Origin of the sequence: Vibrio sp. T3Y01, assembly GCF_013114525.1 — a bacterium.
GTDB lineage: Bacteria > Pseudomonadota > Gammaproteobacteria > Enterobacterales > Vibrionaceae > Vibrio > Vibrio chagasii_B.
Genome location: NZ_VTXJ01000001.1, coordinates 519,043 through 576,713, shown reverse-complemented (window position 1 = coordinate 576,713; position 57,671 = coordinate 519,043). Strand labels below are relative to the sequence as shown.

The 57,671-nt window shown below is 43.8% G+C and carries 53 protein-coding genes and 1 pseudogene (2 of these 54 only partly in view); 28 read left to right on the top strand and 26 right to left on the bottom strand.

The genetic code is table 11. The features are described from left to right. Positions 1-263 carry the 5' portion of a PTS 2-O-a-mannosyl-D-glycerate transporter subunit IIABC gene (gene mngA, locus F0232_RS02460; protein WP_105058250.1) on the bottom strand. The gene continues 1,672 nt to the left of window position 1, outside the view, so 263 of the gene's 1,935 nt are visible here — the first part of the coding sequence; it begins with the start codon at positions 261-263; its stop codon lies off the left edge, out of view. A gap of 317 nt (positions 264-580) precedes the next feature. Here mngA and F0232_RS02455 point away from each other — a divergent pair, with 317 nt between their 5' ends. The 3 genes from F0232_RS02455 (at position 581) to F0232_RS02445 (ending at position 3,344) form a co-directional block, all read left to right on the top strand. Then, positions 581-1,297: a GntR family transcriptional regulator gene (locus F0232_RS02455; RefSeq protein ID WP_009845448.1), complete on the top strand. Its 717-nt coding sequence runs from the start codon at positions 581-583 to the stop codon at positions 1,295-1,297. 233 nt (positions 1,298-1,530) lie between these two features. Then, entirely contained in the window at positions 1,531-2,427 is an 897-nt protein-coding gene (locus F0232_RS02450; protein WP_105058251.1) for a hypothetical protein, read from the top strand. Positions 2,428-2,603: 176 nt separating this feature from the next. Further along, positions 2,604-3,344 carry a YdiY family protein gene (locus tag F0232_RS02445; protein ID WP_105058844.1) on the top strand — a complete coding sequence of 247 codons (741 nt, stop codon included), beginning with the start codon at positions 2,604-2,606 and terminating at the stop codon, positions 3,342-3,344. Positions 3,345-3,455: 111 nt separating this feature from the next. Here F0232_RS02445 and F0232_RS02440 read toward each other — a convergent pair whose 3' ends face one another. From F0232_RS02440 to F0232_RS02425, 4 genes are all read right to left on the bottom strand, one after another. Further along, positions 3,456-6,533, bottom strand: a complete 3,078-nt coding sequence (locus F0232_RS02440; protein WP_105058252.1) for an efflux RND transporter permease subunit — start codon at positions 6,531-6,533, stop codon at positions 3,456-3,458. Next, on the bottom strand, positions 6,520-7,791 hold the full coding sequence (locus F0232_RS02435) for an efflux RND transporter periplasmic adaptor subunit (RefSeq protein ID WP_105058253.1): 1,272 nt from the start codon (positions 7,789-7,791) through the stop codon (positions 6,520-6,522). The genes F0232_RS02440 and F0232_RS02435 overlap by 14 nt, the downstream gene beginning before the upstream one ends. A gap of 191 nt (positions 7,792-7,982) precedes the next feature. Continuing rightward, the gene (locus F0232_RS02430; RefSeq protein ID WP_061030861.1) at positions 7,983-9,176 is read right to left on the bottom strand and encodes an outer membrane protein transport protein; all 1,194 of its coding nucleotides are present in this window, start codon (positions 9,174-9,176) and stop codon (positions 7,983-7,985) included. Then, positions 9,166-11,376, bottom strand: coding sequence for a lipase (locus F0232_RS02425; protein ID WP_253821928.1), 2,211 nt, complete (start codon positions 11,374-11,376; stop codon positions 9,166-9,168). The genes F0232_RS02430 and F0232_RS02425 overlap by 11 nt, the downstream gene beginning before the upstream one ends. Before the next feature lie 395 nt (positions 11,377-11,771). On the opposite strand from F0232_RS02425, the gene F0232_RS02420 reads away from it, so the two are divergent. From F0232_RS02420 to dcuC, 3 genes are all read left to right on the top strand, one after another. Then, positions 11,772-12,476, top strand: a complete 705-nt coding sequence (locus tag F0232_RS02420; RefSeq protein ID WP_105058254.1) for a winged helix-turn-helix domain-containing protein — start codon at positions 11,772-11,774, stop codon at positions 12,474-12,476. Continuing rightward, on the top strand, positions 12,469-12,975 hold the full coding sequence (locus tag F0232_RS02415) for a hypothetical protein (RefSeq protein WP_105058255.1): 507 nt from the start codon (positions 12,469-12,471) through the stop codon (positions 12,973-12,975). Before F0232_RS02420 ends, F0232_RS02415 begins: the two co-directional genes overlap by 8 nt. 446 nt (positions 12,976-13,421) lie before the next feature. Then, positions 13,422-14,789, top strand: a complete 1,368-nt coding sequence (dcuC, locus tag F0232_RS02410) for an anaerobic C4-dicarboxylate transporter DcuC (RefSeq protein ID WP_032498406.1) — start codon at positions 13,422-13,424, stop codon at positions 14,787-14,789. A 160-nt stretch (positions 14,790-14,949) separates the two neighbouring features. Here dcuC and F0232_RS02405 read toward each other — a convergent pair whose 3' ends face one another. Together F0232_RS02405 and narQ are read right to left on the bottom strand one after the other, a co-directional pair. Further along, positions 14,950-15,582, bottom strand: coding sequence for a response regulator (locus tag F0232_RS02405; RefSeq protein ID WP_061030858.1), 633 nt, complete (start codon positions 15,580-15,582; stop codon positions 14,950-14,952). Next, positions 15,569-17,299, bottom strand: a complete 1,731-nt coding sequence (gene narQ, locus F0232_RS02400) for a nitrate/nitrite two-component system sensor histidine kinase NarQ (RefSeq protein ID WP_061030857.1) — start codon at positions 17,297-17,299, stop codon at positions 15,569-15,571. Before narQ ends, F0232_RS02405 begins: the two co-directional genes overlap by 14 nt. A gap of 253 nt (positions 17,300-17,552) precedes the next feature. Between narQ and napF the strand changes: the two genes are divergently transcribed. From napF to F0232_RS02370, 6 genes are all read left to right on the top strand, one after another. Continuing rightward, on the top strand, positions 17,553-18,032 hold the full coding sequence (napF, locus tag F0232_RS02395) for a ferredoxin-type protein NapF (RefSeq protein ID WP_105058256.1): 480 nt from the start codon (positions 17,553-17,555) through the stop codon (positions 18,030-18,032). Positions 18,033-18,054: 22 nt separating this feature from the next. Beyond that, positions 18,055-18,360, top strand: a complete 306-nt coding sequence (locus F0232_RS02390; protein ID WP_017058194.1) for a chaperone NapD — start codon at positions 18,055-18,057, stop codon at positions 18,358-18,360. Next, complete coding sequence (napA, locus tag F0232_RS02385; RefSeq protein ID WP_105058257.1) at positions 18,357-20,846, top strand: periplasmic nitrate reductase subunit alpha; 2,490 nt, start codon at positions 18,357-18,359, stop codon at positions 20,844-20,846. Before F0232_RS02390 ends, napA begins: the two co-directional genes overlap by 4 nt. 124 nt (positions 20,847-20,970) lie before the next feature. Then, positions 20,971-21,426, top strand: a complete 456-nt coding sequence (locus tag F0232_RS02380; RefSeq protein WP_105058258.1) for a nitrate reductase cytochrome c-type subunit — start codon at positions 20,971-20,973, stop codon at positions 21,424-21,426. A gap of 29 nt (positions 21,427-21,455) precedes the next feature. Further along, on the top strand, positions 21,456-22,034 hold the full coding sequence (locus F0232_RS02375) for a NapC/NirT family cytochrome c (protein WP_105058259.1): 579 nt from the start codon (positions 21,456-21,458) through the stop codon (positions 22,032-22,034). Positions 22,035-22,045: 11 nt separating this feature from the next. Next, positions 22,046-22,183 carry a TIGR02808 family protein gene (locus F0232_RS02370; RefSeq protein WP_105058260.1) on the top strand — a complete coding sequence of 46 codons (138 nt, stop codon included), beginning with the start codon at positions 22,046-22,048 and terminating at the stop codon, positions 22,181-22,183. 129 nt (positions 22,184-22,312) lie between these two features. On the opposite strand, the gene phaC is transcribed toward F0232_RS02370, so the two are convergent. The 5 genes from phaC to F0232_RS02345 form a co-directional block, all read right to left on the bottom strand. Continuing rightward, positions 22,313-24,139, bottom strand: coding sequence for a class I poly(R)-hydroxyalkanoic acid synthase (gene phaC, locus F0232_RS02365; RefSeq protein ID WP_105058261.1), 1,827 nt, complete (start codon positions 24,137-24,139; stop codon positions 22,313-22,315). 75 nt (positions 24,140-24,214) lie between these two features. Further along, positions 24,215-24,562 carry a phasin family protein gene (locus tag F0232_RS02360; RefSeq protein WP_008219299.1) on the bottom strand — a complete coding sequence of 116 codons (348 nt, stop codon included), beginning with the start codon at positions 24,560-24,562 and terminating at the stop codon, positions 24,215-24,217. Positions 24,563-24,694: 132 nt separating this feature from the next. Continuing rightward, positions 24,695-25,906 (bottom strand): acetyl-CoA C-acetyltransferase, encoded by a 1,212-nt coding sequence (locus F0232_RS02355; protein WP_061030853.1) that lies wholly within the window; start codon positions 25,904-25,906, stop codon positions 24,695-24,697. 25 nt (positions 25,907-25,931) lie between these two features. Further along, positions 25,932-26,672 carry an SDR family oxidoreductase gene (locus tag F0232_RS02350; protein ID WP_105058262.1) on the bottom strand — a complete coding sequence of 247 codons (741 nt, stop codon included), beginning with the start codon at positions 26,670-26,672 and terminating at the stop codon, positions 25,932-25,934. A gap of 564 nt (positions 26,673-27,236) precedes the next feature. Next, complete coding sequence (locus tag F0232_RS02345) at positions 27,237-27,908, bottom strand: SH3 domain-containing protein (RefSeq protein ID WP_105058263.1); 672 nt, start codon at positions 27,906-27,908, stop codon at positions 27,237-27,239. 105 nt (positions 27,909-28,013) lie between these two features. On the opposite strand from F0232_RS02345, the gene F0232_RS02340 reads away from it, so the two are divergent. Both F0232_RS02340 and F0232_RS02335 read left to right on the top strand, forming a co-directional pair. Beyond that, positions 28,014-28,601: a hypothetical protein gene (locus tag F0232_RS02340; protein WP_105058264.1), complete on the top strand. Its 588-nt coding sequence runs from the start codon at positions 28,014-28,016 to the stop codon at positions 28,599-28,601. Between the two features lie 235 nt (positions 28,602-28,836). Continuing rightward, the gene (locus F0232_RS02335) at positions 28,837-29,079 is read left to right on the top strand and encodes a hypothetical protein (RefSeq protein WP_004740110.1); all 243 of its coding nucleotides are present in this window, start codon (positions 28,837-28,839) and stop codon (positions 29,077-29,079) included. A 170-nt stretch (positions 29,080-29,249) separates the two neighbouring features. Here F0232_RS02335 and F0232_RS02330 read toward each other — a convergent pair whose 3' ends face one another. Continuing rightward, on the bottom strand, positions 29,250-29,708 hold the full coding sequence (locus tag F0232_RS02330) for an Lrp/AsnC family transcriptional regulator (RefSeq protein ID WP_105058265.1): 459 nt from the start codon (positions 29,706-29,708) through the stop codon (positions 29,250-29,252). A 149-nt stretch (positions 29,709-29,857) separates the two neighbouring features. On the opposite strand from F0232_RS02330, the gene F0232_RS02325 reads away from it, so the two are divergent. Together F0232_RS02325 and F0232_RS02320 are read left to right on the top strand one after the other, a co-directional pair. Further along, positions 29,858-30,787, top strand: coding sequence for a DMT family transporter (locus F0232_RS02325; RefSeq protein ID WP_105058266.1), 930 nt, complete (start codon positions 29,858-29,860; stop codon positions 30,785-30,787). Between the two features lie 146 nt (positions 30,788-30,933). Then, positions 30,934-31,398, top strand: coding sequence for a hypothetical protein (locus F0232_RS02320; RefSeq protein ID WP_061030846.1), 465 nt, complete (start codon positions 30,934-30,936; stop codon positions 31,396-31,398). Between the two features lie 156 nt (positions 31,399-31,554). Here F0232_RS02320 and F0232_RS02315 read toward each other — a convergent pair. The 4 genes and pseudogenes from F0232_RS02315 to F0232_RS02300 form a co-directional block, all read right to left on the bottom strand. Then, positions 31,555-31,914: pseudogene (locus F0232_RS02315) on the bottom strand (response regulator transcription factor); the annotation flags it as partial. Positions 31,915-31,995: 81 nt separating this feature from the next. After that, a complete protein-coding gene (locus F0232_RS02310; RefSeq protein ID WP_105058268.1) occupies positions 31,996-32,676 on the bottom strand; it encodes a spondin domain-containing protein in 681 nt (226 codons plus the stop codon). A gap of 9 nt (positions 32,677-32,685) precedes the next feature. Beyond that, entirely contained in the window at positions 32,686-33,369 is a 684-nt protein-coding gene (locus F0232_RS02305; protein ID WP_105058269.1) for a spondin domain-containing protein, read from the bottom strand. Between the two features lie 401 nt (positions 33,370-33,770). Further along, entirely contained in the window at positions 33,771-34,112 is a 342-nt protein-coding gene (locus tag F0232_RS02300) for a YggL family protein (protein WP_008219317.1), read from the bottom strand. 254 nt (positions 34,113-34,366) lie between these two features. Between F0232_RS02300 and F0232_RS02295 the strand changes: the two genes are divergently transcribed. Then, positions 34,367-36,394, top strand: coding sequence for a PhoX family phosphatase (locus tag F0232_RS02295; RefSeq protein WP_105058270.1), 2,028 nt, complete (start codon positions 34,367-34,369; stop codon positions 36,392-36,394). A 172-nt stretch (positions 36,395-36,566) separates the two neighbouring features. Here the strand turns inward: F0232_RS02295 and F0232_RS02290 are convergent, their stop codons facing one another. The 3 genes from F0232_RS02290 to F0232_RS02280 form a co-directional block, all read right to left on the bottom strand. Next, a complete protein-coding gene (locus tag F0232_RS02290; RefSeq protein WP_105058271.1) occupies positions 36,567-37,187 on the bottom strand; it encodes a LysE family translocator in 621 nt (206 codons plus the stop codon). A 136-nt stretch (positions 37,188-37,323) separates the two neighbouring features. Further along, entirely contained in the window at positions 37,324-38,610 is a 1,287-nt protein-coding gene (locus F0232_RS02285) for a DEAD/DEAH box helicase (protein WP_004740103.1), read from the bottom strand. Between the two features lie 181 nt (positions 38,611-38,791). Continuing rightward, positions 38,792-39,775: a GTP-binding protein gene (locus tag F0232_RS02280; RefSeq protein ID WP_061030839.1), complete on the bottom strand. Its 984-nt coding sequence runs from the start codon at positions 39,773-39,775 to the stop codon at positions 38,792-38,794. A gap of 625 nt (positions 39,776-40,400) precedes the next feature. On the opposite strand from F0232_RS02280, the gene clcA reads away from it, so the two are divergent. Together clcA and F0232_RS02270 are read left to right on the top strand one after the other, a co-directional pair. Then, on the top strand, positions 40,401-41,807 hold the full coding sequence (clcA, locus tag F0232_RS02275; protein WP_105058272.1) for a H(+)/Cl(-) exchange transporter ClcA: 1,407 nt from the start codon (positions 40,401-40,403) through the stop codon (positions 41,805-41,807). 206 nt (positions 41,808-42,013) lie between these two features. After that, positions 42,014-42,994: a TDT family transporter gene (locus F0232_RS02270; RefSeq protein ID WP_171730738.1), complete on the top strand. Its 981-nt coding sequence runs from the start codon at positions 42,014-42,016 to the stop codon at positions 42,992-42,994. 155 nt (positions 42,995-43,149) lie between these two features. Here F0232_RS02270 and hmpA read toward each other — a convergent pair whose 3' ends face one another. Then, positions 43,150-44,346: an NO-inducible flavohemoprotein gene (gene hmpA, locus F0232_RS02265; RefSeq protein WP_105058273.1), complete on the bottom strand. Its 1,197-nt coding sequence runs from the start codon at positions 44,344-44,346 to the stop codon at positions 43,150-43,152. Between the two features lie 368 nt (positions 44,347-44,714). On the opposite strand from hmpA, the gene norR reads away from it, so the two are divergent. Then, positions 44,715-46,307 (top strand): nitric oxide reductase transcriptional regulator NorR, encoded by a 1,593-nt coding sequence (gene norR, locus F0232_RS02260; protein WP_105058274.1) that lies wholly within the window; start codon positions 44,715-44,717, stop codon positions 46,305-46,307. Between the two features lie 89 nt (positions 46,308-46,396). Further along, positions 46,397-46,756, top strand: coding sequence for a glutaredoxin (locus tag F0232_RS02255; protein WP_008219334.1), 360 nt, complete (start codon positions 46,397-46,399; stop codon positions 46,754-46,756). A gap of 106 nt (positions 46,757-46,862) precedes the next feature. On the opposite strand, the gene F0232_RS02250 is transcribed toward F0232_RS02255, so the two are convergent. Beyond that, complete coding sequence (locus F0232_RS02250; RefSeq protein WP_105058275.1) at positions 46,863-47,495, bottom strand: OmpA family protein; 633 nt, start codon at positions 47,493-47,495, stop codon at positions 46,863-46,865. 258 nt (positions 47,496-47,753) lie between these two features. On the opposite strand from F0232_RS02250, the gene F0232_RS02245 reads away from it, so the two are divergent. From F0232_RS02245 to F0232_RS02220, 6 genes are all read left to right on the top strand, one after another. Next, positions 47,754-48,380, top strand: a complete 627-nt coding sequence (locus tag F0232_RS02245) for a thioredoxin domain-containing protein (RefSeq protein WP_061030833.1) — start codon at positions 47,754-47,756, stop codon at positions 48,378-48,380. Positions 48,381-48,436: 56 nt separating this feature from the next. After that, on the top strand, positions 48,437-48,910 hold the full coding sequence (locus F0232_RS02240) for an FKBP-type peptidyl-prolyl cis-trans isomerase (protein WP_061030832.1): 474 nt from the start codon (positions 48,437-48,439) through the stop codon (positions 48,908-48,910). Positions 48,911-49,090: 180 nt separating this feature from the next. Continuing rightward, positions 49,091-49,684: a TetR/AcrR family transcriptional regulator gene (locus F0232_RS02235; protein WP_008219345.1), complete on the top strand. Its 594-nt coding sequence runs from the start codon at positions 49,091-49,093 to the stop codon at positions 49,682-49,684. A 150-nt stretch (positions 49,685-49,834) separates the two neighbouring features. Further along, entirely contained in the window at positions 49,835-50,866 is a 1,032-nt protein-coding gene (locus F0232_RS02230; RefSeq protein WP_061030831.1) for an NADP-dependent oxidoreductase, read from the top strand. A gap of 24 nt (positions 50,867-50,890) precedes the next feature. After that, positions 50,891-51,511 (top strand): glutathione S-transferase family protein, encoded by a 621-nt coding sequence (locus F0232_RS02225; RefSeq protein ID WP_061030830.1) that lies wholly within the window; start codon positions 50,891-50,893, stop codon positions 51,509-51,511. Between the two features lie 152 nt (positions 51,512-51,663). Further along, positions 51,664-53,346 carry a pseudouridine synthase gene (locus F0232_RS02220; protein WP_061030829.1) on the top strand — a complete coding sequence of 561 codons (1,683 nt, stop codon included), beginning with the start codon at positions 51,664-51,666 and terminating at the stop codon, positions 53,344-53,346. A gap of 135 nt (positions 53,347-53,481) precedes the next feature. Here the strand turns inward: F0232_RS02220 and F0232_RS02215 are convergent, their stop codons facing one another. The 3 genes from F0232_RS02215 to F0232_RS02205 form a co-directional block, all read right to left on the bottom strand. Then, positions 53,482-53,775, bottom strand: a complete 294-nt coding sequence (locus F0232_RS02215; protein ID WP_080566553.1) for a YkgJ family cysteine cluster protein — start codon at positions 53,773-53,775, stop codon at positions 53,482-53,484. Between the two features lie 164 nt (positions 53,776-53,939). Beyond that, positions 53,940-55,124: a D-alanyl-D-alanine carboxypeptidase family protein gene (locus F0232_RS02210; RefSeq protein ID WP_171750662.1), complete on the bottom strand. Its 1,185-nt coding sequence runs from the start codon at positions 55,122-55,124 to the stop codon at positions 53,940-53,942. Between the two features lie 181 nt (positions 55,125-55,305). Next, positions 55,306-55,899 carry a DUF4136 domain-containing protein gene (locus F0232_RS02205; protein WP_171750661.1) on the bottom strand — a complete coding sequence of 198 codons (594 nt, stop codon included), beginning with the start codon at positions 55,897-55,899 and terminating at the stop codon, positions 55,306-55,308. 268 nt (positions 55,900-56,167) lie between these two features. On the opposite strand from F0232_RS02205, the gene F0232_RS02200 reads away from it, so the two are divergent. Then, positions 56,168-56,422 carry a YgjV family protein gene (locus F0232_RS02200; protein ID WP_029627241.1) on the top strand — a complete coding sequence of 85 codons (255 nt, stop codon included), beginning with the start codon at positions 56,168-56,170 and terminating at the stop codon, positions 56,420-56,422. A gap of 117 nt (positions 56,423-56,539) precedes the next feature. Here F0232_RS02200 and F0232_RS02195 read toward each other — a convergent pair whose 3' ends face one another. Next, a protein-coding gene (locus F0232_RS02195; protein WP_171750660.1) for a sensor domain-containing diguanylate cyclase crosses the window boundary here: on the bottom strand, positions 56,540-57,671 show its 3' portion. The gene runs 332 nt beyond the window's last position; only the last 1,132 of its 1,464 coding nucleotides appear in the window; its start codon lies off the right edge, out of view — the gene reads right to left on this strand; it ends in the stop codon at positions 56,540-56,542.

Below are 57,671 nucleotides of genomic sequence, written 5' to 3'. Positions count from 1 at the left end.
TTCATGTCTTCTTTCAATGTTGCAACAGCGAAGCCAGCTTCTTTAACCGCGTCAGTCTTGCCGTGCGGTACTGCTAGGCCTTCGCCAAGCGCTGTCGGGCCTTGCTCTTCACGAGCAAATACTGCATCAAGGTACTCTTGCTTGTTATGCAGTTTGCCTTGCTGATCCAGTTGGACAGCAAGTGCGTAAATCGCTTCTTCTCGACTGCTAAACGTAGTTTGCAGATTTACGAGCGACTTATTCGTTAGAGTAGTAAGTTTCATAACCTTTGTCCCATAGTCACGGATTAGTACGACAGTCGTCCCTGTCGACGAGATGAATAATACAACTTCAAGACATTTAATCCGTGATCACGATCTCATCAATACACATTTGTATTTAATTTGTATTTAAACTGTATTGGTAAATCCTTTAAGAAAGCTTGTTATGTATCGTTTAATTTGTATTATATGTACTACAAAACGCCGATACGACGCTCACACTAACCTTTAAAGCAAGGCTTATATAGAGCAAATTTACGTATTTAAGGTACAGGTTGTTAATCAAAGTCTAGTTGTCCTAGCGCACAAATGAGGCAAAAATGGCAAGACTCCCTATGTATCGCCAAATCGCCGATGCAATAAGAGAAAAGATCAGTTCTGGAGAATATAAAGTTGGAGAAGCACTCCCAACGGAAGCGCAATTGCGTGAAGTATTCTCGGTAAGCCGCGTAACGGTTAGGCAAGCACTGAAACTACTCATCGAAAACGATGAGCTTGAAAGCGTTCAAGGCAGCGGAACTTACGTCAAAGAGAACAAGATCAATTACGACATCTACAAACAGTCGAGCTTTCAAGAAAAGTGGGCGCATTTGGATGTCGTTACCCACAGTGAGGTTCTGGCTTTTGAAATGAAGCCCTGTTCTCTAGCGATGTCTGAACACTTAGATATAAAAGAAGGTGAATTGGTTTTCTACGTAAAGCGTGTTCGTTTCATCGACAACAATCCAATCACAGTTGAAGAAACCTGGTTGCCTGTTGCTTTGTTCCCAGATCTTACTTATCAAGTGATGCAGACATCAAAATACGACTTTATTGAAAACACCAAAGGCATGGTGATTGATCGAAGTGAGCAGGAATTGGTGCCGATTCTTCCGCCTGAAGACGTTGCTAAACAGTTAGGTATTGATCCAGCTCAGCCTATCATTGAAAAACGTACTCGCGGTTACCTCGCCAATAACACGGTATTTGAATACAGCCGAAACTACTTCACATCTAACGATTACCGATTCACTTTGGTCGCAAGACGCCAGAGGTAATGCTAATCAGCGAGTTTCGATAATAGCAAAATGACCAACACAGAGAGCGTCTTGTTCTCTGTGTTTCTATGCTGTTATCTCAATCATAAACCCAACTTTCCTCCCCAAAATATTCCTAAACCAATATCAAGTAACCTCACGAAAGATCATTCACATTCATTTAAATACTGTTCGCGCGCTTTGACCATAAAATGAGCGCCAAATGACAAGAATAACCGTCGACAGGAATGTAGATGAATACCAAACAACTTGAGGACGCGGTCAGTGAAGTGACCTTGTTCAATCAACACCTGCACTTAATCCAATCTGTTCATACTATTCCGACGCCAAAAGTGAATTGGGAGTCGATGGCTATGGAGCCTGCACCTGTGATGCCAACCGTTCGCTTCGACCATAAAGTCAAAGCCATGGAAGCGCTCGATGATTACAAACCTAATTGGTTGGATATGTTATTGGGGAATAAATCGAAGCTGCATACTCTTACTAAGAACGTTGAACGCGCAGCAGAACAGGATATTGAAGATTACAAAAGCGAGTTCGTGCATTGGGTACAGAACTACAGTTACTGGGCCAAGCAGAACCAACTTTCAAAGGGTGTTCTGAATAACGATAGCGGAGCCAAACTGACCGCTCTTTCAGAAGCACAACAGAATCCTATCAACGCCTCTGTAGTCGACACAAAACTGATCAACCATAACTTTAATACTTACAAGAATGGCCATCTGTTAGAAATCAATATTCAGGTGAATAAGGACAACGTGATCCCTAAAGAAAGAAAGGTGCTGTGCCAAGGTGAGGTAAAACTAAAGAACCTATCCGTCCCTGAGAGAAATATACTGTATCGAGAATATGTGTGTAGCTGTGTTCTTAAATGTGCTCAAGACTCTTTCAATGTATTGCCTGAGACAAGCGTGGTTATCAATGTTGAGCAGGCTTCAGCTGAACATTCCAATGAGACCATTCTTTCGTGCCATATCGAGAAAGGCTTGTTGGAGTTCTTATTGATTGAAGATGACAAACCCTCAGAGATACTCGAGTTCTTCGTACACCTTGAAGATTTTAACCCTCACAGAGGTAATGGCTTCTCAGCGATCCAAACTATCTTCTCCCCTTTACCTATTGCGTCGTAACTCGCTCGAGCTTTCGATTCATTCTCTCACAACTCACACGGCTAGCACTGGGTTCGCCGTGTAGACCACGAATCAAATTAATAACTATGTCGACCGACTCTATTTTTAAAACAAAACACCTGTCAACCAATACAGATCTAGGCAGACGTTGTTTCAACTCCTTAGTTTTTTTCGCTTTGGTTTTATCGGTACCAGTAATCGCAGAAGAGACAGTACTTGTCGATGAGCCTCTACTTAAGGAAGAACAAGAAGACGAATCACCGTTTACGACGTTAACTAAGTTAGGGTTTATATACTCTCAAAACACCAGTTCATCCTTGTCTATCAATTCTGGAATATCCGTAGGCTATAAAAAGGAAAACTGGGGGCAACGGGTTCAGTTCGATACCTATTACACGGATGCTGAAAATGATGAAGATGGAACGAATCGCTATACCACCAACTATGGGATTACCTATGACTTGAATGACGTCACCTATATAGTTGCGACTGCACGCTTTGAGCACGACCATTATGGCACCTACCGCAAGCAGTTCATTACCGCTACTGGACTTGGTCGCCATTTTTACGATACCGAAAGAATCAAGCTTCAAGGCTCTGCTGGCCCAGGTTATCGAATCAGTAAACGCCAATCCTCTGATGAAGAGTTTCCAAACAAAGAGAACTACGAACTTATTGCCAATGCCAGTATCGATGGCTCTTTAACGCTCACTGAAACGTTTTCCATGGGTGCTACGGCTAATATGGCCTATGGTGAAGAAAACACGAACTACAACCTTAAAGGCTACCTAAAGAACATTCTGATGGGTAATTTAGCACTGACGTTTGATACTGAGTACATCTATAACACCACTGTTGCCTCAGACCAAAGCAATAGCGAGATCTATAGCTCAATGAATCTAAACTACGATTTCTAACCATACAGTTTGCTCTGCCCCCTAATATCGCAACTCCGGATAACAAAAGGCCCTCACAATGAGGGCCTTAAAAGTATCTAAAAGCGATTAACTTCTATCTCTGATATACTATTACGCTGTTTTTGACCTCAAGCGTACTAGCACATCCATTTGCTTCAAGTTCGCCATACCAACATACGCGACAGGCACCAAGAACAATGAGAAGAAAGTTCCGACCGTTAAGCCGCCCACCAATACTAAACCGATGTTGATACGACCTAGAGAACCAGGACCATCAGCCAAAGCTAGCGGTAATGAACCTAGGATCATCGTCAGTGAGGTCATTAAAATAGGACGTAACCTTGAACGTGCGCTACTGACCGCGGCTTCTTTTGCACTGGCGCCTGATTTACGTTTCTCATTAGCAAACTCCACCAATAGAATACCGTGTTTCGTCACAAGGCCCACCAGCGTCAGTAAGCCGATCTTTGAATAGATGTTTAGGCTTTGACCAAACACCGATAACGTCAAGATCGCACCAACAATACACAGGGGAACGGTCAGCAAAATGATCATCGGGTCGACAAAGCTTTCAAACTGGGCCGCCAAAATCAAGAAGATGAAAACCAACGCCAGTACGAATAGCACCTGCGCACCTGCCGTAGAATCCACAAGGTCTTTGACAATACCGTTGAATTCGTAGCTCTGTGCTGGTTTCAATAGACTTGGCACCGTGTCGTCGATATACGCTTTTACATCACTTGCGGTATATCCCGGCATAAGATCAGCGGTAATTTCTGCACTGTCTTGTCCCATGAAAGTCTTAAAGTTCGATTCCGATGTTACCTGTTTGATGGAAACAAACTGAGACAGAGGAAGCCTTTGTCCCGATTGTGAATCCACATACAATTTATCCAAAACTTTGAAATCACCAAGATCCTTCAGATTCACTTGTACTTGGATTGGGTATGTATAGCCATCATCCGCTTGTAAATCGGCAGCTTTCACTGAGCCCAAGAAAGTCGACAGCGCATTGGTAACATTGCCGTAATCCACCCCAGACAACACAATCGCATTGCGGTCAATCGATAAGTCATAGCGCAGCTGGTCGCGTAACATTGAGTTTTTAACGTTAGTGACACCCTCATAATCCTCAAGAGCCTCCACCACTTTGCTCGCTGTTTCAGACAAAGCGCCGGTATCACGATTCACAGTTGTAAGTTCGAGAATCATGTTAGTCGCAATATTCAAGTTATCCGCTGAGCGAACCTTGAAAGACATACCATAAGCAGAGACTGAACTTTTCGCTTTGGCAATAAACTCATTCACTAATTCATCCGCAGACTGGTCACGCTCTCCCCATGGTTTTAGTAGGACGTGATTGGTCGGTGTGCCTTCAATGTAAGACAGGTTGGCTTCAACTGATTCATCGCCTTTAAACACACTATTTAACTGTTCGTTGTTATCAAGATGATATTGGCGACCAACACCCGTTGGTGGTGTTGAGGTCACCTCTACAAAGCCAGTATCTTCTGTTGGCAACAGAACTTGAGGCATCTTCCAAACGGCCAATGCAGACAACGCAATTAGCATTAATGCGATACCGCTCATGAGTGCTTTACGATCAAACCACTTACCAAGCTCCTTAGTGTATCGGTCAGACAAAACATTGAGCTTCGCATCGACCTTTTGATACCACTTTGCAGGCGTCGAGACAGGCTTCATCAAGTAAGCGCTCATCATCGGTGAGAGCGTTAACGCGACAAACCCTGAAATGATCACAGCAGCTGCAAGTGTGAAAGCAAATTGCCTGAACAGATCGGCGGTTAAGCCAGCCATTAAGCCGATTGGCAAATAGACAACGGCCAAAGTCAATGTCATCGCAATAACGGGGAAAACGATCTCTCGACACCCTTTGATAGCAGCGTTGAATGGAGTTTCACCCTCTTCGATATGACGGTAACAGTTTTCCGCGACAACGATCGCATCATCAACCACCAGGCCAATCGCCAAAATGATCGCCAAGATTGTTAGGACATTGATGCTAAATCCAAGTAAATGCATCACTGCAAATACACCAATCACACACACAGGAATGGTAATAATCGGAATAGAAGCAACGCGAACAGAACCAAGGAAAAGAACAACGACAGCGGAAACAAGGACAATTGCCTCAACCAAAGTCATGAAGCCTTCATCAATAGCCGCTTTGATAAAATCAGCTTGGTTATAAACCATTTTCATCTCGATGCCTTCAGGCAATTGAGGTTGAATCAGGTCGATTTGCTTTTTAACTTTATTAGCAACCGTTACTGGATTTTCACTTTTAAGAGGCAAGACCTGAATCGACATCGCTAAATTGTCGTCAACACGAAGAATACTTGGCGTTAGGCTTTCTTCTCCCATTTTGACTTCAGCAATATCGCCAATACGGATGATCTTTCCATTATCAACACGTACCACTAGGTCTCGGACATCATCAACGCTGGTCACCTGATTGACCGGGTTAATAGAGAAATCTCGAACCTGGCCTTTGATCGTACCCGCGGTAAATGTCGCATTGTAAGAACTCAGCGTACCCACCACATCAGAAGCACTCATGTTGAGCGCCATCATGCGATCAGGTTGAAGCCAAACCCTCACTGCTTTTTGGCTACCACCGTATGGCCCCCAAATACCACCAACACCTTGAATATGTTTAAACTGAGGGACAACTTGCTGGCTAATGTAGTCGTACATATCTTGTTTAGACATTTTGCCAGTGTTCACAAACGTGATGATATTACTTGGCATACTGGTGTCTGATGAGTCATCTGTGACCGTTGGTTTATCAGTCATGCTCGGCGGGAAATCGCCAATAGCTTCAACACTACTGCGAAGATTGTTCATCAGGCTAGTGTATTCAACGTCATCGACATCATCTTCGAAGATGATTTTTAGACTACAGGTGCCTTCCTGACAATCCGTAGTCATGGTCTTTACGCTATCAAGACCTGTAGCAGCAGTAATTAATTTGTCCGCGACATTGCGCGACATAAACTCTGCACTTGCACCATTAATTGCAGCCGTTACTGTTGCAGAGGGAGTTTTATGTTCAGGGAAATACTGAATCGATAGCTTCTGAAATGACAGCACGCCAAGCAGTACGATGGCGATGCTCAACACTGAAGCAAAAACAGGATGCTTAATACAAATCTCAGGAAGCTTCATTCGGGCTCTCCTTCGTTATCGCTTCCTTGCTGTTTGATTGACTACTTTGCTCAGCAGTGACCTTAGTTTTGCTGGCTGCACTTGGCTCTTCTTCTGAATCTTTTGAGCCGTCAGTCCAATCAACCGTCGGCTCTACTGGGTATTGTTCATCAAGTAGTGTTTCAGTGGTTTGTTCAATAGGTTTCGTTATCTTTTGAGGCATCAACTCTACTGTTTTTTGCTCAACATTCGGGTTCATGACCTTAACTAAAGAGGCTTTCTTTAGGTTTTGCTGGCCCGTAACCACCACGTTATCACCGAGCTGTAACCCTTTTTCAACAACGACGTATCCATCATTAGTATTGACACCGAGCTCAACGATTCGTTGTTCAATATTTTTTCCATTAACTACCCAAACGAAACGTTCTGCATCTTTGGCTTGGACCGCGTTTTGAGAAACGACCATTTTCGTTGAGTCTTCACTGGTCATCTGACTCACCTTGGCAAACATGCCCGGAACCAAGCGGTGTTCTGGGTTGGTCACATGCGCGTGAACCTCGACTCGACCTGAGCTTTCATCAACCGCTGGGGCTATGTAGTCTACGACGCCAGAGAACGCTTCATCGGTAAATGCATCAACTTGGATCGATACATTCTGTCCTAATTTCGCATTACCTAGGTCCGATTGTCCAATCGAATACTGAACTTCAACTGGATCAAGCTTGATCAAACTGACCAAGGCCGTCGAGCTATCAATTTTGCTCCCCACAGAGTGGTTGAAGTTCGTTAGCTGACCATCAAAAGGCGCCACCAATAAGTAATCATTCATTAGTGCCTCTTTCTGACGAAAGTCAGCGGCCGCAAGATTCGCTTGTTCTTTTAGCTCTTCAACATCTTGTTGAGACATTGAATCAGGTTGCTTTTTCAGTAGCTCTTGTACTCGCTTTAATTTTGATTTTGCTAGCGCTAACGAGCTTCTCGCTTTATCTAAATCAGCTTTTGCTTTGGTGTTATCTAGTTGAGCAATCAGCTCACCTTTCTTAACCGAATCTCCATCTTTGAAATGGATTTCGAGAATTTTATCGGAAGCGCTAAAGGTCAATGCAGCAGAATCTGTAGCTCTAATTTTGCCGACTTCGTTGATTGAAGAAGTGAATGCTTGTTTGTGAGCCTTTTCAATGGTCACTGGAATCAGGGGCGAGTCTTCGGCAAATGTGGGAGTGATATGTAAGGCAAACAGAGCCAAACAGATTGTTTTACTAAGCTTTGTAAATTTCATTTTTAATAACCATAACCGTCAAATTCATCTGAATTAAACGTTTTCTAAGCAGCTATTTTTTACTTAATGAGCTTCCAGCTATTTAAATAATGCTAAAACAGCTAATAATGAGAATTGAGCTCAACTCACTGTCGAGCCCAGCAATGTTTATATGATTCCTAAAGTTTTCGTTCTAAACTCCAAAGTAAAAGTTAAAAACGATGTTGATATTGAACACCAAGTAAAACAGCGTCAGCGCTAACATCTGCAGTAATATTGGAACTCGTTCCTGGAATCGTCGTCAGGCTTTCGTCAATATTTTGTGATTCTCCGATAATAAAGCCGATACCTACATCCACCGAGTTGTCATCAGTGAAGTGGTAAGTTCCTCCAACAGTCACCCAGTGACGGTTTACATCAGGTATCGATAAAGAGGTTAGCTCGTCGGTTGGAGATATGTCGTACATGTAACCCGCTCGTAGCACGACGTCTTTCGACATTGTGTAAGTCCCCCCCACCGATACATGCCCTGCATCCTTCCATTGATACTCTTTAATTGAGTCGTCATAAGAGTCTGAAGTCAGTGAATCAAACTCAGACCAATTCACCCATTGCAGGCTATAGTGGAATGCCCATTGCTCGTTAAGTTGATGCCAACCAGAAAACTCCAATGTATCTGGCAGTGGTACATTCATCTTGTCGGCAGGAACTCCACCTTTCGTAATATCCCCTTCAACTTCGATATCCGGGCTATATCGATAAGTAATACCAAACCTGTTGTTTTCATTAACTTGGTAAGTAGCACCTATATTGGCGCCCAATCCAAATCCATCAGCATCAACGTCTAGCAGGTTTTTCCTGTGAATTTCGCCTTCCCCGTAGATGACATCGAGCCCAGCACCTAAATTGATTTTCTCAGACAGCTCATAGGCAACCGCAAAACCTACATTAATACTCGATAACGCTGTTTTCCCACCAAACTCATCCGCTTCGAACGAGTCATCAAATTCCACATCGGTACCGAAGTTAGAATGTACGGTGGCACCTAAGGTAAATTTAGAGCCTTGAATAGGATGAACATAATGAAGGTTTGGAACCAATGTTCCCGCATCAAGAGATTGATCATCGAGTGTTTCTGTATTGCCTATCATCGGCGTGTAGCTCACATTAGAGACATCGATACCACTATCGATATAGATAGCACCGACAGAGAGTGTAGGTTGCTCGATGTAAGCCATCGCAGCACTGTTCTTAGCGACGATCGCAGCACTATCCGCCATTACAGCGTCACCGGCAAACGCGCGACCTAAACCCGTTGCAGACTGCGCGTTAAGTTGGAATCCAGCCGCGTTGGTCAAGCAAGGAACAAGAGCAGCTGCAGTGCCCAATAAAAGTTTATTCTTCATTTTGAGGCACCTCTGTTTCGATATGATCTTCGTTATTGATGACGACGACAGCACCGTCACTCATTACCATTGAAGCAACAGCCACTTGCTGAGTGTCGACAGCTTCACGCACGTCAGACATATTTTCGCCTGGCGTTCCTGGTAAGCCGCTCTCGTCCATCGGCCCCTCATAAGGGAACAAATAGGTTCCATGTCCGCCGGTGGTTGTTCTTACCGCTCCACGTTTTTGTTCCATATTTTCTGATGTGCCTGTTATTGGGTCTAAACCAAGCGCAGCGATCAGCGGCTCAGTGCCTGTTCGAATATTATCCGGGGCTGTATTTGGAATGACGCTATCCGGAACGTAATCAACGCCTACATCGCAGGTTTCACCACAATCTCCAACCGCTGCTAACAAAAGAGTTGGTTGCTGTGCTGAGACTTGGCGTGAGATAAAACTCGCCGGGTCCGCACTATCAATTGTTGTTTGAACACCCTGCTTAAGGTCGGTGACCACTAAGTTGAAAATGTCATCTTCTAACTGGCTCACAAAGAGTGCGTTGTCCGTAGACTGTGCAACAAACTCGCGTAGCGCTTCAATACACTCTTGATTCGTTGCTTCCGCGGTACAGATATCGGGTATGACTGTTTCAGCAATACTGCGCTGAACATCTGGGGACTTCTTAACACCTTCAGACATCTCTGGACCTAAAGTTTGAGATGACAGAACCAGATTAGTGAGCCCTTGGCCAGGGACAACAAAGTTCACCGTGTTAAATTCAAAATTGGAATTAGTATCCGAGTGAAAATCACGGCTTGCTTGGCTAAACTCACTCACCATCACCGACATAATTCCACCCAGTGATTGTCCGATTAAATGAACCTTATCGTTGTCAACCCAACCTTCTTGGCTCAGCGCATAGCGTAAACCCAGAAAATCTGAAACCGATTGTTGGAGGTTAGAACGAAGCGCTAAAGGAGAATCAATATTGATGAAGAACGCCTTGTTCGCTCGAGCACTTATTTCTACACCTTTCTCTGGCCCCTCACCATCTGGATCGGTATTGTCATAGCGCATTCGTTCCCCGTGATATGGCATATCAATCGCAACCACGGCATAGCCTTTAGTGGTGTAATCTTTTGCCATCAAAGATGCCGTGCCACGCTCTGCAGTAACACCGTGAATAAATATAGCGGTCGGTAATTGTTCACCTTTATTCCAATCCCACTTGTTTGGAACATAGATATCTGCGGTTATTTCTAGCTCTTCAGTTATCCGAGGTATAGGGTTATCCGCAGTAGGAAAGCCACCCGAAGTGTTGGTAATCCATTCGTAGAGCGGTGGACAATTTTCTTTAGGGTCAAATTCATCAACGGTACACTCTGCTTCCCTTTCTTTTGTGAATGGTAAGTAAAATGGTATTTTTAGCGTCTTGTGATACAAGTCATAATCCGGTTTTAAGCCCGGGACTTTACTTCTAGTACCAATGAACGAACTACCAAATAGTTCGTGATTTTCCTTCATTGCATCTAAAGGAGAATATGAGCTCTGCGTTTTAAATTGAGCAGCATATACAGGAACACCCTTCTCTGGATAAAGTGCATAATATGAGTCAATAGCATTTAGTACCTGCTCTTGAATATTCTCCTCTTTATTGCTTTGTAGCGGCGCATCTGAATATATCAATTCATCAAAACTAGAGTCTGCTTTTAAAGGCTCATCGAATTCAGTTTTTACCCCATCGGTGACAACAATAGAATAAGTCGTCCCCGCTTTTAACCCAGATTCACATTGAATTTTAATATTAGAACCATCGGCGGATATCTGGGTACCCACTTCCTCACCTGTTTCCCCATCAATTAATACAACATTCCCCGCTAAGGTTTCATTATTCAGTGGAAAACGCTTATCAGAATTAACGCTTTGTAATGGAATTAAAATAGGCTCAGCACAAAGTCCCCAGCCGTCTAAAGCCGCGTATGAGTTATTGTAATCCTGATAGTAGGCATCATTCATCGATGACATCGCGGCAGCGGGCTCACCGACTCCGGTAATGGTGCCATCGTCGTCGTACCCATATCCGTCGTTCGGTTTTGGTAGTTCATTAATGTTGTAAGGAACCAATACTGAAACAGGTTCTTGAGTCGAGTCTTCAGACTGACAGCCGAGTAAGGCAAGCGTAATTAGTCCACATAAATATGGCTTATTGAATTCTTTCAAAACAGCTCCTTCGTAGCTTTAGCATTAAACTGGTGTGGTCATGCGATTTATCATTATTAGAGTTGCCATTTGAGTCAGAGATAGACTCGATTTGTTTCAGAGAGCAGGCAACACGAAGTTGGAATGACACATTGATAGAACTACGTAAGAAATTTGAGCACTTAACCCACACCCACTAAATCAGCGTCACATGCTAATGATCCAATAGCTGCTAACACCAAGCACCTTAAACCACATTAAACAACCTCAAAAAGGTATATAAGGAAATCTAATTAAGCCGATAAGAATTTAAAATTCAGCAACTTAAACCTCAAAGACAACAAATTCAGCAAGTTTATATTTGTAACGGTATTTGTTATATTTAGGTTAGAACGCTTATAACAATGAGAACCCAAATGTCTGCTGAATTTATTATCAATGATGATATACAGGTCAATTTAGAAGAGAGTGAAATCCACCACTTTAAGACAGGACGCACATACCCGATTGGTTCTAATGAATCAGAGCTCCTTAAATTTTTCATCTCAAAACCTAACGAGGTGATCACACGGCAAGTCCTGATTGAACAAGTTTGGGTGTCTAAAGGTATTTACGTTGAAGATGGAAGCCTAATGCAAACCATCTCAATCTGCAGGAAAGCACTAGAAGATAAGAGTGGAATGATCATTGTCACTGAACGTGGCAAAGGATATCGATTCGCAGGTCAAGTAACGCAAGATAAAGAAGGTGCACTTCGTAAGATTCAAGCGCAAGCAAAGCAAGATTCGCAACAAACATTAGAGGTGGCTCCGAAAGAAGAAGCGACACAAGAAACCACAACTCCTGCGAAAAAGAGCAGTAATGTGTTGACGTTATTTGGCGTATTTACCCTTGTAGCCGTGCTATCCCATTATCTATTTTCGTACTTAGATAGAAATACCTTGGCTGAAAGCCTAACAGGAGAGCATTTTATTTCCTGTAAGATAGAAACCGATGAATTTACTTTTAACGAGCTCTACAACGTTACTCTTTATGAATATAAAGATCGAAAAATCATTATCGATAATTCAGGGAATTCTTTGAGCTTCCCAAGCGAATTTAAAGGAGTGACTTGTGAATAAAGTAAAACAAATATTTTTGATAGTGGGACTGCTAGGTCTATTAGTTGGCTGGTTAACCACTTTAATACCTCAAGCGTACCTAAAAGGGCATTATTTAGCCAATACCGCTTCGATAGTAAATCCGCCTGATAAAATCATTTATAATCAGGCTTCAGTTAATATCGAATTTAAGAAAAATAATAGCTATGAACTGCTCTATGTCTCGACTAAAGAAGCGGGCTTTACTTCATCAGGTACTTACGCGGTTAGCCAACATGATATTTCGTTAGACGAAACTCAACATGAGCAGATCATTCCTAATCGAGATCTCACGTTTTACGAGAAAGTCATGATCAGTGAAGGCGCAGTTCTGTCTTCAGATGCGATGACTTACATTCCGTTGAACGATGAAGAGCTATTACTGGTGACCCAACGTGGATTAATTCATTTTTGCAAAAAGGTCATCTGTGCTGAGTTACCTGCATATTCAAATTCGGAGCCTGAATTGGATATCAATTAAATACAGGCTCCGTATATAAAAAGCGCTCGTGCCTAACTACCTCTAGTTGCGAGTGATTCATCCCAATGCTGACGCCTAGCTATCCTCAATCAAGTAGGCGTCAGATCGTGAAAACAGCCACCTATGATGTGAATAATAGCCCTTCCCTGTTCATTTCGGTCACTAGGCTGATAATCCTGGCATTTTATAAACCTCGCCAACTATATGCAACAACACCACTCAAAAGTGATCCAAGTTATATTCTAACGAACGATAAAATTTGTTTATTAACAACTAAACAACAGTAGTTAATCACGATTTACAACCACAATTAACATCAAAAAAAATGTTTGTCTTAGATCATATCAACCTCAACTATGCCTCGTGCCACAGTGCAGTTTTCTGTACATTCATTGTCATATTCTGAAACAGTTTCTTATATTTTTTTAAACTTTGTGGAGATTTCTATGTTAGAACTCTTGATCGGATTAGTGGTTACCGTCGCTGTTGGTTACTTTATTGTAAAAGGCTATAAGGCGGCGGGCGTATTACTAACAGCTGGCCTTGCTCTTCTTCTTATTACTGGCCTTATTGGTCACACAGTCTTACCAGCTAAGATAGCTTCAACAGGTAACATGGTTACCGATTCACTAGAATTCGTTAAATACATGCTTCAGTACCGTGGCGGCGGCCTAGGTATGCAAATCATGCTTCTTTGTGGTTTCGCTTCTTACATGACGCACATCGGTGCAAACAACGTGGTAGTGAAACAGTTCTCTAAGCCACTGTCTGTTATCAAATCTCCATACGCACTGCTTGTTGCTGCGTACATTGTAGCGTGTCTGATGTCTCTAGCAGTAAGTTCTGCAACGGGCCTTGGCGTGCTATTGATGGCTACCCTATTCCCAATGATGACGGCAATGGGTATTTCTCGCCCAGCTGCGGTTGCGGTATGTGCATCTCCGGCGGCTATCATTCTTTCACCAACATCGGGTGACGTAGTTATCGCTGCAGAGAAATCAGGTTTAGACCTAGACGTATTCGCGGTTCAAACGGTACTGCCAGTGTCAATCTGCGCAATCATCGTAATGGCTGCAGCGGCTTTCTTCTGGAACAAATACCTAGATAAGAAAGAAAACACGCCAATGGAAAAAGTTGATGTTTCTGAGATTGAAACAACAGCGCCTGCTTTCTATGCGGCTCTTCCTTTCCTACCTATCATCGGTGTTTTCCTATTCAACGGCCGTACCATTCCAGGGCTTAAGCTAGACATCTACACTATCGTAGTTGGCTCAATTTTCGTTGGTGCACTTGTTGATTACGTTGTGAAGAAATTCGACGGTGAAAAGACGCTAGAAGATCTAGATTCTTGTTACCAAGGTATGGCGGACGCATTTAAAGGCGTTGTAATGCTGTTAGTTGCGGCAGGTGTATTTGCTCAAGGCCTAATGTCTATCGGTGCAATTGATAACCTAATCGGTCTTGCTGAAGCAGCTGGCGCTGGCGGCATCGCACTAATGCTTATCCTCACAGGTCTAACGGTTGCTGCGGCAATTGCGACAGGTTCTGGTAATGCACCTTTCTATGCATTCGTTGAGCTTGCGCCTTCACTGGCTGCGAAGATGGGTCTAAACCCAGCGTTCCTTATTATCCCAATGCTTCAAGCATCAAACCTAGGTCGTACTATCTCTCCAGTATCTGGCGTAGTGGTAGCAACTTCAGGCATGGGTAAAATTAGCCCATTTGAAGTGGTAAAGCGTACCTCTGTACCAGTCATCTGCGGCCTTATCACGGTTATCTTCGGAACACTGGTTCTAGTACCAATGGCAGCTTAAGTCGTTAATAGTTATACAGATATATAATGCCTAAACAAAAAGGCGCTGAACTTAATAAGTTCAGCGCCTTTTTTAATATCACTCTGCAACACCTTTACAGCTATGGAGAGGCGGATTGAATAATACGGCTTGAAATAGTGTTATTTCAAAGGACCAAGCCCTACTTCATTTCACCATAGCGTTCTAGGTAAAGAACCGTTGCAGCTGTACGAGAAGGTACTTGCAGCTTTTTCAGCAAGCTCTTCATATGTACCTTAACTGTCGATTCAGAAATAAACAGGTGGTCCGCGATTTGCTTGTTACGGTAACCTTTCGCAACTTCTTGCAGGATCTGCATTTCACGTTCCGTCAATTGGTCAAAAATGTCGTTGCGGCTACCTGCGTCACTTAGGTAACGAGCAACTACACTACTGTATGCCTTGTCACCACCGTGTGCTTGCTTAAGAAGTTCGATCAATTCATCAGGCTCGGTGTCTTTCAGCAAGTAACCATCAGCACCCGCTTTTACAATCGCTTCAATGTCTGCAGGGCTGTCAGAGACCGTCAGGATTACAATGTTTGCGCTAGAACCGTCAGTGCGAAGTGCTTTCAAGGTATCTAAACCAGACATGCCCTTCATATTGAGATCCAAAAGGATCAAATCAGGTTCTTCTTCATGAGCAAGAGCAACCGCTTCAGTGCCGTTACTTGCTTCTGCAATCACTTCGAATTCGTCTTCAAAGCTCAGTAATTGGCTTATACCTCTGCGCATCAATGGATGATCATCAACCAGCATTACTTTACAAATCGTCAACTTTAACTTCCTTCAAACTTTTATATTTCAATATGACTGTACAGCCTTCACCTTGCGCCGCTTCAATCGTCAAGTCGCCATTCAGTCTTGCCGCACGCTCCTGCATAATGCTCATCCCGTAGTGGTTCACCTTGGAACTACTTGAGTCAAAGCCATCTCCATTATCTTTTATCACGACTAATACTTCACCGTCCTCATCGATACAGCATACATCTATCAAGTCGGCATTGGCGTGTTTTATTGCATTTATTGTTGCTTCACGAATCAATTGAAGCAAGTGAACCTGACTATGCGCATCAAGCTCGATCGATGAGAGATTATTAGTGAGGTTAATCTTCGCATCGGTTCTCTCGCTGAGCTCCTCAAGCATGGTACTTAAGGCGTCTCCAAAGTTGCCCTCTTTAATGGTCAACCTAAATGTGGTGAGTAGTTCTCTTAACTGGGTATAAGCGTCGGCTAAGCCGTTTCCGATCTCAGACGCTATTTGTTCAGATTGCTCTCGGTGCTGTTGCTCTGGCAGTTTGCCAATCACACGCTTTAATAGTGTAACTTGGATTTTCAAGTACGACAGTGATTGAGCCAATGAATCGTGGAGTTCACGTGCAATCGTGGCACGCTCTTCCATGATAATAAGCTGTTCAGCTTTCTTTTGAGCACGATTGTAGTAGATCGCTCTCGATAGCAGTTGAATGAAGCTTTCGATCAGAGCTTTAGTTGAGTGCCCGTGGTGATATGAACAGTATAAATAGCCGAGAATAAGTTCGTTATCGTCGAGTTTCATCTCAAACTTTTCGTAGTCTAAATTCGAATCGTAACCTTCATCCATAATCAACGAACGGCCTGAGTTATCTACAATCTCGAGCCTCAGTGATCCAATCCCTTCCAAGCTCACGAGATGCTGCAAGATAGCTCGGAAGTTTTCAGGAGCAATACGCGTAACCGTGAGCTCTTGTGACGAGTTATAAAGTGCCTGCAGCGACTGGTTCGCATTTTGCAGCTCAATCGTCTTGGCATCCACCACATCTTCAAGGTTTCGATAAAGCACGCCTAAATCTTTGGCCATCGAGTTGAAGGTTTTGGTCAAAATGCCCATTTCGTTGTTACTGGTCACTTTGAGTTCTACCTCGAAGTCGCTGTTTTTGATTCTTTGGCTCGCACCGACAAGAGCATGTAGCGGTTTAACAACCTGTTTACGTACAAAATGAACAACAAAAAGAGATATGACGAGAATTCCGCCCAAACCGATACCACCAGCCCACGCCAGTTTAATCAATTTGTCTTCTGAGAATTCTTGCAGTTTAAAAACAAATCCATCGATCTCAGTTACGAAGTTTTCAACCAACACGAGATAGTGTTTACGGTCTTCACTATTCAGAACGCGTTTCAATTCATGCCAACGGCCAATAATTAGGTAGTAGTCTTCTGTGATATCCGTCGGAACATCCCAACTCACCAATTTAGTCATCGAAGGCGAATAAAGTGAACTTTCAAACTCACGGATATGGGAATCGAAATCAACAGATTCTATTTGAATATCATGGGCTAAACGATAGCTTTGCATACGCATCGAACCGGCTACATTGACAGCCTCAGCATCGTTCAAGCTTGAAGCTAAGGTAAAGATAGCAAAGCCAGTAGTAGCAACGGACAACAGCAATATAGAGAGTAATGACTTAGCTATTGTACTAGTAACAGATGAGACCGGTTTTATAAGCAAACGTGACTTCCTATTGATATATAACTTGCTATTAGGCTCGTATTGTCACACATCAAAAATCATAGCTCCATTCAATATGTGATCACTCGCCTCGTAATTTATTGATCTATGACAATATATACCCCCAATTAGCCCTTAGGGGGTATTTATACAATTGTTTCTAAACCTACACTACTTGTGATGACAAATTACAAGATATTAATGAAATAATGACCTACAATTACAACATCTTAGCAACATCTAGGGGTTTTTAGTGGTAGATCTGTCAAAACGTCGTCTGTTTTCTAGAAAAAAAGTCGATGCAAGCCAAATTCGTTTGCCTTGGATTAATAACCTAGAGAGCTTTGTAGATGATTGCACTCGCTGCGGAAAATGCATCGAGAGTTGTGAGACTAAGATAATCATTGTAGGTGATGGTGGGTTCCCCACTGTCGATTTCTCTATCGATGAATGTACGTTCTGCTATCAATGTGCAGACGTTTGTCCGGAACCCATTTTTAAGCCAAAGCAAGGAGAGCCTTGGCAAGCAAAAGCACGTATTTCTGATAAGTGTTTAGCGCAACAAAATGTTGAATGCCGAAGCTGTGGTGACATGTGTGAACCTATGGCCATTCAATTTCAACTTAGAGCAGGCAGTGTTGCTCTACCAAAAATCGAGTTAGATGAGTGTAGCGGTTGTGGAGCCTGCGTAGCAGTTTGCCCTACTTCAGCTATTCTTGTGAGTAATGCATAAATAAAAATAACGAGAGCAATTTATGGCACTAAATGAAGTGCATATATCAAGTTTAGTCGTGCATGTGAGCCCAGAGCATCTCAATGAGATCAAAGCTGAGATCGAGCAATTCGATAACGCTGAAATCTACGGAGATAGCCCTGAAGGCAAAATCATCGTGGTCCTGGAAACCGAGAACCAAGGTTTTGTAACGGACACCATCGAAGCAATAAACAACATTAAGAACGTTTTAGGGACAGCTTTGGTTTATCACCAAATCGAAACTGGACTAGAAGAAACGGATTTAGAAACTGGAAGCAACAATTCTCAACTTGAGGGTGAAGTATGAAAATGACAAGACGTGCGTTTGTGAAAGCAAACGCAGCTGCATCAGCGGCAGCCGTTGCAGGTGTAACACTACCAGCAACAGCAACCAACCTGATTGCTAGCTCAGATCAAACAAAAATCACGTGGGATAAAGCGCCTTGTCGTTTTTGTGGTACGGGCTGTTCGGTACTTGTAGGTACTCAAAACGGCAAAGTGGTTGCGACTCAAGGCGACCCAGAAGCACCGGTAAACAAAGGCCTTAACTGTATCAAAGGCTACTTCCTTTCAAAAATCATGTACGGCAAAGACCGTCTAGAACAACCTCTTCTTCGTATGAAAGATGGCGAGTTCCATAAAGATGGTGATTTCGCACCAGTATCTTGGGACAAAGCGTTCGACGTGATGGCTGAGAAATGGAAAGCGTCTCTTAAGAAGAACGGCCCAACAGGTGTTGGTATGTTCGGTTCTGGTCAGTGGACAGTTATGGAAGGCTACGCAGCCGTTAAGATGATGAAAGCGGGTTTCCGTTCAAACAACATCGATCCAAACGCTCGTCACTGTATGGCTTCTGCGGTAGGTGCATTCATGCGTACCTTCGGTATCGATGAGCCAATGGGTTGTTACGATGACTTTGAACACGCAGACGCATTTGTACTGTGGGGTTCAAACATGGCAGAAATGCACCCAGTACTATGGACTCGTATTACAGACCGTCGTCTAAGCCACCCACACGTTCAAGTAAACGTACTATCTACGTACTACCACCGTTCTTTTGAGCTTGCTGACACTGGTTACATCTTCACCCCTCAGTCTGACCTTGCGATCGCTAACTTCATCGCAAACTACATCATTCAAAACGATGCGGTTAACTGGGACTTCGTAAACAAGCACACGCACTTCAAACAGGCAACAACTGACATTGGTTACGGCCTTCGTGATGACGACCCACTACAGAAAGCAGCAGCAAACCCTAACTCAGGTGCAATGACTGCAATCACTTTCGAAGAGTACAAAGCAGCAGTTGCAGAGTACACAGTAGAAAAAGCATCTGAAATGTCAGGCGTATCTGAAGAGAACCTGATCAAACTTGCTAAGCAATACGCGGATCCAAACATCAAAGTAATGTCTCTATGGACAATGGGTATGAACCAACATACTCGTGGTGTATGGATGAACAGCCTTGTGTACAACATCCACCTTCTAACAGGTAAGATTTCTACTCCAGGTAACAGCCCATTCTCACTAACTGGTCAACCATCTGCGTGTGGTACAGCTCGTGAAGTAGGTACGTTCTCTCACCGTCTACCTGCAGATATGGTGGTTGCTAACCCTAAACACCGTAAGATTGCAGAAGACATCTGGAAACTTCCAGAAGGCACTATCCCGGCAAAACCTGGTAAACACGCTGTTGCTCAAGACCGTGCATTAAAAGACGGAACGATCAACGCTTACTGGGTAATGTGTAACAACAACATGCAAGCTGGTCCAAACATCAACACTGAGCGTCTGCCTGGTTACCGTAACCCAGATAACTTCATTGTTTGTTCAGACCCGTACCCAACAGCAACCGCTCAAGCGGCTGACCTTATCCTTCCTACAGCAATGTGGATTGAGAAAGAAGGTGCTTACGGTAACGCTGAACGTCGTACACAAGCATGGTACCAACAAGTGAAAACGGTAGGTGAAGCTAAGTCTGACCTATGGCAAATCATGGAGTTCTCTAAACGCTTCACTATTGAAGAAGTTTGGGGTGAAGAACTGGTTGCGAAAATGCCTGAGTACCGTGGCAAAACCATGTACGACGTACTTTACAAAAACGGCAATGTTGATGCTTTCCCTCTGTCTGAAGCTCAAGAGCTTAACGACGATGCACAAGCACAAGGTTTCTACGTTCAAAAAGGTCTATTCGAAGAGTACGCAGCCTTCGGTCGCGGCCACGGTCACGATTTAGCACCGTACGACCGCTACCACAAAGTTCGTGGTCTACGTTGGCCAGTTGTTGATGGTAAAGAAACTCAATGGCGCTTTAAAGAAGGTTCAGATCCATACGCGAAAGCGGGCTCTGGCTGGGATTTCTATGGCAAACCAGACGGCAAAGCACTGATCATCAATGCTCCGTACGAAGCGCCACCAGAAGTACCAAACGAAGAATACGATATGTGGCTATGTACAGGCCGTGTTCTTGAACACTGGCACACAGGTACTATGACTCGTCGTGTACCAGAGCTTTACAAAGCTGTACCAGATGCATTGTGTTACATGCACCCTGCTGATGCTAAAGCTCGTGGCCTACGTCGCGGTGATGAAGTTCTTATCGAAAACAAACGTGGTGAAGTTCGTGTACGTGTTGAAACTCGCGGCCGTAACCGTCCACCACAAGGCTTGGTATTCGTACCATTCTTTGATGCAAGAATTCTGATCAACAAGTTGATCTTGGATGCAACGGATCCTCTGTCTAAACAGACGGATTACAAGAAGTGTCCAGTTAAGATCACTAAGGTCGCTTAAGAACTATATGTTCTAGAACTTAGTTCGTAGATCTAACGTATTTAATATTGCGGCTACTTTTTTCATAACCTTTTGAGCGAAGTAGCCCACTCAAAGAATTAGCCTTTAGGCGGAGAAATTAACCATGAAAAAACTGATTACTGCCCTACTATCAGCTGGTCTTTTGCTAGCTGGCGTAGCTCAAGCTGAGCTAGATAACCCAGGCGGCATTGGTGGCGTAGAATCTCTACGTGGTGCAAGTGAATTAGAAGCAACTCGCCCAGCGGATGACTTCAAAAAATTCCCTCGCGACCAAGTGCTTGAAAGTGATTACGTATACCAACCACCATTGGTTCCTCACACAATTCGTAGCTACGAAGTCTCTCTAAACGCAAACAAATGTCTGTCTTGCCACAGCTGGAAAAATGCGAAAGAGATGGGTGCAACAAAGATTAGTGTTACTCACTACATGAACCGTGAAGATGCAGTACTTGCTGACGTTTCACCTCGTCGTTACTTCTGTCTGCAGTGTCACGTTCCACAAGCTAGTGCGAAACCATTAGTAGAGAACGAGTTTAAACCTGTTGACTCACTACGCTAATCTTAGCCGTATTGTAGAGAGGCTATTATATGAAATTATTAAAAGCGTTTTGGAAAAGACTGACAACTCCAAGTAAAGCAGCCGTAGGCCTTGTACTTTTCTTGGGATTCTCGGGCGGTCTTTTGTTCTGGGGTGCATTTAACACAGGTATGGAAGCGACCAACACAGAAGAATTCTGTTCTGGCTGTCACGCACCTATCGTTGAAGAAATCCAAGAAACAATCCACTACTCGAACCGTTCAGGTGTTCGTGCAATCTGTTCAGACTGTCACGTACCGCATGAGTGGACTGATAAAATCGTTCGTAAAGTTCAAGCATCAAAAGAGCTATATGCTCACTTTATTGCTAAGACGATTGATACTCCTGAGAAATTCAAAGAGCGTCGTGCTCACCTTGCAGAACGTGAGTGGGCTCGTTTGAAAAAGAACGATTCACTTGAGTGTCGTAACTGTCACCAGTTCGATTACATGGACTTCTCTGAACAGAGTCCTCGTAGTGCAAAACAACACTCGACAGCACTAGCTTCTGGTGAGAAAACATGTGTAGACTGCCACAAAGGCATCGCACATAAACTACCAGACATGCACGGTGTTGAAGGCTGGCAATAAGGAGCAATTGAATGAGTACTTTAGAGAGCGTAATTTGGCATATCTTAGGTTACAGTGCTATGCCATTTATCATTCTTGCCGGCTTCGCAGGTGTTGCAGCCGTATCTCTTTGGATTTTATCTATGGGTAAAGACAAAGAAATCGATTAGGAATCGAACCAACTTTTCTCCTACTTTTGATGAGTTGGAGATTAGCTAAAGTTAAAAAGCCACTGAATTCAGTGGCTTTTTTGTTATCTGCGCTTCTATTTTTATAACTGTATAGTATCCATAAGAGCACTACGCGTCGCTTGGTTGACCGCCTTTCTCAGTGACTTCTGTATCGCTCTTAGCTTTATCGACAATTGGAAGCACCTGTTTTACGTAGTTACCCGGCGCCTTGCCAATTACAGGGTGCAGCTCAGAACCTTGATTAAACGGTTCGATTTTCTCATCTGCTTCAAAGCCCTGCAGCCATTGATTCCAGTGAGTCCACCATGAGCCTTCATTGTGAGTCGCATTCGATAGCCACTCGTCTGCAGAATCATCCAAGTTATCGTTTAGCCAGAATCCATACTTTTTCTTGTCTGGGTGATTAACAATGCCTGCAATATGACCAGACTCTCCAAGCACAAACGTTTTATTACCACCGGTATTCAGTGCGCCGCGGTAAGTCCCCTGCCATAAGGCAATATGGTCTTCTTTAGCCGAGATGAAGTAGCTTGGTATTTTGATCTTATTCAGGTCAATCCAGACACCGCCTACTTTCACGCCTTTGTCTTGAACAAGTTTATTCTCAAGGTAGAGTTCACGCAGCAAAAAATTATGGCATTTAGCTGCAACGTTAGTGCTGTCACTGTTCCAGTACAACAGATCAAACTCCATTGGGCTGCTGCCTTTTAGGTAGTTATCAATGTAGTAGTTCCAGTACAGGCTGTTTTCACGAAGCAAACTGAATGTCACGCTTAATGAACGACCATCCATGAACCCTTTAGCATCGTTCTGTTTCTCAATGGCGTTAATGATCGTTTCATTGATATATGCGCCAACCTCTCCCGGCTGAGAGAAGTCTAATAGAGTCGTAAAGAAGGTCGCGGTTTTAATGCGTTTCTTCATTCTTTTAGCAGCATAGTAAGCGACCGTTGAAGCGAGAACAGTACCACCAATGCAGTAACCTGCAGCATTGATTTGCTCTTTACCCGTGATATCTTCAATTGCCGTCACGGCTTTCGCTACGCCTTCCGTGACATAGTCACCGAACTCTAAGTCTTTTTGCGCTTCACCTGGGTTACGCCAAGACATCATGAAGACGCTGTGCCCTTGCTCAAGCAACCAACGAACCATTGAGTTCTTTTCACGAAGGTCGAGAATGTAATACTTATTGATGAATGGAGGAACGATCAACAAAGGCGTCGCGTTCACTTGAGGTGTTTTTGGGTAGTATTGAATAAGCTCGAACAGATCATTTTGAAAAACGACATCACCTTCCGTGTTCGCAACATCAACACCTAATCGGAAGGCATTATTGTTGGTCATACGGATCTTTAGGATATCCGCGCTCGCTTCAACATCAGCTTGTAGCTGTTCAAGCCCATCTAGCAAGTTTTCACCATTGCGCTCAAGCGTTAGCTTCATCAACTCTGGGTTAGTCGCAATGAAGTTACTAGGAGAAAGAGCATTGATAGCCTGACGTGAAAAGAACGCCACACGTTCCTTGGTTTTCTCGTCTATGCCTTCGATTGAATTAATGGTGTCTATATAGCTTTTGCTGAATAACAAATAAGACTGCTTGATAAAGCTGTAAAACGGGTCATTTTTCCACGCTTCATCAATAAAGCGTTTATCACTGCGCTCTTCAGTAATGACGATTTCGGTATTACCCATCAGTGCGGCATTTTGCCAAATCTTAAGTTGCTGTTCCCACCACTGGGATTGTAACTGAAGGAGGACGGCGGGTTGGTTAGCGGCTTGCTCGAAGATTTTTGACGCATCATCAAAATTCAACTCTTGCATCGCTTGATTTAGGGGAGATTGCGCGGCTTCCTTGTTTTGTTCAAAGTTTTCCCACCATTGCTGGTTTGTTTGTTGAAGTTTAACAAGGTAGTCCGAAAAGAAGTGTTGAAACATAACATGACTCCAATAATCGGAAAATCACCACCGAGCCTCACAGTAAACACTGTGCTGACTCGATGGCGATTTTATTTATGCAGGTGTAACTGTTTTCAAGTTTTCAGTTGTTAGTGTTTCAACATCTTCTTTGAACTCTTTTGCCACAGCTTGAAGCTTAGCACTGTCACTCATCATCTGTTGAGAGAGTTGAGTTAACGCTGCTAGTTGCTGGCTGTTGAATGCCGTAAGGCTGTTCACATCTTTAATTTCACTTACTGCTTTCATTTGAGCAAGACCCATATCCGTGTAAGTCTGCATCGCATTCATTTGCAATTCCGTCATTGTTTGAACGTTCTTTGCAACCAACTTGTTGAACTTGAAGTATGGTTCAAATTGCTTTTCAGTTTGGTCAGTAATCGTTTTAAAAATATCCGTGTACATAAGTAACTCCTGATGAATACATAGTGTAGTAAATTGGTACTGATATCGTTTCAGTTAAGGTGCGATGGTTTGCTAACGCACCTTGTAGACTGCAGCGATAAATTGTTTAGCTTGCCAACGATACATCCGGCGTTAACCTTCAATACCCTTAAGCAGAACAGCGGTTCCCATTCCCCCACCGACGCAGAGTGAAGCAACGCCATAACTGGTCTTTTGCTCAAGCATTTCGTGGATGAGTGAAACAATGATTCGGTTGCCTGACGCTCCTAGAGGATGACCTAGGGCAATCGCGCCGCCGTTAACATTCACTTTTGGTTTAAAAGCGTCTAATGGCAGATCGTGCTGCTCAGAAAGCTGATACATCACGCCAAGCGCTTGCGCCGCAAACGCTTCGTTTAATTCAAACAGATCAACTTGTTCGAGTGTTAAATCCGCTTTATCCAGCGCTTTAGACACAGCCTCTACTGGACCTAAGCCCATGATCTTTGGGTCTAATCCAGACTGTGCGTAGCTTGTTAGCTCGACCAGTGGTGTCAGGCCGTATTTCGATACAGCACTCTCTGATGCCAAGATGATTGCACTCGCACCGTCATTGATACCTGAAGCGTTGCCCGCAGTGACCGTACCTTCACGGTCGAAGGCTGGACGAAGCTTTTGTAAACCTTCGAACGTTGCATCCGCTTTCGGGTATTCATCGGTATCAAAGGTGACGGTCTGTCTGCGCTGTTTCACTTCAACAGGCACAATTTGCTCAGCAAACTTACCCGCTTCGATCGCAGCTACCGCTTTTTGTTGGCTTTCTAGCGCGTAGTTGTCTTGAGCAAGACGCGAGATATTCAATGCATTCGCAATGTTCTCTGCTGTCACACCCATGTGGTAATGATTGAACGCATCCGTCAGACCATCGCCAACAAGCAAATCTTTCATCGAAATGTCGCCCATCTTGTGTCCGTTACGAATACTTGGCGGAACCACGAAAGGGATTTGAGACATCACTTCCACGCCCGCGGCAACAACGACCTCTGCGTCTTGGGCTTTAATATGAGCAGCAGCATCCATGACTGACTTCATACCACTGCCACAGATCATGTTGACACCATAGGCTGGAGTCTCTTCAGGAAGCCCAGCGTAGATAGAAGCCTGACGTGCAACACCCATGCCTTGCCCTGCTGAGATCACGTTACCTACGATCACTTCATCAATGACATCTAGGGGAAGATCTACTGAATCCAGAGCACCTTTAATTGCTACGCCAGCCAGCTCACCCGCGCTAACGTTTTTCAATGAACCTGTAAATGAACCAATTGGTGTGCGTTTCGCTGCAACAATAAATACTTTTTCCATCATTCAATTCCTGTCAGTTTCGCCATTAGTGCATGTACAAACCGCCATTTACAGACAAAGTTTCGCCCGTAATATACGCACCAGATTCGCTTGCTAGGAAACCAACCGCTTCGGCAATTTCGACTGGTGTTGCTAAACGTTTCATTGGGATTTGATTCTTGATTGAATCCAATACTTCGGGCTTCATTTGCTCAACCATTGGCGTTGCAGTGTAGCCAGGTGCAATCACGTTCACTGTTACGCCACTGCGAGCGCCTTCTGCAGCTAAGGCTTTCGAAAAACCAATCATCCCAGCTTTTGCCGCCGAGTAGTTAGTTTGTCCGAATTGCCCTTTAAGGCCATTCACTGACGAGATATTGATGACGCGGCAGTTACCTTTCTCACACATAGGAGCGAATAGAGGTTGAGTTACATTAAACAAGCTGTTCAAGTTCGTTTCGATAACCTCTTTCCACGCTTCTGCGTTCATCTTTTTAAATACGCTATCACGTGTGATACCAGCGTTATTAACGAGAACATCAACGGTTCCCTCTTCCTCTAACAACTTGCTCAAGCTCAATGCGCACTCTTCGGTGTTGGTGACATCCAATTCAAACAATCTCACTTGATCTTCAGTAAATTGTTTCTCGTTGAACCAATCCAATGCACACTGGTAGTTTCCGGTAAAGTACGTTGCAATTACACGATATCCGTCAGCGACCAACTTAGATGATATAGCCGATCCGATACCGCCCTTTGACCCTGTAATTAAAGCAAGTTTTTTCATTAATGGTTCCATCCCTTACAAGCAATTAAATAACAATGATGTTAATAAGATAATGTATTATTCGACAATTAAACTTTCGCGTTGCTTTAATTAAACACTACCTATCAAAATCAAAAATTATTATTACAAACAGAAAATAATTTCTATTGATGTCTAGAAACCTGACTTGGATCTCAAAAACCATGAAATGTTGCGCACATGTAAAATCACAACAAGCCATTGATTTAAAACAGATATTTTTAATATTGCTTGTATCAACAACACGATAAGTCACTGTAAAACCAAGATAAAAATATAATCCGAACCTTGTTTCAATAAGAATGCAATATTGAATTTACAATTTATTGACTACCGAAATAGTAGTAAAGAAATTATTTCTTATTAATAAATCCATCTTATTTGTTTCATAAATCAGTCAATATAAATTAGGGGAAAATGGAGAAAAATTCTAATTTAACAAACAACAAAAAAGCCCACTCTATTACAGAGTGGGCTTTTTTATTTAATTGATAAGTTAACGTCTATCGACTATTTACATTCTCAACGGTAATAATTTGACGTCTCTTAATCTTTAAATATTTCATTTGTATTTACATCAAGATAAATTTTGTTTTCAAGAGATAATCCACCACAGTAAATAAAGTAGACATCACGATCTTTATACCGAACTGATTTGACCCAACCACCTAGCTCTTCAAAATCACCAGGTTCGCATTCACCTTCAGAGATCAACTTAGCAACGGAATTGCGAAATGTCTCTTGGTATAGCTTAAGGTCATCAGATTTAACCAAATAAGAGTCCAATATCTCTTTGTTTTCTTTCTCAGAAATAATCACTTCATCATTCGATAGGCCAGACATGGAAACCCACTCTGCTGTTTGTGAGCCACCTTCTTTTAAAACAATGTAATCCGAGATGCGTCCCCAATCACCTTGCTTCTCAAGTACTTCTACTTTTTCACCTTTATAGAGATAGTCCGTTATTAACCCGTCAACCTCAGGCTGCTCTACCACCTTCAGCTTCCTATCTGATACATAAAACTCTGTCTGCTCTGGCTCCGGTTTCAGCTCCATAATGGGCTTTAAATCAGCTTCGGGTTGCTCAATCGTTTCAACAACTGGCTCTTCAACCTTTTCTGGTGGCGTTGGGTCTTCTTTCATAACGAAGAAGTAATACGCAGTTCCTCCTCCGCCTAGTACTAACAACACAAGTAAAGCGATCAGCGCTTTTTTCATTCAATCCACCAGCTCTTCCGTTTGAAGTCAATGTGCAGTGTACCTCAACTCACTGTACAGCTCATCTATACTCTCTATAGAGAACACCATAAGTAGAGGAAGGTCATGAGTTTCTGGGGAAAAGTTCTGATCATAAGTGTGTCTGTGAGTACGAATACCGTACTTGCAAGCGGATGTAACAGTGAAGATTGGCAAACGCTGCTAGCTCGTCAGTTCGCTTTTGAAACCCGCTATAACCAATACACAAAAGAATTTAACCAAGTTCTCTCAACCTATGAGTCACAGACCCTACTGTCTAAACATTTCACTGGAGAGCAAGTCGTTGAACTTTGGGCAAAGTACGAGCAAAGATTTAACACACAGCTCAACAGTCACATGAATACCGCTTACGATATCTCCGAAGTTCTGCTTAAACAGTCATATGTTGTATCGACCGAGCTAGAAGGCACTCGTTCTCTTGCTCGATTATGGGAAGCAATGGCTCAAGATTGTGATAAAGCCAAGCTAATGCGCCAATCAGAGAGTGCACTGTCACATGTGAAGAGCTCGCAGTCTCTCTCACAAGACCTTAATGTGCTGAGTGAAAAGTTCAGGCAACTATCGTTTAGGTATCATCAGGAAGCCACAATGATCGATGCTGCGCGGCAATCAAATGAACGGGAAAGCGTTCAATCAAACGAACCGCTTCGCTAGATTTATCTGCAAAATCAGCTGCGTCTGATGAAAATGTATTCAACCCAGCCTGAATCAAAGCTTTATCAATAACTTGTAAAACTAATGTGCTAACTATCAACAACAAAGTTCAATTTCCAACCAATGCAAGTAATTATGTGAGAGATTCATCACAAAATAGATTTACAAACGCCAGAAAATTGTTATCATGAATCTTCATATAACTTAATAACAAGAAACATTTTGGCTAGGTAATATGCAAAAAACTATGGCTTTCAACTGCTTGAGTAACACGGAATGGACTGCAGAGATAAGAGCTAAGCTTTTATCTGTAGCTAAACACATGGAAGAGTTCGGTTCAGTGAGTGAATTAGAGCTATGTAAGATATTTGGAGAAACAATCTGGAATGACGGTGTGGATTATCATTCACATGCTTTTTCATTCAGAATTAACGCACAAACTGGAGATTGTTCAATCTCTAACTTTAAGTATCACTAAGTTTTGCACCTATCGTATACGGAGTACCTTTCACGAGGTGCTCCGTTTTTTATTGCTGCGAGTTTGGCACTTTATGAAACATCTTTGTTGAACCTCGCACTCTCGCGCCAAGGCTAAATCATTTCGTTTCCAGCTCATTCTCCCCTATGACAGCTAAACTTTCATGTTAATTAGGCGGTATAAACTGGAAGTGGCGCATTGCCTTTCACTTGTCTTATCGCGAGGTGAGTGTGGATGTCTTTTACATTAGTGAGTCTTTGGAGCTTTCGGGTAAAGGCTTCATAAGCCATCAAGTTCGGGCTAACCACCTCTAGTAAATAATCATAAGCGCCAGACACAACATGGCAGCTGATGACCTCCTCCATGTCGACAATCGCGCCTTCGAACTTATCAATCGACACTTCTTGGTGGTTGTTCAGGCTCACCTCAACAAACACACTCATCGCCACACCAACTTTCTCTCGCGATAAACTCACGCGATATCCGTCGATAATGCCCTTTTCTTCTAGCCTTTTGATGCGTCTCGCGCAAGGTGAAGGGGATAAGCCGACTTCATCCGCTAACTCAGCCGTGGTCAATCTACCGTCCTTTTGTAGCAACTCGAGAAGATGCCTATCAATCCTGTCCATAGCAAAAGCCACCCATTAGTTAAATTTGTTAATAATCCAAGGAATGTTAGCAGAAATCCTCAATGATAGATCAAGTTAGAACCAAACTTGCCAACTTGAGGCAGGTGCTCTCCCTCATAATGAATCATCATTCACTTTCATTGTTTATTATGAATCTTGGCTATCTATCAATTACCGTCACTCTGCTCATCTGGGCAAGCTTTTTCCTTTCTCTTAAAGGCGGTGCGAATTCAGCTTTAACGCCCGCAGACATCGCACTCACACGCTTTCTTATTCCTGCCTTGGTCTTATTACCTTTGGTGTGGAAAGCGCGTAATACCATTACAGTAGTGCCTAACCGTTACTTAGCAGGTATGTTCATCGGTAGTGGCCTGCCTTATTTGCTGGTTGCTGGCACAGCGATGCAATTCGTTCCAGTTTCTCACGGAAGTGCTTTAGTGCCCGGCACGCTACCTCTGTTTGTAACCGGGATTGCGGTGCTCTTTTTCAAGCAACCACTTAGCCGCCACCGAATCGTTGGTCTAGCTTTGGTTTTACTTGGTATTGTGTTGTTCCTTGGGAGCAGTTTGAGTAACTTCAATTTTGAGCACACCAAAGGCCACTTACTATTCCTGTGCGGTAGCTTAATGTGGGCAACCTTCACTATCTCAGCTCGCGTTGCCAACTTAAATGCTTTGGTCAGTGCGGGCTTTATCTCTCTCTGCTCTACTTTGTTATTAGCGCTTCTTATCCTGACAGGAACACTCCCTAGTCACTTAATGGATGCACCTTTCGCTCAATGGCCTTTTGCAGAGCTTGCCATTCATTCAGCAGTACAAGGTGTCGGAGCGGGTTTAATTGCCGCATTCACTTACCTTTACGCGGTTAATACCTTAGGAGCAGAGCGTTCTGCTGCGTTTGGCAGCGCGACACCTGCCGTTGCGACACTATTGGCGATTCCATTGTTCAACGAGATCCCAGATGCGATGACCTGGCTTGCCCTTGGTTCTATTTGTATTGGTAGCTTGGTCGCGAGCAATATCTTCATGAGAAACGACCAATCCATGCAATATCAGCCGCCAAGTCATAGTAAAGCGTAGCGCTGTTAATATTCACCATTTCCGCTGGTTTTCAGGTATGCGGCATCCAGATAAGCCTACAAAGGTAGGCTTATCTAAAATCTGCTTTTTCTAAGCTCGCTTCTCCATTAAACTGTCCGACCTTTTTGCTGATTCAAGAGAAAACCATGCAACGCGACTACACCTTAAATTGTTTAATCACCATGCCTCGTCATGAACTAGAAGAATTTAGTTTAAGAATGATCCATCGCCTTGTTCCTGAAGACGCAATGACAGAGTTGTTCACGTTTGAACAAGAAGAAGTCACCAGCGAAGAACGCATGCAGTCGGCAAAATTCGATGCGATGCTGCGTATGACGGCAATCGCACTTGGTGAGGTAAACCTAGCGTTTTCTGAATCGGACAACTCACAGCAAAACATCGAGCGCATGACTCGCCTACTGCTTTGGCACTTCTACTCAATCTCTTTCAACTTAGAAGAAGCTATTGCGATTGAAGTACACTGCGACAAAGTAGAGAAGATCTTAAAGAACGCACCAAAAGATGCCTTTGGTTGGGTTAAAGAATTAACTGAGTTGCTTCACTTCTACGCAAAAGTAAATGAAGGCAACGAAGAGAAGAAAGGCGCGTAACCTCGCCTAATCTTTAGTAGGCTGCAATTCAAAAGCAGCCTAACGAATACCAAAGGCAGAAAGAACTATATCGAAGGCAAGTAAAAGCTTTGCTGAAATGAGTTCTCTGCCTTTGTTGTTTCTAACACACTGTGATGCAACATCAGTATAGACTGCGCGAGCTTGAAACTCGAGCACGCTGAAAGGCTTGGTAATATAGTCATCAACCCCAGCTTCTAAGCCCGACACCTTATCTAGCTCAGTGTCTCTTGCTGTAAGCATTAGCACAGGCGTCCAGTCTTCTTGCTGGCGTAACAATCGACAGAAATCAAGACCGTCGCCATCAGGTAAGCCTCGATCAAGCACGATCAAATCAAACTGACTTCTTCGATATAGCACTTGAGCCTTTTCAATTGAATTGGTTCTTACAACATCATGCCCTTGGAATTTAAGGTGCATCTGCACCAGCTCAGCCAAGTCGTCATCGTCTTCGACTAACAATATGTTTGCCATCAAATTTACCGCAGCACTATTCATTATCCCTGCTCTATTCGGAGTCTGCCCACCTTTCAATTGACCGGAATAGAGCAGGAATTCTTTCATCGTGTGCTCACCCTGTTACTCGGTGCGAGTAATAGTGATTCGTGCACCGGGATTAAGGAAACGATGGTTGCCACTCAGTGCAGAAGTCGCCAAACCATCATCTTGGCTGATGACACCAGAGTGGAAGCTCACTACATCGGTGTCGTTTCTAACACTGTTAAAGCCCTCACCACCGCCTGCAGGCCCAGGAATGGTTGCAGCGAGTTCATCATTAAGCTCGGTTCCTGAATCCCACACATTCATGTTCATCACGAATGTGTCGCCCACCGCTAATGATTTCAGCGATAAACCAGATTCACCGACAAACGCATCATTGGTATTCACCAACATTGAAGCAACAGAAATATACTCTTCTAAGCTTGGGTCGACACGAATAGACACCGTGTCTTGTTCTCCGGAAAGGATCAGCCCATTGCCTGAAATGCCTTGATAAACATTCGCGTCGCTGTCGCTTAGCGCGATGAGTTCAGCATTGCTTCCACCTTCAGCTAGGTATTCAAGGTCAACAGAAGCACTTTGGCCGATCTCAAACAGCTCAAAGCTAGTGTTGTGTGTCAGTACCGCGAGTGGTGACATAGGTTGGTTGGGCGTGAGGTTGGTAACGCTCACATCGTAGCGGTAGTAATCATCGTCATCATCAGGACAACCGGCTAACACGGCGACAGAAGCAGCGATAAATAAAATTCTAGCTTTCATACATCCCCCTTACTTCACAACGATCGTGATGGTTGCCACAGGGTTTAACCAGCGATGGCTGCTGCTATCGAGGTCACTAATACCGCCTGCAGCATCACTATCACCAATGTTGCCCGGATGAATATGTACCTTAGCGTTAGACACGGCAGTTTCTACACCTGTACCACCAGCACCAAAGGTAATAAAGGGAGGGTTTGGCATACTACCAGCCAACTCATCATTGGCTTCAGTACCTGCATCGTAGCCATTCAGTGTGGCTTTATAGGTACCTGCTTGAGCTGGGATCTTCCAGCTGTCTAATCCAACAAAACCATCATTGGTTGGTAATAACATTGCGCCAAGTGACAAGTAAGCTAAATCACCCGTATCGATATCAAACGTAGTTGCGACACCTGGGTTAAGAATGCCACTCGCAGGGTTCTCAACGACGACACCACCCGCATTGGCGATTACACCAGATAATCCCGAGATGTCTCCGCCTTCCGCCATGGATTCCAACTCAGCAGAAGCTGCCTCCCCCGTTCTAAACATGAACAAGCTTGAATCATGGGCCGCTGCCAAGATTGGCGTAAAGTAGATTCCTTTAGTTGCATTCGTCACTGTCACCTCAAGCTGGGCTGCCTGGGCTTGAACAGCTCCAAAAGCGAACATCGCAGAGCCGATCACTAAGCTGATTTGAGTACGTTTATTCATTTTGATTCCATCCTTTACTGAGTCCTTTCGTGACTGACGAATCAATAACATCGAAATACGTGTTATCTAGTCAGCCACGAACTGTGGTGTTGACTCTAAGAATGACGCCCAAATCTATCAGCAACTTCATTGAATTCTCATAAAAGTCTCACAAGTTTATACAAACTTATTACAGCCCAGATAAGTACCCATAGAGCGCTGATATTTAAGTGAAATTAGTCGCCTCGCAAAGCAAAGCAAAGCAAAGCAAAGCAAAAGAGAAACATTAAAAAGAGAATAATAAAGGAAGAAAACGCAAAAAGGCCGAATCGATTTACCGATTCGGCCTCTGTTTGGGTGTATTGTTGCTCGTTCTAAAAGCCGTGTAGGCCTCTAAGTGAAGCTAACAGTACAACATCAATTTAGAACGCGTAGTTTGCGTCAATAAGCTCGCTGACTTCAACTTTTGTTACTTCAGCACGCGCTTCAAGCCATTGTGCAACTTGCAGTTGCTCTGCTTCAGTTACAGAACGGTAACGCTCGATAGAACATAAGAAACCTTCAAACAGCTCAAGGCCACCGCCACCAAAGCATAAGCCGATGCTGTCGATGAAATCGATGAACTCGTCAATGAACACATCGTATTGGTCAAAATCAGCAATCGATGTCTTGCAGCTTACTTCAAAACCCAGAATCGCGAATTCACCTAGGTATAGCTTTTTGCGTAGGCGACGATTTTTGTTTTCGATTTTATCTAATTTCATAACTGTCTCTCTTTTCATTTGATTAAGCATTTATACACAGTTCTAACCCAATCCCCAAGTGTTTTGTCTTGCATGAGAAGTCTTATGGCAAAAATCGTGCTACAGAAACAAAAACTTAATAAAAACTATAAAAATCTGTCACTTAACTGCTTCACGATTGGTCACACATTTACCCAACTTATTAACCAATCAGTTAGTACGAGGGTAAGTCATAAATAACGAATAATAAAATCAGCCAATAGGAAGCAGTCGCGATGAGCAAGGAAACATTTGATAGCACTCGTTTTAACAAGAGTAAAAACAAACCCTTCGAAGAAGTTCTAGATGCAAACCTTTCAAGAAGAAACGTATTAAAAGGCGGTTTAGGCATCAGTGCAATGACCGCTTTTGGCGCGTTTGGTTTAGCGGGTCACAGCACAGCTAACGCCGCAACAATGCAAGCAACAGGCGCGCAAAAAAGCACCGCAACTTTAGCGTTTGAATCGGTTAAAGGCTCATTGACTGACAGTGTTGTTGTGCCTAAAGGCTACACAGCACAAGTGCTCGTTCCTTGGGGCACACCACTTAACAAACATGGCAATGCTTGGTTAAAAGACGGTACAAACAACGCACAAGACCAAGCTAACGCACTGGGAATGCACCACGATGGCATGCACTTCTTCCCGCTTGATGGCAACAGCAACGATGGCTTATTGGTAATCAACCACGAATACATTGACCAAAAAGCATTGCACGCTAACGGCCCGACATATAATGAAGGTGCTCGCCCTAGCCTTGATGAAGTACGTAAAGAGATCAACGCACACGGCGTGAGTGTGGTTCGCGTTAAGCTTGAAGGTAATCAATGGGTAATGGTCGATAACGACCCACTTAACCGCCGCTACACTGGCGCGACAGTAATGGATCTATCTGGCCCTGTCGCTCACAGTGAGTTTACCAAAACCAAATTCTCACAAGACGGCAGCCAAGCTCGCGGCACTTTGAACAACTGTGGTAATGGCTACACGCCATGGGGAACTTACCTGACGTGTGAAGAAAACTGGCCGGGTTATTTCGTTAATAAAGGCGAGACAACGCCAGCGCAAGAACGTATTGGAATCGCTACCGACAAAACACGTTACGGTTGGGACACACTTTCAGGTAACAAACAAGAACGCTTAGACGAATTTGCACGCTTTGACGTAACACCAACAGGTGAGTCAGCGATGGACGATTATCGTAACGAAGCACACGGTCACGGCTACATTGTTGAGATCGACCCCTACACTGCAAACTCTCGTGCGAAAAAGCGCTCTGCTCTGGGGTGCTTCCGTCACGAAGGTTGTACCTTTGGTAAGTTAACCGAAGGCGAACCAATCGTATTCTACTCTGGTCACGATTCTCGTTTCGAATACCTCTACAAATTTGTTTCTGAAGCGAAATGGGACCCGCGTGACGCTGAGCCAAGCAACCGCCTAAATGCTGGCGACAAGTACATGGACAAAGGCACGCTTTATGTAGCCAAGTTCAACGACGACGGTTCAGGCACATGGTTACCGTTAACTCTGAGCAGCAAAACCACCAATGGTGGCAAGCTAGGTGATACGTTTGATTCTCAAGCGGCACTTATCGTTAATACCGCAGGCGCAGCCGACCTTGTAGGCGCAACGCCAATGGATCGCCCTGAATGGTGCTCTGTAGATCCAATGACAGGTACGGCTTACCTAACGCTAACCAACAACAATAAGCGCAAAGAAGCCAATTCAGCGAACCCTCGCGTAAACAACAAATTTGGTCATGTTATCCGTTGGGATGAAGGCAAAACGGCGGGCGAATTCCATTGGGATATCTTTGTATTCGGTTCACCTGCAGTGGAAGATAAGTCTATCAACCGCTCAGGTCTAACAGATATGAACCAATTCGCAAGCCCTGATGGCCTAGCGTTTGATGCGCGTGGCATTTTGTGGATTCAAACGGACAACGGCGCAGACGAAGTAACGGGCTATACCAATGACCAAATGCTGGCTGTCGTTCCATCGCAGTTAACGGATGACCAAGGTAACAGCGCGGTAATTGATGCTAACAATCAAGCACAGCTAAAGCGCTTCTTTGTGGGTCCAAACGGTTGTGAAGTGACTGGCTTTACCATCAGCCCAGACTTCAAATCACTGTTTGTGAACATTCAACACCCTGCGAACTGGCCATCATCAGACGATGCAACGGCTCAGACTCAAGGCAACGTTCGTCCGAGAGCATCGACCGTTGTGATTCGCCGTGAGGACGGTGGTGAAATCGCCGTTTAATCGGTAGAACTGGCTGAGATCGGAAACATTTCTAACATCTAGCTATGTAAAACCAAAAAGAGCGATAAGGCCAAATGCCCTATCGCTCTTTTTCTATTCTATTCAATCTTCGGTTTAAGTAAGAATCCTAGCATTCAAGTTCATCGTCATACCAAGCTCTCGTTAATCACAGTTAACTCACGAACAACCACACACCAACACCCATCATCAAAGTGCCGGCAATGCGGTTCATCAACTTCACATTATCAGCCTTACCGAGCATGTGCTTAAGGCTCTTACCGCCTGTCGCGTACAGAGTCATACAAACAAACTCAGAAACAAGAATAATCGACACGAGAATGAACAACTGCGGTGCTAAGTCTTTACTGCTGTTAATAAAAGGAGGCAGCAGAGAAATCATAAACGCCCAGCCTTTCGGGTTTGCAATCGCAGTAACAAAGCCTTGAACCACCAAATCCCAATCATTGTTCACTTGGGTGTCTTGATTATCAGTACTGATCGCCAGTTTGCCTCTCGAGCGCCACATCTGAATACCTAGGTAGAACAAATATGCTGCACCAACGAACTTAAAGCCAGCAAATAACCACGGGTAGTTCAGCATTATTGAAGCAATACCCAATACAGCGGCGACCGACACAACAGCAACACCTGCCAGCTCACCGATCATCATCCATAATGTGCGCTTGTAACCAATACTCATACCAAGCGTTAAGGCCAAAGTCATACACATGCCGGGCGTGATTGATACAAAGAAAAACGTGGGGATGAAAGCCCAAAGTAGCGCGCTATCCATATTATTACCTTATCGACTTATTTTTATTTGATTGTTTAGCTTGTTGAGCTGTCTTTGTAAGGAGCGACCTTATATTTAGCGACACCACGAAAAAGAGCCACAATACAGTGGCTCTTTTTCATTACCAACCGTAATTTTACTTACGACGGTTTTTAATTCGCTTCATCATCGCTAGGCGACGTTCTGCACTTGCTTGGTCTTGTGGAGCATCATTCGCGTTGTTCTTACGACCTTGGCGGTTTTTGTATGCCGCTTTCGTGTTTAGCTTCTCAATGTAAGCATCACGCTTCTTAGGTTCGTAACCTGGTTGCTCAACACGACGAATACGTTGTTGAATCAGTTTCTCAACTTGAACAACTGTCAGTTCTTCTTCGCGGTTAACGAAAGAGACAGCATGACCTTGTTTACCCGCGCGACCAGTTCGGCCAATACGGTGAACGTAATCTTCTGCTAAGAAAGGCATGTCGTAGTTAATCACGTGTGGTAAGTCTTCAATATCAAGACCACGAGCCGCAACATCGGTTGCCACCATCACACGTGCTTTACCTTCTTTAAAATCATCTAAAGCACGACGACGAGCACTTTGCGCTTTATCACCGTGACACAGTACAGCTTTAATGCCGTCTAACTTAAGCTCTTTAACCACTTCGTTTGCGGTTTCTTTGTAGTTCACAAACACCAACACTTGGCGCCAGTTTTTACGGCCAATCAGCTCAGAAAGTAGCTCTGTTTTACGCTCTTGATCCACAGGGTAAACTACGTGACCTACCGTTGCAGCCGTTGAGTTTTCACGCTCAACACTGATACGTTTTGGCTTACGTAAGATATCAACCGACAGTTGGTTTAACTGCGTTGATGTGGTCGCAGAGAACATCATGATTTGTGGAGAAGTTTCTACATCCAACATGATCTTGCGAACCGCATTGATAAAGCCCATATCTAAGATACGGTCAGCTTCATCAAATACTAGGAATTCTAGGTTAGCAATAGACACGTTACCCGCTTCTAAGTGCTCTTCTAAACGGCCTGGCGTCGCAACCAGAATATCAACACCCAGTTCTAATTGACGAACCTGTGAAGACATCTTGTTACCACCGTAAACCGCAGAAACGCTTAGTTCTGTGTATTTAACGTAGTCTTTAATGTTTTGAGCAATCTGCGCTGCTAGCTCACGAGTTGGAGCTAGAATAAGGCCGCGAGCCGTTCCTCGAGATGCTTTTTTACCACTGTTCAGTAGATGCTGGATAACAGGCAATGAGAATGCCGCTGTTTTACCTGTACCGGTTTGAGCAGTAGCAAAAATATCATGGCCTTTACGAGCCATTGGAATTGCTTTTTGTTGAATTGGAGTGAGTTTTTCATAACCACACTCAGTCAGCGCTTTGACTAATTCAGGAGCAAAACCTTGAGAGGAAAATGACATTGTTACGAGTTCCTTAAGCAGAAAGCCTACATTCTTATTTCAGCCGAGCACTATAAAGTAATTAGAGTGATTTATCTCACATTTATCGTGATATAACGCAAATTTTCTCACTTAATCTGGTGTTTACCTAGCTAACTGCGAAGCAAACACCCGATTATTATGCTCAAACAGGGAATAAACCCTATTTGATGCCACACAGCTTGAGCAAGATCTGCTCTAGATCGCCCCAAGGCATAAGCTGTGAGTCGATCACTTCTAATCGTGATTCAAAACCATCAAGTGTGATTTCATTGACTGAAACAACTTGATTCGCGACGTTGAAAGCAAAGCAACCTTGGTCAGTGTTGACCACCGCTTTAACGCGCTCAGCCGTCAAATCAGACAGCATTGAGAATAGCGCATCGAAATCGAATTTATACTCTGCACCAAATAGCCAACCACAACTAAAATAACCCTGCCCTTTGTTTTCCTTTCGGATGAACGCTTCGCCAGGCGGAAGTTCGAATTGAGGTTCTTGTTCAGCGTGATCATGATGGTGCGATTCAATATGAGTTGAAGCACTTCCGTATACACGTTCGATGTCCAGCACTTCCAACGGCACTTCACCATCGTGAATCAGCTTATGGAATACTTTTGCGGGTGTTTGATCGGTCACCCAATCGTTAAATACATCGATGTCTTCAGAGTGAACAAGGTCAACTTTAGTACCAAGAATCACATCAGCACTGTCTAACTGATCATTAAAGTTCTGATTAGAGGTGTACTTTTCGTTGGATAAGTTACGCGGATCAACCAAACCTAGCGTCGCTTTAAGATCAACGTATGGCGTGTATTGATCTGAAGTCAGGGTCGCAATAACCTGCTTTGGGTGCCCTAGACCTGTTGGCTCAATCAGTAAACGGTCTGGCTTTTGACGGAGCAACGCATTAATGCCCACCGACATCGGCACGCCAGCAGTACAACACATGCAACCACCCGGTACTTCTTTAATCAAAGCACCTTGGTCTGTCATCAATGCACCATCAATGCCGATCTCACCGAACTCATTAACCAGTACAGCCCAGTTTTCATTCTCAGGTTTGTTTTTAAGTAAGTTCAAAATCGCTGTCGTCTTACCAACACCTAAGAAACCCGTAATTATGTTTGTAGGAACTTTTTTGGTCATATCAGTTCTCCTTTTTTAGGGAGTATATACACAATTACCGAAAAGTTGACCCCAATCACTTGTTTATACTCATATTGAATCGCAAAGCGTGGGTTCGCAAAATGGAGAGTCGGGCTGAGAAGCTGAAAATTGACCAATAAGGAATTAACATCCAGGGAGAGATGAGTGTTGGCTGATGGCTGATGGCTAGCAAAATAAAGAAAAGCAGATTTTGGATGCTCCAAACGAACTAAAGGCGTACTTCATGAGTACGCCTCACCCTCGTTACTCAATCGTGAGTTCGCGAATCAGGAAGCCTTAAATATCGACCTGAACATTTAACGAGGAACTAAAAACTTTGTTTCTGAATCCATCCAAATTGTGTGTAAAACCTCACTTCTCCTTGCGGTTCGTTATGTTGCTTTACGATTTAACTATGGTTCATTTTTGCGGTAATTCAAGTTACCACCCGAGAAACGATCAAAATTGTGACGGTGATTCCACTATATTGTCCATAGATCTTATTTATGTAATACACTACTTTCATAAATGAAATTCAACTTTGCATCTTTGCTGCTATAGGATAAGCAAGGGAGGCGTATAATTTACGACAGTCCCACCGCATCAACTCAGGAACCAACCTTCAATGACCAATAGAGAGAAATTTAAGCAATCCCTTTTAGCAAAAATGCCAAGGGGTGCTATTAACCAATTTCTTTCTAGAGACAAAGCTCCCGTTTCAGTTCTCATCCTTTCGTGCATTGTTGGTGTCCTTGCCGGTGTCGTTGGTACCTATTTCGAAGTTGCGGTTCATTTCATCACAGAAACACGTACCGATTGGCTAAAAGACGAGATTGGAAGCTATTTACCACTTTGGCTAGCTGCCTTTCTTATCAGTGCTGCATTCGCCTTTATTGGCTATTTCCTCGTTCATCGCTTTGCTCCTGAAGCCGCAGGATCTGGTATTCCTGAGATTGAAGGCGCAATGGACGGGATGCGTCCGGTTCGTTGGTGGCGAGTATTGCCCGTGAAGTTCTTTGGCGGTATGGGCGCTCTCGGTTCAGGTATGGTGTTAGGTCGTGAAGGGCCAACCGTGCAAATGGGCGGTAGCATTGGTCGTATGGTCACTGACATCTTCCGAGTAAAAGATGATGACAGCCGCCACTCTTTACTAGCTTCGGGTGCGGCTGGCGGTTTAGCTGCTGCATTCAACGCACCGCTAGCTGGGATTATGTTCGTTGTCGAAGAGATGAGACCGCAGTTTCGCTACTCGCTTATTTCTATCAAAGCCGTCATCATTTCTGCCGTTTCAGCCAACATTGTATTTCGCTCTATCAATGGGCAGTCGGCTGTTATTACCATGCCTCAGTATCAACAACCGGATCTGAGTGCGCTTTGGTTATTCTTATTATTGGGCGTACTGTTCGGTATGTTTGGGGTGATATTCAATAAACTTATCACCCTTTCACAAGACATGTTTGTCGCAATACATAAGAACGACCGTAAACGTTACTTGATTACAGGTACTTTGCTTGGCGGGTGCTTTGGCCTATTGCTTCTCTATATTCCAGAGTTGACTGGTGGTGGTATTGGCATTATCCCAAATGTCACCAACGGCAATTACAGTACCAATATATTACTGCTTATCTTTTTAGGGCGCGTACTAACCACGTTACTCTGTTTCGGCTCTGGCGCACCGGGCGGTATCTTTGCGCCGATGCTAGCACTGGGCACGCTCTTTGGTTACGCATTCGGGCTTATCGCGGCAGCACTCTTTCCTGAGCTGAATATAGAACCGGGCATGTTTGCGATTGCAGGTATGGGCGCACTGTTCGCAGCTACTGTACGTGCACCGATTACAGGGATATTACTGGTTATCGAAATGACCAATAATTACTACCTGATCTTACCGTTGATCATCACTTGTCTTGGTGCCGTAATCATTGCCCAAATGTTAGGTGGTCAGCCGATTTACAGCCAACTCCTCAACCGCACACTAAAAAACGAGAAATTGAGACAACAAGATCTCCCTCAACAAGAGGAAGTTCGTTAATAACAAATAACTCATGAAACAAAAGCACACATTCAACGTGCTTAATGTCCCGATTTCGCATCAAAATCAAAAAAGCAAACGTTAAACTTGGTATCATCCACTCAAAATTAGTTGAGCGCCCTCAACATCTATTGAAGGCACAACTGCACGCTCTAACTAGAGCAAAAATTCTAATGTTTGATAAATAACTAAGTTGGAGCAAGTCGTTGAACTGGAGAAGATTAACCCAAGTAAAAAATGTGCCGCCATCACAGGCGTCTTTAGCACTTGGTGTTATTGGGCTAGGACAGGCGTGGGCACTGTATCTCCCGGGGGTTGGTGAGATCATTCGTCCTTATCTCGCCGCATTCGGCGCGCTATTATTACTGCCAGTTTTACTTCGTTATCTCACCAGCTTTAATACCTTCATCAATGATATTCGTCACCCGCTTAGTGGAAGCCTAATGGCACCAATGAGCATGGCATTGTTGATCCTGTGCGACTATTTAGCCGAGATCTCCACCATAATCGCCTACCCAATATGGTTCTGTGCTCTATTGCTGCATTTTACTATGATGGTGTTGTTCTTCAGTTTCCAGATCATCAACTTCAAAATGTCGAACATTGTTCCAAGTTGGTTCCTATATCCAGTAGGCTTGATCAGTAGTTCATTGGCAGGCACACAGTTTGGCCACACCGTATTTTCAGAAACGCTTGCAGCAACCTGTATTGGTATCTATTTCTTCATGCTCCCTGTGGTGCTATATCGCTTGGTGTTTGAAGGGAACCTTCCACGCAGAGCAAGGCCAACACTGGCAATCATGGCCGCTCCGGTAAACTTGTCTTTAGCCGCGTACTTGGTCAACTTTAACAATCCAGATCCTATTCTCACAGGCGCATTGTCAGGTATCGCCATCACCATGACATTGTTGATTTACCTATGTTACATCCGCTTAATGCGCTTGAAGTTTCAACCTTCAATAGCGGCTGTCACCTTCCCTTCTGTTATCAGTGCCATCGCCATGCATCGTTTAACTACATTTTTCGGTGCAGAATACCCACAATGGTACTGGCTACACAAGTTTGGCTTCTTCGAGCTCACCATCGCAACTATCTTAGTGATTTGGGTCGCAGGCGGTTACGTGAAAATGTACTGGCCCGAGCTTTTTGACCCCGATTACATGTCTAAGAAAGTGAAACGTTCTTAATCAACTCAAAAACACTTTCTAACTCGCTGAATCCGCGGTTCTACACACAACAAAAAAGGCCTCACACTGTGAGGCCTTTTGAATAGGCAAGGTTTTTAATAGATCAGGCGAGTGTTAACACAACTCCCTAGAGTTCTTAAAAGTTAGCGTGGTTCTTAGAAGTTCGCGTGAGGGCCAAATACTTCATAGTGAACTCGTGAACGACAAACGTTTAGCGCGTCTAGTTGCTCTACGATGTTCTTCATAAAGCCAACCGGACCACAAATGTAGAAGTCGCTCTCTTCAAAACCTTTCGTGTCAGAAATAGACGCTAAGTCCATTTGACCTTCGTGCGTATTCTCACACGCAGATGCTTCTTTGTTCATGTACCAGGTTTTTGCTTCCCAACCTTTATCGGCAACGATATCTTTCACACGTTTAGTGAATGAGTGTTGGCCTTCATTTTCACAAGCGTGTAGGTAAAGTACTGGCTCATTTTTCTCTTCAGTATTCAGGAACTCAAGCATAGACTGCATTGGCGTTACACCAACACCTGCAGAGATAAGCGTTACTGGCTTACTGCGCTCTTGATAAATGAAGTCACCCGCTGGAGCATAAAGGCTTACTTCATCACCGATAGCAACCGTGTCGTGTAGGTGGTTAGAAACCACGCCCTGTGTTTCTTGGCCATGGCCTTCACGCTTCACAGAGATGCGGTATTGCTTACCGTTCGGCTTGTCTGATAGTGAGTATTGGCGAATTTCACTGTATTGCGCGCCTTCTGGCTTAACTTCGATACCGATGTATTGACCAGGCGTGTAGTCTAGAACGTCACCGCCATCTTTTGGTTGTAGAATAAAGCTTGTTACTAGTGCTGACTCTTCAATCTTGTCTGCAATCACGAATGTACGTGCCGCTTCCCAGCCGCCAACAGCTTGTTTGCGTTGTAGGTAAAGCTCAGCTTCACGATCGATGAATACTTGAGCCAAGAAAAGGTACGCCGCTGTCCACGCCTCTTCTACTTCAGGTGTGAACGCGTCTGTTGCCAACTCGCGCAATGTTTCAATCAGGTGTAAACCAACGATTTGGTAATGCTCTGGTTGAATGTTAAAACTTGTATGTTTGTGAGCAATGCGTTCAACCGCTGTTGTTAACGCTGCTAGGTTTTCAATGTTCTTTGCATATGCCGCGATAGCTTCAAACAGTGCTACGCCTTGGCGACCTGTTCTTTGGTGAGTCATATTGAAGATATCTTTTAACTCAGGGTTATGCGTGAACATACGTTGATAAAAGTGCTGAGTTAAAGCTGGGCCTGCGCTCTCAAGTAGAGGAATAGTAGATTTGATGATTTCGATATGTGCATTGTTAAGCATGAATTTACTCCGAACACTGAGCCTTATGACCTATTATGTCATTTTGACTACTTAAAAATTAAGAATGACTTATCGATTTTCTGAAAGCTTAGTTATTCTTAGAAACTGAGTTATTTTGACTCGTTTTCATTTCAAAAAATCGCGAAACCTGATTAATGCCACCTGATTGATTGAGATCAAGAATAGTCTGTTTAATCAGCGCTATAATTGGGCTTCACTGTCTGTTTAGCACAATCAGTGCCAACTTTTTCAAGCCTCGCCACCACTCGCTTTATTCTAAAAACCGCCTTTATAAAAATGTCAAAAAGACCTTTTTTTTAAGTCAATAAGACTCTATAGTGTATATAAACACACAGTTAGAGTTTTTTATGCAAGATATCTCCGCATCTACCCTCATGGAAATGACCATTGGCCTCGCAAGTGGTGTGAACGATCAAGATCGTTTTAACCGCCTGATCGATGCCATTCGTAAAACCATCACGTGTGATTGTGTCGCGCTATTAAGCCTTCAAGGTGACACGCTAGTCCCCGTTGCAATGCAGGGCCTCAGTCGCGACACGTTCGGTCGTCGGTTCATCATTTCAGAGCACCCACGCTTTGCGGAGATATGTGCATCTCGCTCTCCTGTTCGTTTCGATTCTGACAGTTCACTGCCTGACCCTTTTGATGGTCTACTGATCGACCATGATGGCGACCTTCCGATGCACGCTTGTATGGGACTGCCTTTACTATTTGGCGATAAACTACTGGGCGTTCTGACACTAGACAGCCTAAAACCAGACGTCTTCGCTAACATTCCAGCACGTAACCTTGAAGTATTAGCAGCCATTGCGGCGTCAAGCATGCAGATGGCATTGACCTTTTCTCAGCTTGAACATCAAGCAAAACAATCCAAACAGTTGTTAGAAGAGTTGAACGTTGAAGCTTGGGAACGCGACGGCGGTGAGTTGATCGGTAACAGTGACACCATGGTTGCACTTAAAAACGACATCGCTGTAGTAGCACCTTCAGAATTCAATATTCTGATTCACGGTGACACAGGTGTAGGTAAAGAACTGGTCGCTCGCACTCTGCACCATCAATCGCAACGTAAGCGTAATCCATTAGTTTACGTAAACTGTGCTGCGATTCCTGAAAACCTAGTTGAAAGTGAATTGTTTGGTCATGTACGTGGCGCATTTACAGGTGCAGACAAAAGCCGTTTAGGTAAGTTTGCGTTAGCCGATGGCGGCACCCTATTCCTTGATGAAATTGGTGAACTGCCGTTAGCCGCGCAAAGTAAATTACTGCGTGCCCTGCAAAACAATGAAATTCAGCCTGTAGGTCAAGACAATATCCAAACCATAGATGTACGCGTATTGGCGGCCACTAATAGAGATTTAAAGCAAGAAGTGGAAGACGGTCGATTCAGAGCTGACTTGTACCACCGATTAAGTGTATACCCTATTGCGGTTCCTGCATTGAAAGATCGTGGTGACGACATCAGCTTGCTAGCGGGCTTCTTCCTGGAACAAGCGCGTCGTAAGTTGGGTATCAACCAAGTGAAATTCCGCTCTGACGTCCTTTCTTTCCTAAACCGTTATGGTTGGCCGGGTAACGTGCGTGAACTTGAGCACGTGATCAGTCGCTCAGCATTAAAAGCATTAGCACGTAGCACCAATAAAAACCTAGTGACAATTACTAAAGAAGATTGTGGTCCACTCGACCAAGATCAGCCTATTGCGACGACCCAGGTGAAGAACACACCGTTATCGACACCAACGATCGACCTTTCTGCAGGGCTACGTGGCGCAACGGACGATTTTCAACGCAGTATCATCACTGAGGTGTTGGAAGATGCCAACTTTAACTGGGCACAAGCTGGGCGAGTTCTGAAAACAGACCGAGCAAACCTGACTCGACTGTCTAAGCGTTTAGGGTTAAATGTGGCTAAGTCTCACACGATTGAACGGACAAAATAGATATTAGCGGTTTGTTGCGAGCATCTGACAAAACTTGTGTATATAATGCTGCAAATTGTAACGCTAATTTTAAATATGTAGAGAGAGTTATGAAGTTTATCCGTTGGTTCTTAGGTCGTGTGATTTTGCTATTAAATTTTGTTTTTACCCCTCGTGGCGTGAAGCGTTCTCAAGAAGAACAAAGCCAAGTGAATGAGCAAGCAAAAACGCACACGTTATACCAATTCGAAGCGTGCCCATTTTGTGTAAAAGTGCGCCGCGCGATGAAACGTCAATCGGTTCAGTTTGAACTTCGTGATGCTAAAAATAACGAACAGCACCGTGCAGAGCTTGAAGCGGGCGGCGGTCGTGTGAAAGTACCTTGCCTACGTATTGAAAAAGACGGAAAAACTGAGTGGATGTACGAGTCTTCAGACATCGTTGCTTACTTAGAAAAGCAGTTTGCATAAGCTGAAAAGCTAAGCGAAAGTCAGATACAAAAAATCCCTCAAATGTGAGGGATTTTTTATGTCTGTTATTTGCGTATTCTTCACTTGGGAACAAAAACGCTAAAGGTTATTTGGCGACGATAAGCATCAGTTCCACGCGGCGGTTACACGCCTTACCTTGCGGTGAAGCGTTGGTACATGCTGGAACATACTCACCAAAGCCGCGAGTGTAAATAGAACGACTCGATACATAGTTGCTCTCTAAGCGAGCTTTCACCTCTTTTGCACGCTGCTCTGACAAAGGATCATTAATACGATCTGTGCCTGTATTATCAGTATGACCTTCAATCACGATATCGATGTCTTGGCGCTGAGAAAGGTAACTACCAAGTGTGTCCAACCATTGGTTATAAGCCGGCTCTGGGAAGGCTGACCCTGTCTTAAAGTTCACGTGTTGCTCAAGCTTAACCATCACGTGGTTACCCGGCAGTACTTCAAAATCGATACGGTTTTGTCTTAAAAACACTTCTAGCGGATCATTCGTCGACACACCACGACCATAGTTAGTAGTTATGGTTTTTTGATAAGAATGGCTCTGCATTGAGTAACCGCGGTTGCTCGCTGTACCTGTAGTTTGAACCACACCCCACTCTGGGTGCATCAGGTCATAGTCGGTTTGCGGTGCCGTCTCTAACAGGTTATCACCTAGCATACCGGTTGGTAATGTTGTCTCACACCCAGCCAAAGCTATGCTTAACATTATCGCTAAATATCTCATTACTTCACCAACCACTCATGCAGATAAATCATTTACTAATGTCTATATCGGCATCGAGAAAAAAACTTTAGACAAAATGAGAACACATCTTAAAAAAGTGCTTTTGATCACAGTTAACCGTCAACTAGCCTGTCTTCGCTCGCTAGTTCGAACTGTTTGCATTTATTTACCTTATAATTGTTTTCCAATTCCGACTAAATAGTTAGAATCTCACGACTTCTTAACGCTAGAGTAAACATCATGTTTAAACCATTTACTAAATTCATCACTGCAATTGTTGCTGTACTTGTTATCGCCGGTTGTAGTGAAACAGACGAGCCACAAAAAGGTGTTCAATACGAAGCACTTCCTACCGCTCTAACAGAATTTAACTTGTCTCCGATCACTGAAATCTTCTCTCTAAACTGTGGTCACTGTCGTCAAATGGAAAGTGCAATTCCAGAGATTGAGTCGCTTACAGACCAAACCATTGGCAAGATGCACGTAACATTCAATGAAAGTGCTCAAATCAGCGCAATGATCTACTACACAGCAGTGATGCAGCTTAATGCAACGCCAGACCACGCTTTCATGGACGACTTATTCGGCGCTGTTCAAATGGGTGCAGACGCAACACCAGAGCAACGTCAACAAGCGCTAGAAACCGCTTTTACTTCTCGCGGTTTGGTTAGCCCGTACCAATTGAACAAAGAACAACAGGTAACGCTTTTTGACTATGTTAAAAAAGCAGAAGAAGTTTCAGTAAAAGGTCAGATCAACTCAGTACCAACGTTTATCGTTAACGGCAAATACCAAGTACTGACAGCTGGGCACCAAGACGTTGCTGGCATCGCAAAAACGATCAACTACCTTTTGACTCAACCATAAGCGCGGCTTTAGTCAGCTCATCAATAAACTAAGCAATAAATACAATAGGTTTTACTATGTCTAAATTTGTCATCCCGGTCATCGTCTTTCTTTTGGCGGGTTTCATGATTTACCGTACTTGGACAAATCATAAGTCTGGTGCAGAAAACTTCGAACAAGGTCAACAGTTCCTGCTAGAGAACGGAAAAAAAGAAGGTGTGATCACGACTGAAAGCGGTCTTCAATACCTAGTTCTTGAAGAAGGTTCAGGTACAGAGCACCCAACTAAAAACAGCAAAGTAACGGTTCACTACCACGGTACTCTGATTGACGGTACGGTTTTCGATAGCTCTGTAGAACGTGGCGAGCCAATCTCATTCGCTCTTAAGCAAGTAATCAAAGGCTGGCAAGAAGGTTTGACTTACATGGTAGAAGGCCAAAAGGTTCGCCTATTCATTCCAAGCACGCTAGGTTACGGCAAAGGTGGTACAGGTCCTATCCCACCATCAGCAACACTGATTTTTGACGTTGAGTTAATCTCTATCCAGTAATCTACTCGCTTGAAAGTGAGCATTACGTTAAGCCCCGACATGCAGAACATGCCGGGGCTTTTTATTCGTAAGTCATTACTTTAAATCGCCTTATCACTGGCGACCATCCAGTTGACACGAATAATCAAGTAAAAACACAGCCACTAGACGACTGGTCTAATTTAAATTATAGTATCGACCATGAACGAGAAAACAAATGACACGCGCCTGCATATTTTGAATGTTGGCTATCAATTAATAGTGAACAACGGCTTCAATGGCGTTGGCTTATCACAATTGCTTAAAGAAGCGGAAGTACCGAAAGGATCGTTTTACCACTACTTTAAATCGAAAGAGCAATTTGGTGAGGCGTTAATTCAGCACTATTTTGAAAACTACATCACTAAGATTGAATCCATTTTAGTGCACGGTGAAGGCAACCATTATCAACGAATTCTGGGTTACTTTTCACTATGGGCGAAAACTGAAGATGGCACCTGTAACGCACACAAGTGTTTAGTGGTTAAGCTCAGCGCTGAAGTTTCTGACCTTTCTGATCCTATGCGCCAGGCTCTGCTAAAAGGTGCTGAGAAAGTCACAATAACCATTCAACAATGTATTGTTGGCGGTATTGAAGATGGCTCTATCTCGGTAGAAAACAGTCAAGAAGCGGCCCAGAACCTATACTCAATGTGGCTAGGCGCTAGTTTATTAAGCAAGTTAAGCCAAAGTTCACATAGCTTAGAATCGGCATTACGCCTTACCGAACAAATTTTAAAAGGTGAAAGCCATTAACGCGCACTGCGTTTTATTGGCATTGACTTTTTTAGCTCAAAAGAAATCACCCGCCCTCTTATCAATTTGATGACGGCGGGATTTTTAGGAAACAAAACTAGACGACTGGTCTAATTCTAAATAAACACAATATAAAATTAAGGACATCCAATGACTCAACAAGACAATCGTCGCATCGTATTGGCTTCTCGCCCTGTCGGCGCACCAACTCAAGATAACTTCCGCTTAGAAACCGTTGCCGCACCAAAAATCAATGATGGTGAAATGTTACTACGCTCGGTTTACCTATCTCTCGACCCTTACATGCGTGGCCGTATGAGTGATGCAAAATCTTACGCCGATCCAGTTGCTATTGATGAGGTGATGGTTGGTGCAACTGTGTGTCAGGTCGAAGCATCAAACAACAGCAATTATGAAGTTGGCGAATGGGTATTGGCTTACACAGGTTGGCAAGATTATGGCGTGTCGAACGGTGAAGGTCTTATCAAGCTAGGAAAAGCGCCGACTCATCCTTCTTACGCATTGGGCATCATGGGCATGCCAGGCTTTACCGCTTACATGGGTTTACTGGATATCGGCCAACCGAAAGAAGGCGACACGTTAGTGGTAGCGGCTGCAACTGGTCCAGTTGGCGCTACCGTAGGACAAATCGGTAAACTAAAAGGCTGTCGTGTCATTGGCGTGGCTGGCGGTCAAGAAAAGTGCCAGTACGCGAAAGAGGTTCTTGGTTTCGATGAATGTATCGACCACAAGGCAGATGACTTCGCAGAGCAATTGGCGAAAGCGTGTGAAAATGGCATCGACGTTTACTTTGAAAATGTTGGCGGTAAGGTATTCGATGCAGTAATGCCTTTACTTAATACAGGTGCTCGCATTCCTGTTTGTGGCCTTATCTCACAATACAATGCAACGTCTCTCCCTGAAGGCCCAGATCGCATGTCTAGCCTAATGGGTACTCTTCTAGTTAAGCGCATTAAGATGCAAGGCTTCATCATCTTCGACGACTACGCACACCGTTACAACGAGTTTGCAACTCAAATGACTGAATGGTTGTCTCAAGGAAAAATGCACTACCGCGAGCACCTAATTGAAGGCCTAGATGAAGCACCACAAGCATTCATGGGTCTGTTAGAAGGTCAGAACTTCGGCAAACTTGTTATCAAAACTAACGAACCAAAATAGCTCAAGGATAGAATAAGCAGAATTATGATTACTTTACATCACCTGAATAAGTCGCGTTCTAAGCGCATCATCTGGCTACTGGAAGAGCTTGGTGTCGACTATCAAATCAAACCTTACCAACGAGACAGTGTCACGTTTTTAGCACCACCTGAACTGAAGTCTGTTCACCCTCTTGGTAAATCTCCAGTCATTGAAGACGATGGCGTCGTGATCAGTGAATCTGGCGCGATCACTGAGTATCTCATCGATAAGTTTGGCGAAGGTAAATTTGCACCAGCACGTGGCACAGCTGAATACGTTGAGTATTCTCAGTGGCTACACTTTGCTGAAAGTTCGGGCATTTTACCAATGTTGCTTAAGATCTTCGTAATGAAAGATGGCGCCGAGACAAACTTCCTCGGTGGTTATGCTGATGACGAAAATCAAAAGATCCTAACCTTCGTTAACGAAGCACTTGAAGGCAAGACCTATCTTGTAGGCGAAACACTCACTGGTGCCGATTTCATGATGTCATTCATCGTAGAAATCGTCGGTAACTTTGGTGCAACTGCGCTTTACCCTAACATTGCTAAATACGGCGAACTTTTGGCGAGCCACCCTGCTTACCAAAAGGCGGAGCAACTCGAGTTAGAACACTCCAATTAATCGAGATTTTGTCTATTCAATGCTTCCATAGCATGAAAATGACTGTCTAAATGAAGCCAAAGCCGATTTATCTTTCGCTTTGGCTTCTCATTTACCTTCATTTCGACAACAATATCGAGCTCTAAACTGAATCCCCATAGAGTTTGATCTTCATGTCAGCGAACCTTGCTCAATACACACCACTGCACACGTTAAACCAAACAGCGAATCAAACCTTATCGCTGCCAGAGCGTTTTACATTCCCGTATTACTATACTCCGCATCCACTGTGTGAAATAGCGATGCAGCAGCTTCAACAGTCACTGCTTGACTGTGGTGTGAATGAAACATCACAAGGTAACCTCTATGCCGTTCTTCTGGTTCAACACCCTCAAACTCAAGAATTGGGCTTCCTTTCTGCGTTCTCAGGTTTGCAGCTAGATTCGTCTTTGGAGCCTCTGTTGTCGAGTACCGCCTTTGTTCCTTCTGCTTTTGATAAGCAGAAGTTTCAGGCCCTAAACACGCAAGGCTTAATCCTACAAGCGACATTAGCTAACGACATTACGAACCTAGAGCAAACTCATAACCTAAATGAACTGACTTCAACGCTAAGCGGGCTTAAAAACGACGCAAACAAAGCAATAGAAGCCTTTCAGCTCACCATGGCCGCCAACAAAGCACAGCGTAATGAGCTTAGAGAGCAAGCAGCTCAAGAGAAAGATCTAGGAAACCCAGAATCTGCGGCCAACCTACTTAAGCAGTTAGGAAATCAAAGCAGCCAAGAGAAGCGCGACCTAAAAGCACTTCGGATCGAGTGGAAGCAGAAGATCGCTGAAAAACAATCACAAGTAGACGCTATCGAAAGCGAGCTTAAAAGCCGTAAGAACAACTACCAGGCCATTTCTGCAGAGTTAGAAACACAGCGCTTGTCTCACTATCGTTTTATCAACCAAACGGCAGAATCAAAGAGCCTAGTTGAATTGTTGGATGGTAAAGACGCGCTTGAAGGCTCTGGCGACTGCTGCCTGCCAAAGCTGCTTAATTTTGCCTTTGAATACGGCTTTAGACCGTTGGCTTTAGCTGAGTTTTGGTGGGGATTACCGCCAACAGATGTCATTCGACAACACGGGAACCTCTACCCAGTTTGCCAGAGCAAAAGCTTTGAGATCCTTGAACACCAGCTAAACGGCATTGATCTAGAGGATAATCCGCTTATCGTAAACCCTGCGGTAGGTAAGTCGTTTGATATTGTTTATGAAGATGAAGAAATAGTGGTCGTGAACAAGCCTGAAGAGTTCTTGTCTGTTCCTGGTAAGTTCATCGAAGACTCAGTGTATACGCGTATAAAAGCGCGCTACCCAGATGCTACAGGCCCTTTGATTATCCATAGATTGGATATGTCGACATCTGGCTTGTTGATCTTGGCGCTAACAGCCGAGTCCAACAAGCACATCCAAAAGCAGTTCATCGATAGAACGGTCGAAAAGCGTTACACCGCACTACTTGATGGCGAAATAACGGGTGAATCTGGTGACATCAGCCTTCCTTTACGTGGCGATATCACCGACAGGCCAAGACAGCTGGTTTGTCATGAGCACGGACGTAACGCAGATACGCATTGGCAAGCCGTCAGCACTAATAACGGCAAAACCAAGGTGCACTTGTATCCTAAAACAGGCCGTACCCACCAGCTACGCGTACACTGCGCTCACCCACAAGGACTTGGCGTACCGATTCGTGGTGATGACCTATATGGCTATAAGCGCGAACGGCTGCACCTTCATGCGGGCTACCTCAAACTGATTCACCCAACCACCGGGGAATGGATGGAATTTGAAGTGCCTTCTAAGTTCTAAATCGACTCGTTCTCACACAAAACTAAATCAGTAAAACGAATCAGGGCTCTATATCAAATCGAGATATAAAGCCCTGACTTTCAAGAAATCGTGTATTGATATTAATAATATGGATCAACCGGCTGCCAACACAACCTAACCCATCACCTCTTTACGCTGGTCGACACACTCAAACGAGCCCATTTCGAACTCACGGCAGATCCATGGTCGGTTTTCATAGATGGTACACATCAGTGTTTCCCTATCTACCGCTGAGCACCAACCATCATCAAGACGTTTCATGGTTTCACCGCCCCACTCATCGTAAGCAATATGCTCTTCTGGGACACCGGTATCTGTGATGATCATAACCTCTAAACGACAACAGCATGCCTGGCAATTGGCGCAAGTTACTTCAGGTTCGGTGATGTTCTTTATCTCTATGGTCATAAGTAACTACACTGCTAAATTTTGCGTATAGTAATCGAAACCATCAGCGACTGCTAATAAAGAACGTTATTCACCTCGCTTTGTCCCGTTCTAAAACAACAAAAGGCGCTGTGATCAAATCACAGCGCCCAGTCGTTTTACTTTTCTCTCTGGTGCCAGTTCGTTTAGAACAGACTTGAGAAGAACAATTTAATGTAGTCCATCAAACGTTTGAACAAGCCACCCTGCTCAACCGATTCAAGTGCGATCAAAGGCTGAGTTTGAACATCTTCACCATCAACAGTGTAATGAACCACACCTAGAGTTTGACCTTCTGCAATCGGCGCTTTCAGTTCAGAGTTAAGCTCGATAGATGCGGTTAGCTTTTTGCTGTCTGATTTAGGTAGCGTGATAAACGTGTCCTCTGCAACCCCAAGCTTAAGCGTGTCTTGACTACCGAACCAAACCTTCTCCTCAGCCACTTGGTCGCCACCTTGGTGGACATTAAGCGTATCAAAGAATCGGAAACCGTAACTTAAAAGCTGCTTGCTGTCTGACTCACGGCTTTTAACACTCGATGCACCCATCACTACTGCAATAAGCCTCATTTCACCTTGTGTTGCCGAGCTCGCTAAGCTGTAGCCTGCACCAGAGGTGTAACCCGTTTTCATACCATCAACCGTCAAGCTTCTATCACGAAGCAAGCCATTACGGTTGTGTTGAGTGATGCCGTTGTAACTGAAAGAACGTTCGCTGTATAAGCCATAGACATCTGGAAGATCTTTAATGATCGCTCGACCAAGCAGCGCGATATCGTAAGGTGTTGAATACAAGCCTTCCGCATCTAAACCGTGTGCATTGGCGAAATGGGTATTTTCCAATTTCAGAGAAGTCGCCCAAGAGTTCATCAAATCAACAAAGGCATCCTGAGAGCCCGCGACGTGTTCTGCTATAGCAACACTGGCATCGTTACCCGATTGAATAATCAAACCGCGGTATAGATCCATCATCGCCACATCGGTATTTACTTCTATGAACATTTTTGAGGAGTCTGGGAAATTCTTCGCCCAAGCGTTTTCACTGATTCTTACTTTGTCATCTGCAGAAATGTTACCTCGCTTCATCTCTTGACCCGCCACATAGCTGGTCATCAGTTTGGTTAAACTTGCAGGGTTTAGCTTGGTATGTGCATTTTTTTCGACGAGCACATCACCAGAATTAAAGTCGATTAACACATAACCTTTGGCGCCTAAACTAGGCGGAGCCGGTACGATAGAAGGTGCGGCGATAGCTGCTGTGCTAACCATCGCTGCGTTACTTACAATGAATATACTTAATAGAGGAAGAGAGTATTTTGAGAACAGTTTCATTGAATTAAACCTAAGTTAACGTTTTGACCAGTATAGACAAATGCCAGCAAAAGAAGCGCGAACTTTACGTAGCTTTACGCAAATGTACCTTTAGTTACAAATAAAAAAGTATATTCTGCGATTTGTCTATTTTTTCAACTGTTAATATTGACCAGGAAAATACTCTCTTGTTCAAACATTCTTAATTTATCTTTGGCATCCGTCTAAATAGCATCTCAACAAAGCCAGAAATGCGCTGTTTGCTCTCGCTTGCTTCTAGGTCAGGCTTAATCCCCGATTGAGCTAACGCTTGCCATTGGATTATCTGAGAATTTGGTAGCGAAAATACAATGTATAATGAACCTTTTTCAGTGAGTTTTCCTTTGCCATCATAGAAAGGAACGCCCGTAGAAAGCTGTACCGCCTCGAAAATTGAATTGTCATTCAGCTCTGACTCTTCTGCCAGTCCAAATCCAACTACCACATCACCGATGCCACCACCCGACTCCAAGCGATACCCTTTTTCCGTTAGCTGCGCTTCAATTGCGTCACGCACCATATCGGTAACCACAGTTTCATTGTACTTCTTAGAGAGGAATACCTGTTCCGATTGTGGGTGCCATGAATAAGTTGATACGCCATTTTTCATGAACTCAAAGTCGCCGCTGATCACGACACCATAATCATGGACGGGCGGCTGTTCTTGGGTAGTACAAGCTGTCAGCACAATGCTCATCAAGGTCACAAGCACAGCGGTCTTTATGCTTTTTGTTGCACAAATGGATCGTTTTATCATGGTTAGAGCCTTTACCTATATACCAATAACTATCAATTTAACCACCAACATAAATGGTAATTATGTTAGTAGAAAGTGCATTAAACGTTTGCGTAATCGCTAACCTTCACTTCTACCTATTTTGGGGGTTTAATCACAAAAACGGAGTTGGTATAGTCTACCCCGTAAAACATAACCAGACCATTCGAGGCACGGAGCTTCCTCAATCATCTCATGAAGAGAAGAATTGGTACCGACAAAGTATCGGCAAATTTAAGAGGGTCAAACAATGGAATTCAATATGGTTGAGATTTTAGGTTACGCTGCGTCTATTATGGTCGCAATTTCATTAACAATGAAAGATATCGTTCGCCTGCGTGTCCTTAACTTTATTGGCTGTGCACTCTTCACAGCATACGGCGTTATGATTGACGCTTGGCCAGTGGTTGCAACCAACGGCTTCATCGCATGCGTAAACATCTACTTCCTTGCAAAAATGCAAAAGGAAAAAAAAACGGAAGCGATGAAAGAAGCAAAAGCTTAATTTAGCGACTAGCGATTTCAAACTATTCTGAAAAAGCCCAAATAGAGCGATCTATTTGGGCTTTTTTATTCGTGTTGTTCTAAATAGATGTTTTTAGACTCAATATGACGAGTGATCTCACAGGTAAGCAATTCGATATTCGTTCTCTTTATAGATTTGGGTATTGTTACGCCCACTCGCTTTGGCTTTGTATAACGCTTGATCGGCTTTTTCGATTGTCCCTTCTATCTGGAATAACACTTGAGCATAACAACAACCAGCGCTAACCGTCACAGGTGAAACGACTCCCTGAACTTGCTCAATCCTCTTCCTCAAAGTTTCTGACAGTTCGAACAACTGTCGCTCATCGCAATCAAAGGTCACCAAAATAAACTCTTCCCCACCATAACGCGCAATCAATCTGTCTTTGCTAGACAAATGCTTCAACGTATCTGCTACTGCACAGATTACCCTATCGCCCTCTGCATGCCCGTATTGGTCATTCACTCGCTTGAAATGGTCTATATCCAACAAAATGACACCAACACCTTGTAAGGGGTATGGCGAGTTATCAGATATTTTAAGCTTTACCTGCTCAATGAAACTTCGGCGGCTATAAAGACCAGTGAGATAATCGAGGCTCGCAACATCCAGTACCATTAAGTGGCGATGGCGTAAGTAAAGTACCAAAACAACAATAATGCTGAGCAAACTAACAACCAGCGTCACCAAGCTCAACAGCAACAAATTATGGTTCTTGTTCAGCTCTTGTTCTAAAACCCCAGCTGAAATCACCCAATTCAAATATGGGTAGAACTTATAAAATACGTTTTTGCTCGTTGTTCCATTCGAATCAGAAATCGAGTAGCTAAAATGCCCTTCGGGTTCAGTGCCCACTTTATTGATAAGTAACTCTGAAGAGTCGTCAATTAAGGCCTTTAAATGCTCATGTTCAACGCTAGGTTGCAGAACTAGTTCACCTTGTAAATCGACGATGTATACATAACCGCTATCGCCATAAGAGTACTTTCTTAGTTTGTCTTTTAATGCATCTAGATCAACCAAATACATCAACTCTTCTTTGTAGGTCGTCGCCACCAAAGTATTGCCACTTGGTAGTATTATTGAATAAGCAACTTTGGCTCGTCGACTTATCTCGTGAGGGTTGGCGTGGAAGTATTCGATCATACCAGACTCAATATTGAGTTGTTTTTGTATATGGGTAAGATGTCCTCGCCTTTTTCCTTGCAAAAAAGGGTGATATAGATGA

What these genes read in the sequence shown, in the direction of transcription:
- F0232_RS02280 (WP_061030839.1), bottom strand. Translation starts at nt 39,775, where the DNA reads ATGACCAAAAAAGTTCCTACAAACATAATTACGGGTTTCTTAGGTGTT.
- F0232_RS02450 (WP_105058251.1), top strand. Translation starts at nt 1,531, where the DNA reads ATGAATACCAAACAACTTGAGGACGCGGTCAGTGAAGTGACCTTGTTC.
- F0232_RS02380 (WP_105058258.1), top strand. Translation starts at nt 20,971, where the DNA reads ATGAAAAAACTGATTACTGCCCTACTATCAGCTGGTCTTTTGCTAGCT.
- F0232_RS02295 (WP_105058270.1), top strand. Translation starts at nt 34,367, where the DNA reads ATGAGCAAGGAAACATTTGATAGCACTCGTTTTAACAAGAGTAAAAAC.
- F0232_RS02200 (WP_029627241.1), top strand. Translation starts at nt 56,168, where the DNA reads ATGGAATTCAATATGGTTGAGATTTTAGGTTACGCTGCGTCTATTATG.
- F0232_RS02230 (WP_061030831.1), top strand. Translation starts at nt 49,835, where the DNA reads ATGACTCAACAAGACAATCGTCGCATCGTATTGGCTTCTCGCCCTGTC.
- phaC (WP_105058261.1), bottom strand. Translation starts at nt 24,139, where the DNA reads ATGTTTCAACACTTCTTTTCGGACTACCTTGTTAAACTTCAACAAACA.
- F0232_RS02210 (WP_171750662.1), bottom strand. Translation starts at nt 55,124, where the DNA reads ATGAAACTGTTCTCAAAATACTCTCTTCCTCTATTAAGTATATTCATT.
- F0232_RS02255 (WP_008219334.1), top strand. Translation starts at nt 46,397, where the DNA reads ATGAAGTTTATCCGTTGGTTCTTAGGTCGTGTGATTTTGCTATTAAAT.
- F0232_RS02430 (WP_061030861.1), bottom strand. Translation starts at nt 9,176, where the DNA reads ATGAAGAATAAACTTTTATTGGGCACTGCAGCTGCTCTTGTTCCTTGC.
- F0232_RS02335 (WP_004740110.1), top strand. Translation starts at nt 28,837, where the DNA reads ATGCAAAAAACTATGGCTTTCAACTGCTTGAGTAACACGGAATGGACT.
- F0232_RS02330 (WP_105058265.1), bottom strand. Translation starts at nt 29,708, where the DNA reads ATGGACAGGATTGATAGGCATCTTCTCGAGTTGCTACAAAAGGACGGT.
- F0232_RS02250 (WP_105058275.1), bottom strand. Translation starts at nt 47,495, where the DNA reads ATGTTAAGCATAGCTTTGGCTGGGTGTGAGACAACATTACCAACCGGT.
- F0232_RS02305 (WP_105058269.1), bottom strand. Translation starts at nt 33,369, where the DNA reads ATGAATAAACGTACTCAAATCAGCTTAGTGATCGGCTCTGCGATGTTC.
- F0232_RS02390 (WP_017058194.1), top strand. Translation starts at nt 18,055, where the DNA reads ATGGCACTAAATGAAGTGCATATATCAAGTTTAGTCGTGCATGTGAGC.
- F0232_RS02245 (WP_061030833.1), top strand. Translation starts at nt 47,754, where the DNA reads ATGTTTAAACCATTTACTAAATTCATCACTGCAATTGTTGCTGTACTT.
- F0232_RS02240 (WP_061030832.1), top strand. Translation starts at nt 48,437, where the DNA reads ATGTCTAAATTTGTCATCCCGGTCATCGTCTTTCTTTTGGCGGGTTTC.
- F0232_RS02325 (WP_105058266.1), top strand. Translation starts at nt 29,858, where the DNA reads ATGAATCTTGGCTATCTATCAATTACCGTCACTCTGCTCATCTGGGCA.
- F0232_RS02440 (WP_105058252.1), bottom strand. Translation starts at nt 6,533, where the DNA reads ATGAAGCTTCCTGAGATTTGTATTAAGCATCCTGTTTTTGCTTCAGTG.
- F0232_RS02340 (WP_105058264.1), top strand. Translation starts at nt 28,014, where the DNA reads ATGAGTTTCTGGGGAAAAGTTCTGATCATAAGTGTGTCTGTGAGTACG.
- F0232_RS02420 (WP_105058254.1), top strand. Translation starts at nt 11,772, where the DNA reads ATGTCTGCTGAATTTATTATCAATGATGATATACAGGTCAATTTAGAA.
- F0232_RS02435 (WP_105058253.1), bottom strand. Translation starts at nt 7,791, where the DNA reads ATGAAATTTACAAAGCTTAGTAAAACAATCTGTTTGGCTCTGTTTGCC.
- F0232_RS02285 (WP_004740103.1), bottom strand. Translation starts at nt 38,610, where the DNA reads ATGTCATTTTCCTCTCAAGGTTTTGCTCCTGAATTAGTCAAAGCGCTG.
- F0232_RS02455 (WP_009845448.1), top strand. Translation starts at nt 581, where the DNA reads ATGGCAAGACTCCCTATGTATCGCCAAATCGCCGATGCAATAAGAGAA.
- F0232_RS02370 (WP_105058260.1), top strand. Translation starts at nt 22,046, where the DNA reads ATGAGTACTTTAGAGAGCGTAATTTGGCATATCTTAGGTTACAGTGCT.
- F0232_RS02345 (WP_105058263.1), bottom strand. Translation starts at nt 27,908, where the DNA reads ATGAAAAAAGCGCTGATCGCTTTACTTGTGTTGTTAGTACTAGGCGGA.
- F0232_RS02215 (WP_080566553.1), bottom strand. Translation starts at nt 53,775, where the DNA reads ATGACCATAGAGATAAAGAACATCACCGAACCTGAAGTAACTTGCGCC.
- dcuC (WP_032498406.1), top strand. Translation starts at nt 13,422, where the DNA reads ATGTTAGAACTCTTGATCGGATTAGTGGTTACCGTCGCTGTTGGTTAC.
- clcA (WP_105058272.1), top strand. Translation starts at nt 40,401, where the DNA reads ATGACCAATAGAGAGAAATTTAAGCAATCCCTTTTAGCAAAAATGCCA.
- F0232_RS02225 (WP_061030830.1), top strand. Translation starts at nt 50,891, where the DNA reads ATGATTACTTTACATCACCTGAATAAGTCGCGTTCTAAGCGCATCATC.
- F0232_RS02360 (WP_008219299.1), bottom strand. Translation starts at nt 24,562, where the DNA reads ATGTACACGGATATTTTTAAAACGATTACTGACCAAACTGAAAAGCAA.
- F0232_RS02300 (WP_008219317.1), bottom strand. Translation starts at nt 34,112, where the DNA reads ATGAAATTAGATAAAATCGAAAACAAAAATCGTCGCCTACGCAAAAAG.
- F0232_RS02290 (WP_105058271.1), bottom strand. Translation starts at nt 37,187, where the DNA reads ATGGATAGCGCGCTACTTTGGGCTTTCATCCCCACGTTTTTCTTTGTA.
- F0232_RS02320 (WP_061030846.1), top strand. Translation starts at nt 30,934, where the DNA reads ATGCAACGCGACTACACCTTAAATTGTTTAATCACCATGCCTCGTCAT.
- hmpA (WP_105058273.1), bottom strand. Translation starts at nt 44,346, where the DNA reads ATGCTTAACAATGCACATATCGAAATCATCAAATCTACTATTCCTCTA.
- F0232_RS02375 (WP_105058259.1), top strand. Translation starts at nt 21,456, where the DNA reads ATGAAATTATTAAAAGCGTTTTGGAAAAGACTGACAACTCCAAGTAAA.
- F0232_RS02220 (WP_061030829.1), top strand. Translation starts at nt 51,664, where the DNA reads ATGTCAGCGAACCTTGCTCAATACACACCACTGCACACGTTAAACCAA.
- F0232_RS02235 (WP_008219345.1), top strand. Translation starts at nt 49,091, where the DNA reads ATGAACGAGAAAACAAATGACACGCGCCTGCATATTTTGAATGTTGGC.
- norR (WP_105058274.1), top strand. Translation starts at nt 44,715, where the DNA reads ATGCAAGATATCTCCGCATCTACCCTCATGGAAATGACCATTGGCCTC.
- F0232_RS02205 (WP_171750661.1), bottom strand. Translation starts at nt 55,899, where the DNA reads ATGATAAAACGATCCATTTGTGCAACAAAAAGCATAAAGACCGCTGTG.
- F0232_RS02350 (WP_105058262.1), bottom strand. Translation starts at nt 26,672, where the DNA reads ATGAAAAAACTTGCTTTAATTACAGGGTCAAAGGGCGGTATCGGATCG.
- napA (WP_105058257.1), top strand. Translation starts at nt 18,357, where the DNA reads ATGAAAATGACAAGACGTGCGTTTGTGAAAGCAAACGCAGCTGCATCA.
- F0232_RS02310 (WP_105058268.1), bottom strand. Translation starts at nt 32,676, where the DNA reads ATGAAAGCTAGAATTTTATTTATCGCTGCTTCTGTCGCCGTGTTAGCC.
- F0232_RS02355 (WP_061030853.1), bottom strand. Translation starts at nt 25,906, where the DNA reads ATGGAAAAAGTATTTATTGTTGCAGCGAAACGCACACCAATTGGTTCA.